A 56,150-nucleotide genomic window follows, 5' to 3' on the forward strand; every position below is an offset into this window, starting at 1 on the left:
GTCCGGCGCGGTGTCCGCGCGCGCGCGCGCCAGGGTCGCCACCGCGGGACTCCAGAGGTCGGCATACAGATCGGAACGTCCGTGCAGCGGCAGCAGGTAGCTGTCCGAGACCGTCCACAGCCCGATACGTCCACGCCCCTCCGCACGCCACCATCCGGCCGGCGCGTCCGGCGCCGTGCCGGTGTCGGCGTGCAGCGCCGCGGCGTCCGCGCCCGTCACCTGCCAGGTGCGCCACGACAGTGGCGGCGCCGGTGCGGCGGCCTGTTCGAGGTCCGGCGGCGCGTCGCGGCTGCCGCTGCCCAGGCGCGCACGCAGGGCGGCCTCGTCGGCCAGGCGCGGCGTCGCCATCCGCCATGGACGCACGGCGGTGCCACCTGCGATGGTGAAGCCCGGCGTACGCAGGCCGCCCAGGACCCCAACGGGCATGGCGTCGTCCGCACGCAGCAGCAGTCCGAGGCCACGCCGCGTCGCCGACAGCACCCGCGTGCGTCCCGCCGCGCCCAGTCCGGACCAGGCACGCGCATCGACCACCAGCAGGTCGAGTTCATCCAGCGCGGCATCGGTCAGCGACGCGCTCCCCAGCTGTACGCCGCCGCCCAGCGCGATGCGCGCCTGCACCTGCGCACCGGCATCGGTGAGCCAGCGGCGCAGCGCGCGCGTATCGGGATTGGGCGCGCCCGCGAGCAGCAGCACACGTGGCGCGACCGGGGCCTCGATCCAGAGCTCGACGCCGGTCTCGATGACGCCGGGATCGGCTTCGGCTTCGGGTACGGCTTCGAAGGCATCGGCGTCGGCGCGGGCGGTGTCGGCACCGGTCCCGGAGGCGTCCGTGCTGGCGTCGTTCTTGGGTTCGTCATTGGCTTCAACATCGGCGTCGACATCGACGCTCGGGTCACGCACGGCATCGGCATCGCGCACGCGCACCGCGAACCGCGCGGCACCCGCTTCCAGCGCGACCGCGTGCAGCGCGAAACCGCCGTCCTCATCCAGCGCGACCGCGTCCACGCGGCGCCCCGCAGGATCCAGCAGTTCGGCGCGTCCGCCGGGGACGCCTTCGACCCGGCCCGTCACCGTGAACGCGGCGCCTCGCGGCACCTTGCGCGGTGCGTCCAGGCGCGCGATCCCGCGCGGCAGCGGCGCCGGCTCGAATGCGATCTCCAGGCCGCGCGCGGCATCGCGGTCGCGCGGCACCAGGCCGGCACCGAGCACGCGCAGCTGCGTCGTGCCGGGATGGCGCCGCAGGGCGGTGGCGAGGTCGGGCACGCGCGTGGTGTCGCGCACAGCACCCGCCTCGGGAAGCGCCAGGGTGATGCCGCCCGCGGAGGACGGGCCAGCCTGCGCCGGCGACGCGCCTTCGGTCAGGACCGTCAACACCGACGGTGCGACCGTCTCGCGCGGCGGGAACAGCGCCAGGTAGAGCGCCGCCGCGAGCATCGGCTGCAGCACCAGCAGCGCCCACAGCCGCCAGGCGCGTGGCGCCCGTGGATCGCGGCCGTGCGCGCGCACGAGCCGCACCCACGCGAGCAGGACGGCGAGCGCGAGGATCAGCGCGACGCTGTCGGGCAGGCTCATGGCGCGTCCTCCTGCTCCAGTGCGTCGAGATAGCGACGTTCCACCGTGCCGTCCCCCGCGCGGCGGCCGATGCCGCCGGCCGGACGCGGCATGCCGCTCCACAGCAGCCCGCGCAGGGCGGCACGGCAATCGTCGCAGCCGGGATCCTGGCGCGCCTCCTCGATCCGCGCCAGCCAGGCCAGCGGGTCGTCGAGCCGGTCGCGGTGGTCGTCGACCCAGGCCTGCAGCGCGTCCAGCGACGTGTTCACGGCATCGGCATCGGCCCGGTCGAGCGCCTGCCAGACGGCGGCCAGCGGTGCGTCGTCGTCCATCGCCTGCAGCGGCGGCAGTGCACGGTCGGCGATGCCCTCGCGTTTGCCGCCGAGCCGGCGCGACGGATCGATCGGGGGCAGCTGCGAGCCGACGCGCTGCAGGTAGATGCGGTCGGCCTGCTGCACCTGCTTGATCAGCTCCAGCGCGCGGTAGGCGTAAGGCAGCGCGTCGGCCGGGACGGCCTGGCGCAGGTGCAGTTCGGACTGCCACATCTCGCGCAGCGCGGCGCGCAGCGTCTCGCGTGTCTGCGGATCGAGCAGCGTTGCGGCTTCGGGAATGTCGTGGGTGTGGCCGAACGTCTCGAGCACGTCGCCGGCATCGCCGAAGCCGGCGGCCGGTGCCGCGCCGGGGCCGTCCGCATGATCGTGGTCGTGCGGTGGCGCCGCGGGCGTCGCCCCGGCGGCATCGCCTTGGTCGTCCGCAGGTTCGTGGGCATGTCCGTCTTCATGGTCGCCGTCGTGCCGTGCGTCGTGCGGATGATCGTCGGCGGCGCCCGCTCCCCCGGCGGCAGGCAGGTCACTGGTGGGCAGATCGCTCGTCGGCAGGTCGCTGGTCGGCAGTGCGCGCCCGCCCTCGCTTTCCTCGCCCAGGAACTGGCCGTAGCGCAGCCGCAGCAGGCGCTGGTCGACGCCGATCGCATCGGAGCGGCGTTCGAACTCCTCTGCCTCCAACCGCGGCCGCTCCTTCAGCAGCGCCTCGGCGTCGATGATGATCTGGCGCTGGCTGCGGAAATACGCCGGCAGCACCTGGCGCGCGAGGCCGTCGAGGCCGTCCGCGCCCAGCACCGGCTCCGGCGGCCAGCGCAGGATCACGCTGGCGCTGCGGGCGAGCTGGGGTTGGGGCGAGCGGTTGTCGAGCACCTCCAGCCGCGCAACCAGGTCCTCGCCGCGCTGGAGCCCGAAATCGGCCGGGCGCAGGCGGGTCTCGAAGCGGCGCTCACGTCGCGCGCCGCGCCCGGCGAGCACGCGTACGTGATCGTGGAAGCGGATGTTCTCGCCGGTGCCCTCGGTGCGCGTGATCCGCAGCCGCGCCTGCGCGGCCACGCCGTGGTCGTCGAGTCCTTCGAAGCGCAGCGTCCACGGTGCCGCGGGATCGGTGAGCAGGGTCAGGCTGCGCTCGGGCGCCAGCACGCGTACGCGCGGCGGCTGGTCGGGCACCGCATCGAGACGATGCAGGGACGATCGATCCGCGCCGGTCACGCCGAGCGGCACGACGCGGTAGAGCGTCGAGCCCTGCAGCCGCTCGGTCGCGGTCCATGTCTCGCCGTCGCGCTGCAGCGGCAGGCGACGGCCATCGTGGAACACGAGGTCGACCGCCTCCGGCTGCGGCGCGTAGCGCAGGGTCCAGCGCAGCGTGCTGCCGGCAGGCGCCCGGGCGTCCAGCGACGCGGAGCGGCTTGCGTCGATCCCGGTGTACGCCGGCGGCCGGACCTCGAGCGTGGCCTCGATGCGCCGCGGCTCGCCGGGCACGGCCGGAGGCGCACCGGGTCCCGCGGAGTCGGCGGCCGGCGGCCGCGCCGATGGCCACAGCAACGCCAGGGCGACGACGGCGGCGCCGAACGACCAGGCCAGCAGGAGGGTCCGCTTCGACCAGGCCGGGCGCAGGTCGGGCAGGACGCGCGCGCGAAGCCGCTCGACCAGGCGCGCCCGCTGCAGCCGCTGCAACGGACGCAGCTGCGCCGCCTCGGCGAACAGCAGCCCGGTGCTGTCCTCCAGGTCCCGCCGCGTCGCATCCAGCCGCGACACCAGCCAGGCGCGATCGAAGCGGCGCCCGCGCCACGCGATGGCAGCGACGCCGCCGAGCACGGCGAGCCCGGCGACCGCGACGGCGAAGGCCGCTCCACCCAGGCGCCAGGCCAGCACGCCGGCCCCCAGGGCCAGCGGCAACGCGACCGCGAGCGTGTCCAGCGCCACGCGAACACGCGCCTGGACCATCGTCCGCCGCAGGGCCGCGACCGTGCTCATGCCGCCGCCCGCCTGCGGCCCGAGGTGGCCAGCCAGCGTTCGAGCAGCGCGAGCAGCGCGATCGCCAGCGCCAGCCACGCGTGCAGTTCCCGCGCCGGGGCCGGCGTGGCGATGGCGCCGGTGTCGGGTGCGTAGTCGAGCGCCGCCACCCGCGTGGGCGCCACGGGCGGCTGCAGCAGCTCGCGCAGGCGTGCGGCGAACGCGGGTTCGACCAGGGCCGGCATCGCCGCCGGCTGCAGCGGGTGGACGAACTGCAGCACGCGGCCTGCGCCCAGGGACGAGGCCGTCAGCAGCGGTGCTCCCGCGTCGTCACGCCAGGCGATGGCAGCCGTCGACGTTTTTGCTGGGCGAGTCGCATCGGCGGACAGCAGCACCTGGCCGCCCTGCCCGATCCAGTCGACGATGGCGGCCGGCAGCGGATCCGCGCGCAGCCACGCCAGCACATGGGTATCCGGAGGGACGGGTGCAGGGTCTTCCTCCGACGCGTCCACGTCGAGGGACACCTCGCCTTCGTGCCAGGCCTGCACGGCCGCACGCAGGAAGCGGACGTCCTCGCGATGCGCCGCGTCGTGCCGGATCGCAACCACGGGTGGCGCGATGCGCGCGGGCTCGTCTTGCAACGATCCGCCGCCGACCACCTGCCAGTCCACTGGGCGCACGAGCCGCAGCCGCGCCGCGTCCGCGCCGTCCAGTGCCTCGGGGACCAGCACCTGCAATGGTGCGGCCGCGGGCAACCCGGCATCGAATTCCCGCAGCAGGCTCGCACTCGCCGACGCACCCGCGGGCGCAGGCGTGTCGAGCGTCGGGAAACCCGGCGCCAGCCAGCGCGCATCGACGCCGTCGTCGGCCTGCGCGCGCGCCTGACGGACCGCGGCCTCGTCCACGCCGGGCATCACCAGCAGGCGCGGGCCCGCATCCTCGACGCCGAGCAGCGCCGGCCGCGCCAGCAGCAGCGCGAGCAGCGCCACCAGCAGCAACCGCACCGCGAGCAGCCACCATTCGTCGAAGCGCACCCGGCGGCGCGGGCGCGGCTGCGCGCGCAACCAGCGCAGCGCCGCGAACACGGTCGGCCGTTGCTGCTGGCGGCGCGCCAGGTGCACCAGCAGCGGCAGCGTCAGCGCGGCGAGCGCCGCCAGTGCGGCCGGCAGCAGCAGTACCAGGTTCATGCGCCGGAGGCCCCCGGCGGATCGGCGAACAGTGCGCGCAGCGGCTGCAGCGGCGATTCGTCGAGCACGAAGCGCGCGTGACGGATGCCGGCCTCGGCCAGCCTCGATGCGAGGGCGCGCTGCGCCTGTCCGAAGCGCGCGAGGAACTCGGTCCGCAGCGCGCGCGGATCGGCCGGCAGTTCCTCGCCGGTCTCGGGGTCGCGGAAGCGGCGGCCGCCCTCGAAGTCGAAGTCGCGCTCGCCCACCGTGAGCACCTGGATCGCCAGCACCTCGCGCCGCGCGCTGGCCAGGCGCGTGGCCAGCGACACGCTGGCGGGGTCGAGGAAATCGCCCAGCACCACCACCAGCTCGTCGGTGCCGATCCGTTCCCACGCCGGACGCAGACGCGCCTCGTCCGGCACGCCGCCCTGCGCCTGCAGGCGCTGCAGACCGAACAGCAACCGTTCGCGCTGGCGCGAGCCGCCCGCCGCGGGAACCAGTGCGAGCGCATCGTCACGCAGCCCCATCAATCCGACGCGGTCGCCCTGGCGCAGCGCGACCTCGGCGATGCATGCCGCCAGCGTGCGCGCGGCATCCAGGCGCGACCAGTCCGGCCGCGCTTCGTCGGCCTGCGCCATCGAGGCGCTGGCGTCGATCACCAGCCAGACCGCGAGCGGGCTGTCGCGCTCGGCCTCGCGCACGAAGAAGCGGTCGCTGCGCGCGTACAGCTTCCAGTCGATCCGGCGCGGCTCGTCGCCGGGCTCGTAGCTGCGGTACTGCGAGAATTCCAGGCCCGCGCCCTTGTCGCGGCTGCGATGCTGGCCGCCGCCACGCAGCGGGCTGGTCCGGCGCGAGGCGATGCGCAACCCGCGCAGCTGCGCGCGCAGCGCCGGCGTGACCGGATCCCAGGCCATGGACGCGGCGCCGGTCAGGCGCCGGGGTACGGCACGTCGCGCAGCAGCGCGGCGACCACGTCGTCCGGGCGCCGGCCTTCGGCCTCGGCGGCGAACGACAGCAGCAGGCGATGGCGCAGCACCGGCGCGGCCAGCGCGGCGACGTCCTCGCGCGTCGCGGCCAGGCGCCCGTGCAGCAGCGCGCGCGCCTTCGACGCGAGTACCAGCGACTGCCCCGCGCGCGGGCCTGCGCCCCACTTGACGTATTCGCGCACGGCCTGCGGCGCATCCGCACCCGGGCGGGTGGCGCGCACCAGGCGCGTCACCCAGGCCAGCAGTTCGTCGCCCACGTGCACTTCGCGCGCCAGCGCCTGCAGTGCCAGCACCGCTTCGCCGTCCATCACCCGCGGCACCTCGGCGACGTGGCTGGAGGTGGTCTGGGCGATGATCGCGCGCTCCTCGTCCTCGCCGGGATAGTCGAGCGCGATGTGCAGCAGGAAGCGGTCGAGCTGCGCTTCGGGCAGCGGATAGGTGCCGGCCTGCTCGATCGGGTTCTGCGTGGCCAGCACGAAGAACGGCGTCGGCAGCGCGTGGGTCACGCCGGCGAAGCTGACGGTGTGTTCCTGCATCGCCTCGAGCAGCGCGGCCTGGGTCTTGGGCGGGGTGCGGTTGAGCTCGTCGGCCAGCAGCAGGTTGGTGAACACCGGCCCCTGCTGGAACCGGAAATGGCGGTGGCCGGTGCCGTGGTCTTCTTCCAGCAGCTCGGTGCCGAGCAGGTCGCTGGGCATCAGGTCCGGCGTGAACTGCACGCGGCGGAACGTGAGGTCCAGCGCCTGCCCGAGCGTGCGCACCAGCAGCGTCTTGCCCAGGCCCGGCACGCCCTCGAGCAGGCAGTGGCCGCCGGCGAGCAGGCCGGTGAGCAGCTGCTCGACCACCGCGTGCTGGCCGACGATGGCGGTGGCGATGGCGGCGCGCAGCTCGGCCAGGCGAGCGACGCGGGACTGGATCTCGGATTCGGTGAGTGAGGTCATGGGACAGTCGTGGTTATGCAGATGAAAGAAGCCGCCAGACGCCTGTTCCTGGTTTCGGACGGACGCCGCGCCCTGCCGGCCGGGGATCGCTCTTCGCTCGGTCAGGGCATCCTGCCCTGACTCGCGCGCAAGACATCCATGTCTTGCTCGACGCGCCCCCCGGCCGGCAGGGCGCGGCTCATCGGGTCTGTTGGCACGACGCTTCGGCTCTCAGGTCTCTCGGCTTCACGATCGATGCCGCGAGAGCGGAATGCACATGGCCATTGCAGTGTAGTTTGCTCCCAGGCTCGGTCAGCCATCGATGGTTGACTTGGCGCCGCATCGTTTCCATGCGTGAGCAATCCACGACCCGGAACTGCCGCGGGCCGCACGAGGCCGTGGCTTCGATGGGCAGCAAGCTGGAAAAAGAAGCGTGAACGAAGCATCGAGGCGACCGCGTCATAGAGCCGCGTCCTGGCGGCCGGGGATTGCGGGGAGCAGGACATGGANCCTGCGCGGGAGTCAGGGCAGGATGCCCTGACCGACCGGCGAGCGATCCCCGGCCGCCAGGACGTGGCGTCGTTCCGGAGCATGGACCGACAGACGACGGGGGCAGTGCATGCCAAGTCGCGATCATGCGCTCAGCGCGTACACCACGATGTTCACCGCGAACTTCGTGTTGTCTTCGGCTAGGAAGCGCTTGTTGCGCCAGTCGTAGTCCCATTCGCAGCCGTAGTCCTTGTTGCTGTAAAGCACGCCCAGGCGGCCATCGATGGCGATGCCCTTCAGGTAGTCGTGGACCAGGTCGTCGCCCCAGCCGTTGAGCTCGAAGCTGGTCGCCGGCGGGCCGTCCGGGAAGCGGAAGAAGGCGCTGTAGAGCGGGTGGCTGTTCGGGATCTTCGCCAGAGCGCGCGGACCGAAGATCGACGCCATCTGCGCCTCGAAGGACTTCGCGAACAGTCCGTCGATGTCGTGGTTGCAATCGTCGACGAACACGAAGCCGCCGTTGCGCACGTAGCGCTCGAAATTGCGTCGCTCGGCCGGGTTGAACTCGACCAGCTTGTGTCCCGAGAGGTAGCAGAACGGCGCCGACAGCATCTTCGGGTCGGCCAGGTCCACCACGTGCTCCTCCGGATCCACCCGCATGCCGGTGTAGTCGATCAGCGCGGTGACCAGGTTCGACGGCATGCGCGCGTCGACATCCCAGTCGCCGGAGTCGTAGCGCAGGCGGGTGAACCAGAAATCGTAGCGCCCGGCCTGCGCGCGCAGCGGCGGCAGCGCCAGCAGGGCCGCGCCACCGAGCATGGCGCGCAGGAACTGCGCCCGGTTCATGCCGCCACCACCCGGCGTCGCCGCGCATCGGCGGCAACGTCTGAGCAATCAGGTTGGACGGGGCAGCTGGACATGCGGAATGCGGGCGGGGGCCTGCGCCACCCGGCCCTCTCCGCGCGGGAGAGGGCATGGAGCGGTTGCGGAACGGCCGTCAGACCGCGTCCGATAGCGAAGTGAAGGTGAAATCGCGCAGGCGCATCGGCGGGATCATCATCGCGAAGTTCGACTCGTCGCCGCTCACGCGCACCGGCTTGCCGAGTTCGTCGATGTTGTTGAGCATGATCACCGGCGATTCGTTGAAGCGGAAGTTCTTGATCGGATACCGGATCTGCCCGTTCTCGATGTAGAACGTGCCGTCGCGGGTCAGGCCGGTGAGCAGCACGGTCTGCGGGTCGACCATGCGGATGTACCAGGTGCGGGTGACCAGGATGCCGCGCTCGGTCTCGCGCACCAGGTCGGCGGTCGACTTGGTGCCGCCGGACATGATCAGGTTGCCCGGCATCGCCACGGCTTCCCGGCCCTGCTGCTGCGCCCAGTAGCGCGAGTACAGCATGTTGGCGACCTTGCCGTTCTCGATCACCGGCATGCGCTTGCGCGGCTGGCCCTCGTCGTCCCACGGCAGCACAGGCACGTCGGCGTTGCCCGGGTCGGCCCAGATGTTGACCTGCGGGTCGTAGACCTGCTCGCCGATCTTGTTGCCGCCGCCCTTCTTCGACAGGAAGCTGCGGCCTTCGTCGGCCTGGCGCGCGTCGAAGAAATACATCATGAACGAGATCAGGCCGGCGGCCGCGTGCGGTTCCAGCACCACGGTGTACTTGCCCGGCTCCAGCGCCTTGGCATCCACCGACTCCCGTGCCTTGCGGATCGCGATGCCGACGTCGCGCGAGGCGTCCAGGCCGCCGATGTCGGTGACGTTGCGCCCCACCCAGCCCGAACCGCGCCCGTCCTCGGTGCGCACGGTGCAGGTGTAGTCGGCGCTGGTCGAGGTCTGGTAGGCGAAGTTGCCGTTGCTGTTGGCGATCGCGGTGAACGACTGCCCGTCCTCCAGGAAGCCCGCGGCGACCAGGCCGGCCTCGCGGCACGGCGCGATCGAATCGGCCGCCACCTGCGCACGCTGCTCGGGAGTGATGGCGGCGGTGGCGGCGCTGAATGTACTGGTCGCGGTGTAGGACTGCTTGCCGATCGCCGGCATGAACTCGGGGTTCTCCGGCGCCAGCTTCGCCAGGTCCTCGGCGCGGCGCACCACGCGTTCGAGCGAGGCGTCGTCGAAGGCGTTGATGGTCGCGGTGCCCACGCGCTTGCCGAACGCGACGCTCACGCCCAGCTCCACGTCGTCGACGATGCCGCTGGTGGAGACGTTGTTGAGGGCGAAGCGGATGTTGCCGCTGGTGCCGCCGCCCAGGGTGGCCGTGCATTCGTCGGCGGTGGACAGGGCGATCACCTTGTCGAGGATCGCCTTGGCTTCGGCTTCGGTATAGATGCTCATGTATTCGGATCTCCTGTGCCGGTCAGCCGAGCGAACGCGCGGTGTTGATGACGTTGATGCCGTTGAAGCGCGCCGTGCTCGAACCGTGCGACACCGCCGAGACCTGGCCCGGCTGGCCCTTGCCGTCGAAGAACGAACCGCCCAGGCGGTAGTCGCCCTCGTCGCAGATCGCCGAGCAGGCGTTCCAGAATTCCGGCGTGCGGATCTGGTAGGCCACGTCCTCGATCATGCCGGTGATCGCGCCGTCCTTGATCTCGTAGAACAGCTGGCCGCCGAACTGGGCGTTGTAGCGCTGCTGGTCGATCGAGAACGAGCCGTCGCCGATGATGTAGATGCCGTTCTCGACGTCCTTGACCATGTCGGCCACCGACAGCTTCTGCCTGCCGGCCTCCAGCGACACGTTGGCCATGCGCTGGAACTGCACGCTCGACCACGAATCGGCGTAGCAGCAGCCGTCGGACTCGTCCTTGCCGACAATGTGGGCCTGGTCGCGGATGGTCTGGTAGTCGACCAGGATGCCGTCCTTGACCAGGTCCCAGCGCTTGCACTTGACGCCCTCGTCGTCGTAGCCGACCGCGCCGAGGCTGCCGGGCTGGGTCTTGTCGGCGAACAGGGTGACCAGGTCGCTGCCGTACTGGAAGCGCTCTTCGCGCTTGTCCATCGTGGCGAAGCTGGTGCCGGCGTAGTTGGCCTCGTAGCCCAGCACGCGGTCGAGTTCGAGCGGATGGCCGACCGATTCGTGGATCGTGAGCCAGGTGTGCGAGGGATCGAGCACCAGGTCGTACTTGCCGGGCTTGACCGACGGTGCCTTGAGCTTCTCCTGCGCCTGCTTCGCCGCGGCCACCGCGTCCTCGAGCATGTCGTAGGATTGGCCGTAGTTGACCACGCCGTTGGGCGAGACGAACTTCTGGGTGCGGTCGCCGTCCAGGTACTCGTAGCCCAGGCCCATCGGCGCCGACAGGCCCTCGCGGGTGCGGAACTTGCCGCTGGCCTTGTCGATCGCGGTCACCGTCATCGGCGCCCAGATGCGGTGCACGTCCTGGTCGATGTAGGAACCATCGGTGGATGCGAAGTACTTCTGTTCGTTGACCAGGAACAGGGTGGAATTGACGAAGCTCGCGCCGGCGTTGATCGCGGCGGCGTTGACCGACAGCAGCAGGTCGACCTTGTCCTTGACCGGCACTTCCATCGCGTTGCGCCGGATCGGCGTCTTCCACGCCACCTCGCCGTATCCCGGCGCCGGCGCCAGTTGCACCGGGGCGGTCTGCACCTTGGCGTTGGCCTTGGCGATCGCGGTCGCACGGCGCGCCGCCTCGGCCACCGATTCGGTAGTCAGCCCGCTGGTGGCGGCGAAGCCCCACGCGCCGTCGGCGATCACGCGGATGCCCACGCCGGTGGACTCGGTATTGACCACGTTCTGGACCTTGTCCTCGCGCGTCATCACGAACTGCCGCAGGTAGCGGCCGATGCGCACGTCGCAATAGCTGGCGCCGGCGCCGCTCGCGGCCTGCAGCGCGGCGTCGGCCAGCTGCTTCTTGACCGGCAGGTCGAGCGTGGTGAGGAGCTGGTCGGCGGCAATCGCCTTGCCCAGCCATGCGGGCAGAGCGAGGCTGCCCATGCCGAGGCCGCCAAGGGCCAGGAAGTCGCGTCGTTGCAAGGGCCTATCTCCAGTTCGCGTGGGCGCGGCATCGGAGCCGCGGCACTGGCCCGGGCCCGGTCATGAGGCCGGCCCGGCGGGTATTCCGATTCTCGACGCCGCGGGCCCGCGCGCGCAAATGACTTTCGGCAGGGGTGGCGCATCGCGCGTGCGACCGGGGCCTCATCCCAGCGATCGCGCGGTGTTGATCACCGCCTGGCCATCGAAGCGCGTGGTCGCGGCGCCGTGCGAGACCGCCGACACCTGCCCAGGCTGCCCCTTGCCGTCGAAGAACGAGCCGCCGAGGCGGAAATCGCGCGCGTCGCAGATCGCCGAGCAGGCGTTCCAGAACTCCGGCGTGCGGATCTGGTAGGCGCCGTCCTCCACCAGTTCCTGCACTTCGCCGTTGCGGATGGCGTACATCAGCTGGCCGCCGAACTGGGCGTTGTAGCGCTGCTGGTCGATCGAGTACGAGCCGCGGCCGTGGATGTACAGGCCGTTCTCGACGTCCTTCACCATGTCCGCGACGGTCAGCGGGGCCGCGCCCGGCGCCAGCGAGACGTTGGGCATGCGCTGGAACTGCACGCTCGACCACGAATCGGCGTAGCAGCAGCCGTCCGACTCGCGCTTGCCGAGGATGTGCGCCTGGTCGCGGATCGACTGGAAGTCGACCAGCACGCCGTCCTTCACCAGGTCCCAGCGCCTGCACTTGACGCCTTCGTCGTCGTAGCCCACCGCGCCCAGGCTGCCGGGTTCGGTCTTGTCGGCATACAGGTTCACCCGCTCGCTGCCCCAGCGGAAGCTGCCGCGCTTGTCGAGCGTGGCGAAGCTGGTGCCGGCGTAGTTGGCCTCGTAGCCGAGCACGCGGTCGAGTTCGAGTGGATGGCCGACGTTCTCGTGGATGGTCAGGAACAGGTTGCTCGGGTCGAGGACCAGGTCGTACTTGCCGGGCCTGACCGACGGCGCCTTCAGCTTCTCCTGCGCCTGCCGCGCCGCCGCGATCGCATCGGCGCGCATGTCGTAGCGGCGGCCGTACGCCACCACGCCGCCGGGCAGTTCGAAACGCTGCGCGGGATCGGGGTCGAGGTATTCGTAGCCCAGGCCCATCGGCGCGGACAGCCCGTCGCGGGTGCGGAACCGGCCGCTGGCCGGATCGGTCGCGGTGACCGTGAACGGCGCCCAGATCCGGTGCACGTCCTGGTCGATGTAGGAGCCGTCGGTGGAGGCGAAGTACTTCTGCTCGTTGACCAGGAACATGCGCGAGGCCACGAAGCTCGCGCCGGCACCGAGCGCGGCCGCATTCACCGACAGCAGCAGGTCGAGCTTGTCGCGGATCGGCACCGCCATGCCGTTCCTTTCCAGCGGCGTGCGCCACGCCACCTCGCCCACGCCAGGCGCGGGCGCCAGCTGCACCGGCTGCGTCTGCACGCGCGCATTCGCGCGTGCGATCGCCACCGCCTGCCGCGCGGCGGCGGCCACCGCATCCGCGTCCAGCCGGCTGGTCGCCGCGAATCCCCAGGCATGGTCGACGATCACGCGGATGCCGGCGCCGATCGACTCCTCGTTGGCGACGTTCTCCACCCGATCCTCGCGGGTCAGCAGCGACTGCCGCAGGTAGCGCCCGATGCGCACGTCGCAATAGGTCGCACCGGCGCCGGTCGCGGCCTGCAGCGCGGCATCGGCCAGGCGCCGGTTGCGGTCACGGTCGACCGGCTCGAGCAACTGCTCGGCCGCGATCGCGCGCCCCAGCGGCGGCAGCAGGAGGCCGCCGGCACCGAGTCCACCCAGGGCGAGAAAATGACGTCGCTGCATCGCGCTTCGCTCCACGTGCGCACGTCCGGACAGCGGACGGCTTGGTACGGGCCAGCATAGCGCGCGCTGCCGGCGTGCTCCCACGCACGCGGCATGACTTCCGGCACGGTTCCCTGGGATGGTTCTGCTTCACGCGCGACGGCCGCGCCGCACCAAGTGCGCACCCTGCTCCGGCACGCGCTTGGACGCGACGCGCATCGAAAGCCATCTGCTGACACGCTTGGTTCAACTGACCGCGGGGAGTGCCTCGCCTTCCACTGCACGCGCCGCATCCGCGGCGGCACTGCCGGGTCTCCCGATCGCATCGCCCTGTCCCTGCAGGAACGCCGCCACCGCCGCCTGTCCGAGCGCGCGCAGTCGGGCCACGAACGCCGGATCCACGTGCAGGCGGCTCGAGGCGGGCAGCGTGGCCAGGTCCACGTCGTCGGCCACCACGTGCACGCGGCACTGCGCCGCGACGTTCCCCTCGCCGGCGATCCGTCGCTGCAGCCGGTTGAGGTGATCGATCATGCGCAGCTCGCCGATCAGGCTGGCGTTGAACGTGATCTCGCTGATCCGGTCCATGATCTCGAGGCTGCGCCGCGGCACGCCGTCGCGATTGGACGGGTTGATCCGCACCACCACGATGTCGCAATCTCCGCCCGCGTCGAGCAGGGGATGCAGCGAGGGATTGCCGCTGTAGCCGCCATCCCAGTACGGCTCGCCGTCGATCTCGACGGCCTGGAACAGGAACGGCAGGCACGCCGACGCCAGCAGCGCATCGATGCCGAGCGCGGCGCCGCTGAACACCCGCGGTTCTCCGCTGCGCACCGCGGTGGCGGTGGCGAACACGCGGATCGGGCCTTCGCGCACGGCCAGCGGATCGACGTGTCGAACGAGCACGTCGCGCAGCGGATTGAGGTTGAGCGGGTTGTAGTCGTACGGGCTGAGCGTGCGCAGGAAGCGGCTGGCCCATTCATAGCCCGGCATGGCGCTCAGATCGAACATCGCCCCGGACGGCAGCGCCGGCAGCAACGGCAGACGCGCAGCGCCGGCGCTGCCGATGTCCTGCCAGAACCGCTGCAGCGCGCCGAGCGCGCCGTCGCGTCCTCCCTGCGCCCAGCCGGTCGCGAGCACCGCGGCATTGAGCGCGCCCGCGCTGGCGCCGGAAATCGCCTCGATCGCCAGGTCGTCGCGCCGCAGCAGTCCCTCCAGTACGCCCCAGGTGAACGCACCGTGCGAGCCGCCCCCCTGCAGCGCCAGCCGGATCGGTCGCGGGCCTCGCGCACGGCCCGCCCTGCGCGGCGGCGACGGTGCAGCCGCTTCCGGCACCCCCGCTGCATCGCCCGCGCCCTGCCGCGGCACGCCGGCCGCAACCCGAGCCGCCTCCCCGGCCACTGCCGGATCCACCGCCGGCGGCAGCGGTTTCGCCCTGCCGCGCCAGCCACGCCACCACGCCTTGTACCGATCGAACAGGGACATCGCCTTCGCTCCTGTCCCCCCACGGCCACAGCTTACCGGGTCGCGGCGGCCGCCCGATGACGACGCCCGCTGTCACCGGCGCCTGATACGCTCGGCCGCGTGCCCCGGGGCATGCGCCGGCGCCATGCCACCGTTCACCGATCGTTCGCCGGCACCGTCGCCGCACCGCACGAGGAGTTCCATGGACCAGGCCGCCGACACCACCAGCACCATCATTCCCTGCCTGCGCTACCGCGACGCCACCGCCGCGATCGACTGGCTGTGCGCGGCGTTCGGGTTTCACAGGCACGCCGTCTATGCCGATGGCGACACCGTCCATCATGCGCAGCTGACGTTCGGCAACGGCATGATCATGCTCGGCTCCGCCCACGTGCAGTCGGAGTGGAGCGACCGGATCGTGCAGCCCGGGGAAGTGGGAGAACGCGAGACCCAGAGCCCCTGCGTGATCGTGCGCGACGTCGACGCCCATTACCGCCAGGCGACGGCGGCCGGCGCAACGATCGTGGTGGACATCGCCGACCAGGGGTACGGGGGCCGCGGCTATGCCTGCCGCGATCCGGAGGGACACCTGTGGTGGTTCGGAAGCTACGATCCCTGGAAGGCCCCGGCATGAGCGCGACGACCCGCGACGCCATTCCCGCCGAAGGCGTGCCCGCGGTGGACGGTATCCGCGTCGGCATCGGCGGGTGGACCTATGCGCCCTGGCGCGACAACTTCTATCCGCGTGGACTGGTGCAGCGGCGCGAGCTGGAATACGCCAGCCGGCAGCTGTCGGCGATCGAGATCAACGGCACCTACTACGGCACGCAGAAGCCGGCGACCTACGCGAAGTGGCGCGAAGAAACGCCGCCGGGCTTCATGTTCTCGGCCAAGGCGCCGAAGCGGATCACGCAGTCGCGGGCACTCGCGAAGACCGGTGCGCAGGTCGAGGATTTCGTGGGCGGCATCGCCGAGCTGGGCGACCGCCTCGGTCCGCTGGTGTGGCAGTTCGATGCCGGGACGCGGATCGAACGCGACGAGCTCACCGCGTTCGTCGGCCTGCTGCCACGCCAGGCCGCGGGCCGCCGCCTGCGCCACGTGCTCGACGTGCGCGATCCCGGGGCCGTCGATGCGGACCTGGTGGGGCTGGCGCGCGCGCACGGCCTGGCGCTGGTGTACACCGATTCGGAGACCCATCCCAACGTCGCCGACCTCACGGCCGACTTCGTCTATGCGCGGCTGATGCGCGCGCGTGCCGGCATCGCCGCCGGTTACCCGGCGCCCGAACTCGAGGCATGGGCCGCGCGCGCCCGCACCTGGGCCGGCGGTGGGCTGCCGGAGGACCTGCCGCGCCTGACGCAGACACCGTCCCCGCGCGAGGGGCGCGATGTGTTCGTGTTCTTCATCGCTGCTGCCAAGGAGCGCAATCCGGCAGCGGCGATGGCCCTGCTGCGCCTGCTCGGCGCACGGGCCGACTGACCCGCTGCAAGGACATGGCCTCGGCGCGGTCGCGCGCAACGCCGCGTCAGGCAGTGGATTCCGGCACTGGATTCCGGTGCCGGCTTGCGCCACCCTCGGGCGGACGCATTGCGCTTTTTCGCCCCACCGCTCCGGGAGACCCGCATGAACAGCCGCCGCGATTTCATCGCCACCGCCAGCCTCGCCGCCACCGGCTTCGCCCTGGCACCGCTCGCCGCCTGCAGCCAGGACCGCCCGCAGGGCGCGCCGCCCGAGCCGCGCGAGAAGCCTACCGGCGCCATCGCCGACATCGTGCCCGCAGGCGGCGCGCTGCTGACGCGGACCATCCCCGCCACCGGCGAGGCGATCCCGGCGATCGGCGTCGGCACCTCGGGCAGCTACGAGGTGCCGCTGGACTCGCAGGAATTCGCGGCGCTCGAAGACGTGCTGAAGGTGTTCTTCGAGGGCGGCGGCAGCGTGATCGACACCTCGCCCAACTACTCCAACGCCGAGGACGTGGTGGGCGCCCTGCTCGCACAGGGAGGCTGGCGTGAGCGCTGCTTCCTGGCCACCAAGCTCGCCGCCGACAGCCGTGCCGCGCTCGAGGCCCAGTGGGCCGATTCGCTGCGGCGGCTGCAGACCGACCGGGTCGAACTGCTGCAGGTGCACAACCTGCGCAACATGGCAGAGGCCATGCCGTATGCGCGCGAGCTCAAGGCGCAGGGCGTGGCGAAGTACATCGGCATCACCCACTACCTCAAGAGCGGCCACGCCGACACCGTGCGCCTGATGCGCGCGGAGAGGCCGGATTTCGTCCAGATCAACTACTCGGTCAACGCGCCTCAGGCCGCGCAGACGGTCTTCCCGGTCGCGCAGGAGCTCGGCATCGCGGTGATGATCAACCGCGCGTTCGACGACGGCAAGCTGTTCGCCGCTACCCGCGGCAAGGACCTGCCGGCCTGGGCCGCCGACGTGGGCGTGACGTCCTGGGCGCAGATGTTCCTGAAGTTCGTGGTCAGCCATCCCGCGGTGACCGTGGTGATCCCTGCGACCGGCAAGCCCGAGCGCCAGGCGGACAACCTCAAGGGCGGCGTCGGGCCCCTGCTCGATGAAGACCAGCAGGCGGAGCTCGCGGCGATGTTCGGCTGAGGCCGGGCGGCGATGCGCGAGTCGATCTCCGACCTGTTCAACCTCCGGCGCGGCGAGCTCGCGCCGGTGCTCATCGCCGGACTGTTCTTCTTCTGCATCCTGACCGCGCTGATGATGCTGCGCCCGGCGCGCGACGCACTGGGCATGGAGCGCGGCATCGACAGCGTGCGCTGGCTGTTCATCGGGACCGCCGTGGTCACGCTGGCGGTGAATCCGGTGTTCGGCTGGCTGGTGGCGCGGCTGCGGCGGCTGCACTTCATCTCCATCACCTATGCGTTCTTCGCCCTGAGCCTGGTCGGCTTCTGGTCGCTGCTGATGTTCGCCCCGGGCGCGGTGGGCACGCGCAGCGGGCAGGTGTTCTACGTCTGGTTCAGCGTGTTCAACCTGTTCGTGACCATGGTGTTCTGGGCATTGCTGGCCGACCGGTTCTCCAGCGACCAGGGCAAGCGGCTGTTCGCGCTGATCGCGGTCGGCGGCACCCTGGGCGCGATCTTCGGCCCCTGGCTGGCCGCGCGGCTGGCGGAACCGCTGGGCACGCCGGCGCTGCTGCTGGTGGCGGCGGGCTTCCTCAGCATCGCGATCGCGCTCGCGTGGTGGCTGGTGTGGACCCGACCGGATCGCGACGCGTCCGCCGCCGCACCGCAGGCCACGGCATCCGAGGAAGCGCTGCGCATCGGCGGCAGTCCGTGGGCGGGACTGCGCGCGGTCTTCGCCTCGCCCTACCTGCTGGGCATCGCCGGCTACGTGCTGGCGATGACGGTGGTGGCGACCTTCATCTATTTCACCCGGCTGCAGATGGTGGCGATGGCGGAGAGCGACCTCGACGCGCGCACCGGCCTGCTTGGCAACATCGACATGTGGACCCAGATCGCGGTGCTGCTGCTGCAGCTCACGCTGACCGGGCAGATCATCCGCCGCTTCGGGCTCGGCTTCGCGCTCGCCGCGCTTCCGGTGGCGACCGCGCTGGGATTCGTCGGGCTGGCCGTCTACGGCTCGTTCGCGATGCTGATCGCGCTCGAGGCGATGAGCAAGGCGGTCCAGCGTGGACTGACGCGGCCCGCGCGCGAAGCGCTGTTCACCGTGGTCAGCCGGGAGGACAAGTACAAGGCCAAGGCCTTCATCGACACCTTCGTCTACCGCGCCGGCGACGTGGTCGGCGCGCAGACAGAAGGCCTGCTCGGGCGCCTGGGCCTCGCGCTCGGCGGCCTGGTCACCGTGGTGGTGCCGCTGGCGCTGTTCTGGGCGATGCTCGGGCTGTGGCTGGGCCGTGTGCAGCAGCGGCGCGCGGTCGACGGTCCCGGATCCGCTAGCCCGTAGCGGCGTCTCCCAGGGTCGCGATCGCGCGCACCGGGAAGGTGCCGACTCCGGCGAAGCGCGGCGGCAGCGCGGTGAAGCGGAACCCCTCCCGCGGCAGCGCGTACAGGTTGCACAGGTGCTCGACGATCGGGATGCCTGCGCCGAGCAGGATGGAGTGCACGGGGCGCGCCTTGGCGCGGGTGTCGTCGATGTTCATCGAATCGATGCCGACCAGGACCACGCCGCAGTCGCGCAGCCAGATCGCGGCCGCTTCGGTCAGGAACGGGTGGCCGTCGGCGTAGGCCGGCGATTCCCAGTGGACGTCCCAGCCGGTCCGCACGAGCACCGCCCGGCCGCGCAGCTCGACCCCGCGCAGCTGTTCGGCATCGATGGCACGCAGGTCGCGATGGTCGGCGTCGACCACCACGGCGTCCAGGTCGGCGAACGCGGAGGCAGGCATCTGTGCCAGGTCGGCGCCGTCGGCGTAGCGATGGAACGGGCAGTCCACGTAGGTCCCAGTGTTGGCGACCATGTCGATCCGCGCGATCTGGAACTCCGTGCCTTCGGCATAGTGCGCGCGCGATGCCTCGCGCCCGAGGTAGTCGCAGATCCGCGGCGCCGGCAGGCCGGGATAGGTCACGGTGCCGTCGCACACCACATGGCTGAGTTCGACGATGCCAGGCAGTTGGCGAGCAGGCGGCGCCACGCGCTTGTGGGCCTCGTCGATGATCGTCTTGCGCGTGATCCGCACCGGACCGGCCATCAGCAGCCGCAGGTCGCGCACGAGGTCACCGGCCAATGCGGCGTCGTCGATGTCGTCGCCGTCGATATCGAGCCGGAAGCCCTGCCCCTGCAGGCCGCCGCCGTTGGTGAATTCGACCGTGAAATCGAACTCGATCCGCTTCCCGCTCATCGCGTCCGCGCCTGGCTGAAGGCCACGCTGCCGAGGATCAGCGCGCCGGCCAGTACCATGGTCCAGGTCACCGGCTCGCCGAGCAGCCACCACGCCCAGCCGACGCCGAACAGCGGCACCAGGTAGGTCACGGTCGAGGCGCGGCTGGCGCCGATGCGGCCGATCAGGCGGTAGTACATGACGAACGCGATCCCCGTGCAGAGCACGCCGAGCATGCCCGCCGACAGCCAGGCGGACAGTGCGATCGGCTGCGATGGCCAGGTGGCGATCGCGAACGGCGCCGTGAGCAGCGCCGCGGCACCGAGCGTGGCCGACGCCACCGCCGCGGGCGGCAGGCCCGTCAGGTGCCGGCGCACCAGGTTGATGCCCAGGCCGTACAGCAGCGATGCGCTGGCGCCTGCGATCGCGGCCGCGCCCACGCTCATGCCCGCGACCTTGCCGCTGGCCAGCACCACCACGCCGGCGAAGCCGGCCACCAGCGCCACAGAGCGGCGCGTGCCGATGCGCTCGCCGAAGAACAGGAACCCGACCAGCGCCGTGAACAGCACGGTCATCGCGTTGGCGATCGCGCCGATGCCGGCCGGCGCGCGCTGCGCCGCCCAGGCGAACAGCAGGAAGGGCACTGCGGAGTTGATCGCGCCGATCAGCGCCAGCTTCGGCCACAGCCGCGCCGGAAACCGTGCCCGTGCGCGCCAGAGGAAGGGCAGCAGCACCAGCGCCCCGAGCCCCAGCCGCACCTCCACCAGCGGCGCCGGGCCGAAGTCGTTCGCGGCCACGCGCATGAACAGGAACGAAGCGCCCCAGATCGCGCCCAGCACGCACAGCTCCAGCGGGGTCAGCCAGCCGGCGGTTCCCTCGTTGCGGACCGGCAGCGCGGCGGCCTCCTGGCAGGACATGGCGGACATCTCGAAAGGGGACGGCGGAATTCTGCCCGTTGCGCGTCGCCGCACAAGCGCATACTTTTCGGCCAAGGCACAAATCTGGTTCATGGCTCGCATGGCACTCCGGTCCGACTGGCTTCCCGCCCTGGCCGCGTTCGAATCCGCGGCGCGCCACCAGAACTTCGCGCATGCCGCCGAGGAGCTCCACCTGACCGCGAGTGCGGTCAGCCACCACGTGCGCAAGCTCGAATCGCGCCTGGGCGTGGCCCTGTTCCAGCGCCATGCGCGCGGGGTGTCGCTGACTGCGGAAGGACGGCACCTGGCCGACGTGGCCGGCGGTGCGATCCACGACATCGACGGCGCGATGCAGGACCTGAGACGACGCCGGGACGACGCCCACGTCGTCCGCCTGACCACCCTGCACTCGTTCGCCTACACCTGGCTGATCCCGCGCCTGACGGCGTTCGCGGCCGCGCATCCGGACATCCGGCTGAGGGTGGACACCGAGATCGCGCTCACCCGCTTCGACGATGTCGGCCCGGACCTGGGCGTGCGCCATGGGCCCGGCCGCTGGCCGGGCCTGACCGCGCTGCCGCTGATGGACGAAGCGCTGTTCCCGGTCGCGGCGCCCGGCCTGGCCGGCGTGGACCGGGTCCGCGTGCCCGCCGACATCCTGCAGCTGCCGCTGGTGGCCGACCTTTCGCACCAGGGATGGCACGACTGGTTCCGGGCCAACGGCGTGCACGGCGCGCGCTTCGACGAGCGCTTCGTGTTCAGCGACAGCACCGACATGCTGCGCGCCGCCGCGTTCGGCCTAGGCGCGGCCCTGGCGCGCGAACGGGTGGTCGCGCCATGGCTGTCGAGCGGCCAGCTGCAGCGCCTGCCGGGCGAGTCGATGGCAGGCCGCTACGCCTATCACATCGTGTATCCCGCCCATCGCCGGCCGCGCGCCGCGGTGCGCCGGGTGATCGACTGGCTGGTGGCGCAATCGGTGGACTAGGCCGTCGCCGTGCACGCATCGCGGCGTGGGGCGGAATCGTGCGTGCAGCCGGGGCGGGCCGCCACCCGTAGTCGCGATGGTCGCCGCGGCCCGTGACGGCCGCCGCGGCAACGGGCATCCTGTCGCCCCCACCCGCCCGCGACCGCGATGACGCCCGCCACCAAGGCCCACTGGCAGATCCACCTGTGCGTGCTGCTGTGGGGATTCACCGCGATCCTCGGCAAGCTGATCACGCTGCCCGCGCTGCCGCTGGTGTGGTGGCGCATGGGGCTGGTGGTGCTGGCGCTGCTGCTGGTGCCGCGGGTGTGGCGCGGACTGCGCGCGCTGCCGCCGCGCCTGTGGCTGGCCTATGCCGGCGTCGGCGTGCTGGTGGCGCTGCACTGGCTGACCTTCTACGGCGCGATCAAGCTCGCCAATGCCTCGGTCGCCGCCACCTGCATGGCGTTCGCCACCGTGTTCACCGCGCTGATCGAGCCGAAGCTGGCGCGGCGCCGGTTCTCGCGCCGCGACCTCGCGCTCGGCATTCTCGTGCTGCCTGGCGTGGCGCTGGTGGTCGGCGGCGTGTCGGCGGACATGCGCGCCGGGATCGTGGCAGGCGCGCTGTCGGCACTGTTCGTGGCGGTGTTCGGATCGCTCAACAAGCGCCTGGTGGACCGGGCCGATCCGCTCACCGTCACCGCGCTGGAACTCGGCGCCGGCACCCTGGCGCTGACCGCGCTGGCGCCGCTGATGCCGTTCGTGTTCCCCGCCTTCGCCGGGCCGCTGCTGATCGTGCCGTCGCCCGGGGACGCGCTGTGGCTGCTGCTGCTCGCCGGTGCCTGCACCCTGTTCCCGTTCGCGCTGTCGCTGGTGGCGCTGCGGCACATGAGCGCGTTCTCGGCGCAGATGGCGGTGAACCTGGAGCCGGTGTACGCGATCGTGCTGGCGATGCTGCTGCTGGCCGAGCAGCGGGAGCTGACGCCGATGTTCTATGCCGGGGTGGCGATCATCCTGGCGGTGGTGTTCGCGCACCCGCTCTTGCACCCGCAACGGCGCATCGACCATCCCGAGGTGCTGGGGACCTCCGAGGCCAAGGGGATCGTGGAGTGAAGCATCAAGTGAGGCGCCCCCACCCCGCACGGTACGGGTGCGGCGCCGCGGTGTGACAAACCGCCCCGTGCCGCGTATCACCCCGGCATGACAGGCACGCACACCCCCGGACAGGCGATGGACCAGGCGACCCCGACCATCGACACCGTGCACGCCGCGTTCGATGCGCTGCTGCAGCGGCACCGCGGCATCGTGCTGAAGGTGGCCAACAGCTATGCCGGCAGCCGCGAGGACCGCGACGACCTCGCCCAGGAGATCGCCGCGCAGCTGTGGCGCGCCTGGCCCGGCTTCGATCCCGCGCGCAGCTTCTCCACCTGGATGTACCGGATCGCGCTGAACACCGGCATCTCGTTCCTGCGCGGCGAACGCCGACGCGCGCGCCATGCGGTGCCGCTCGACGAACACCTGCACGAGCTCGCCGACGAGCGCGGCGCCGAGCATGGGAGCGACGACCGGCTGCACGTGCTGTGGCGGTTCATGGACACCCTCGGCGCGCTCGACCGCGCGCTGCTGGTGCTCTATCTCGAGGAACGCACCACCCGCGAGATCGCCGAGATCCTGGGCCTGGGCGAGAGCAACGTCACCACCAGGATCAGCCGCCTCAAGCAACGCATCCGCGACTACGCGACCCCTCCCTCGATGCGCTGACCCCACGCAGATGGACACGACCATGGAACTCGACGAACTCAAGTCCGCCTGGCGCTCGCTCGGCGAGCAGCTGGAACGCCAGCAGGACATCCAGTGGCAACTGCTGCGCGACAGCAGACTGGGCCGCGTGCGCGGCCAATTGCGTCCGCTGCTGTGGGGCCAGGCGCTGCAGCTGCTGCTCGGCGTCGGCCTGATCGCGCTCGGGGTGGCCTGCTGGACGCGCAACACCGACGCGCCCGCCCTGCTCGCCAGCGGCCTGCTGGTGCATGCGTTCGGCCTCGTCACAGCGGTGATGGCCGCGCTGACGATCGCGTTCGCCGCGACCATCGACTATTCGGCGCCGGTGCTGGTGATCCAGAGGCGGATGGCGCGGCTGCTGCGGCTGTTCGTGATCAACGCGAACGCCTGCGGTTGGCCCTGGTGGATCATGTGGGTGCTGGTGGTGGTGGCATTCGCGGGACTCGGCGAAGTCGACCCTGCAGCCGGCACCCCGGGGTGGATCGCGATCAGCCTGGCCGTGGGCGTTGCCGGACTGCTCGGCACCTGGGGCTGGTCGGCATGGTCGAGCCGCCGCCGGCGCGGGTCGCCGCCCGGCGCGCACGACGATGGTCGCTGCGTCGCGGACGGTGGCGACGGCATCCGCCGCGCGCAACGCCTGCTGGACGAGATCGCGCAATTCGAGCGCGGCTGAGGACGCCCCGGCCGTCGCGCGACACGGCAGGCGGGTATGCTCGACGCCTGCCCGCCGTTCCGCTGCAGCGCATGCCCCCTGCCTTCCCCGTCGGATCGCGCCGACGTACGCCCTTCCTGTCGCTGCTCGCTTCCGTCGCGTTGCTCGCCGCCTGCAGCCGGCCCGACCCGCCGTCGCCGCCCGTGGCGGAACCGACCTCCGCAGCGGAGACCGACCCTGCGCTGCAATGCCTGCCCAACGCCCTGGTGTCGCTGCGCCTGCCGCTCGAGGAGGGCCTTGCGGTGGCGCATACGCAGGTACCGACCCGCCCCGAGGTGGTGGACTGCGTGTTCTCGCTGTTCGGTGACGGGCCACTGAAGTCCCCGGCCGCGTTCGACCGCGCCTACGGCCGCGTATTCGCCTACCACGAGGAAGACGGCACCCTTGCGCTGGCGTCCCTGCCACGCGACCGGGTCCAGCTGTTCCGCCTGGGCGCCACCGGGGGGGTGAGCGTCTGGCTGCTGCGCGTGGACAGCGGCTTCGAGTTCGACGACCGCCACCACGACGTACTCTTCAGCACCGAACGCACCAGCGGCGCGCTCGTCGACCAGCTGCTGGTGGGCGCGCGCGGCATCTACTACCGCCGCGACTACGACATCGGCGCGCCCGACCGGTTCTCGATCCGCGAAGACACCGGGCGCGCCGCGGAGACCGGTCCCGGCTACCGCGCGCGCTACCGGGTCGGCAGCGACGGCCGTTTCGCGCTCGAATCCGGCGAAGTGCTGGCTTCAGCGCCTGCACCCGGTCCGCGTTGATCCTGCAGGCCGGAGCGGACGACTCCGTCGCGCCGGATGGCCGCGATCAGCGCAGGCTGTAGCCCGACACGCGCCAGACGCGGTCCTCGTCGAGCCGGAACGAGACCAGCTCGCGCACCGGCTGCGGTTCGTTGGCGAACGTCGTCGCCGAACGCACGTTGATGTACAGCCCCTCGGGCACCTGCTGGCCGGCCCGGAACAGCGAGCGGCTCACCTGCGGATTGGCCCGCGAGGACGGCGCACCGAGGCGGTTGCGGTCGATCGTGACCTGCTTGACGAACTCGTCGCGCGTGACCGCCTGCTTCATCATCGCCGAGGCACCGTCCCACACCTCGCCGATCCGGTTGGCATCGACCAGTTGCATCACCTGCAGCGCGGCCTGGCCCATTTCGGCATCCTGCTTGGCGAGCGCGGCGCGCTGTTCGGCTGTCAGCTGCTCCATTTCCGGCTGCTGCGCCGGCGCCTGCGCGCCTTGCGCGGCCGGCCGCGCCTGCGGCTGCTGCGCCGGCTGTTGCGCGAATGCGGCAGAGCACAGGACCAGGGCGGCGAGGGTCGAACACAGGCGCAGTCTGTTCATGATCGGCGGGTCTCGATGCATCGGGGCGGTCGAGTGTAACCGCCCGCCCGCCGCCGTCCAGTCGACCGGGCAAGAGGTGGCGGGCCGGAGTCCGTTACCCTGTCGGTCACGTCGCGCCGCCTGCCTGCGTCCTGAACGGACCATGCCGCTCCGCCGGGGAACCGAATGATGAGCCTGCCGCTCCTGTCGCTGTCGCTGCTGGGGATCGCCCTGCTGGTCTGGGGCATCCTCGTGTTCAACCGCCTGGTGCGGCTGCGCAACCAGGTGCGCACGGCCTGGGCCGACATCGACGTGCAACTGGTGCGCCGGCACGACCTGGTGCCCTCGCTGGTGTCCGCGGTGCAGGCCTACGCCGGCCACGAGCGCGCGGTGCTGGAAGCGGTGACCGCCCTGCGCGCGCAGGCGATGACGGAAGCGAGCCGGCCGCGCCTGGCGGGCGTCGAGGACGCCCTGGAACAGGCGCTCGGCCGCCTGATCGCCCTGCAGGAGGCCTACCCCGACCTCAAGGCCAGCGACAACTTCCTGCAGCTGCAGCGAGACCTGGTGGACGTGGAGGAACACCTTCAATACGCACGGCGCTTCTACAACGGCGCGGTGCGCGACTACAACGACGCGACCCAGCGCGTGCCCGACCTGCTGGTGGCGCGCGCGACCGGGTTCGGCGCGGAGGAGTTCTTCGAAGCCGGCGACGCCGGGCGCGCCGCCGTGCGCGTGGAGCTGCCATGACCATCGTCCGCCGCCTGCGCAATCCCGTCCTGCTGCTGGCAACGCTGCTCGCGTTCGCGCTGCCGCTGGCGGCGCAGGAACGCATCGAGTCCTACGACATCGACGTCGCGGTCCAGGCCGACGGCAGCCTGGAAGTCACCGAGCGCATCCGGGTGCGCGCGGAAGGCGGACAGATCCGGCGCGGCATCACGCGCGACTTCCCCACCCGTTACCGCAGCCGCGCGGGCAACCGCGTCGTGGTCGGGTTCGAGGTGCTCGAGGTGCTGCGCGACGGCCGCACCGAGCCCTGGTTCACCGAGACCCGCGGCAACGGCGTGGTGATCAACACCGGCGACGACGACCTGCTGCCCACGCCCGCCAGCTTCACCTACACCCTGCGCTACCGGACCACGCGCCAGCTCGGCTTCTTCGACGACCACGACGAGCTGTACTGGAACGCGATCGGCACCGGCGTCGCGTTCCCGATCGAACGCGGCAGCGTGGACGTGCGGCTTCCGGAACCGGCGCCTGTGGCGCAGCTTGCGGCCGAGGGCTTCACCGGCACGCAGGGCGCGCGCGGGCAGGCGGTCGTCGCCAGCACGCCGGCGCCGGGGCTGGCGCACTGGCGCCTGACCGCCCCGCTGGCGCCGGGCGAAGGGCTGACGATCGTGCTCTCGTTCCCCAAGGGCCTGGTGGCCGAACCGACGCGCACACAACGTCTGCGCTGGCTGCTGGCCGACAACCGCGCGGTGCTCGTGGCGCTGCTCGGGCTCGTGGTGCTGCTGGCCTGGTGCGTGCTGCGCTGGCGCCAGGTGGGCCGCGATCCGCCCGCGGGCACGGTGATCGCGCGCTACACGCCGCCCGATGGCATCTCCCCGGCCGGTCTGCGCTACATCCGCAACATGGGCTACGACACGCGCTGCTTCACGGCCGACGTGCTGGCGCTGGCGGTCGGCCGCTCGCTGGTGATCGAACGCGACAAGGGACTGCTCAAGGACCACTGGCGGCTGGAGCGCCCGGTGGCGGCGTCCCGGGCGAGCACGCCCGGCACCGAGCAGGCCACCCTGCTGGACGGCCTGTTCAAGGACGGCGGCACGCTCGAACTCGACAAGGACAACGCCAGCGTGCTGCAGGCCGCGATCGCCGCGCACACGGGCGCGCTCGCCCGGCGCTTCAAGGGCACGATGTTCAGGCACAACGGCGGCAGTTCGATGATCGCGCTGCTGATCGCCCTCGTGTTCTCCGGCGGCGCGATCGCCATCGGGGCCGGGACCGGCGCCGGACTGCTGTTCGCCTTCATCCCGATCGGACTGATGGCCGCCACGGTGCTCGTGTTCGCGTTCCTGGTGCGCGCGCCCACGCGCGCCGGACGCCAGGTGCTGGACCACATCGAGGGCCTGCGCCGGTACCTGGGCGTGGCCGAGCAGCAGGACCTGCAGCGGCTGAGCGCACCGGACGAGACCGAACCGGCGCTCGACGCCGGTCGCTTCGAAGCGCTCCTGCCCTACGCCGTCGCCCTGGACGTCGAAGAGGCCTGGACCCGGAAGTTCACGCTCGCCGTCGGCGCGGCTGCGACGGCCGCAGCCACATCGGCCATGGCGTGGTACCACGGCAGCAACGGCACCGGATCGATCGGCGACATCGGCGGGTTCACCAAGGCGATCGGCAGCAGCCTGACCTCGCAGATCGCGTCTTCGTCCACGCCACCGGGCAGTTCCTCGGGCGGTGGGGGTGGCGGGTTCTCCGGTGGTGGCGGAGGCGGAGGCGGCGTCGGCGGCCGCTGAGCACGGCTCAGTCGCGATCGAGCGTATTCGCGCCCGGGCCGAGTTCGGCCATGCGGTCGCCGGGATTGCGCAGCGGGCACTGCTTCAGCGACAGGCAGCCGCAGCCGATACAGCCGTCGAGATCGTCGCGCAGGTGGGTCAGGCGCGCGATGCGTGCATCGAGTTCGGCGCGCCAGCGGCGCGAGAGCCGGGTCCAGTCCGCGGCCGTGGGCGTGCGGCCGTCGGGCAGCGACGACAGCGCCTCGCGGATCGACGCCAGCGGCAGCCCGGTGCGCTGCGCCACCCGGATCACCGCGATCCGGCGCAGCACGTCGCGCGCATAGCGGCGCTGGTTGCCCGCGGTGCGGCCGCTGTGGATCAGGCCGCGCGCCTCGTAGAAGTGCAGCGTGGACACGGGCACGCCGCTGCGTGCGGCAACCTCGCCGATCGTCATCTCACGGCCCGCGACTTCCGACCCGCGGCCCCCGGCGCGTGCACCCATGCGACCACCCTTGACCTCGATATTAGTTGATGTTTTAGCCTGATCCGGACCTGGACTCAACACCGGACGCTGCATGTATCCCGCCCCACGCTGTTCGCCCGACGCCGTCGGCATGCACGCCATGGCGTTCCCGCGCCCCGGTGCGGCGCCATCGGTCCGATCGATGCCGATCCCGACGCCCGGGCCCGGCCAGGTGCTGGTGCGCCTGCACGCCGCCGGCGTCGGCCGCTGGGATCTGCTGGAACGCGACGGGGCGTTCGCGCGTGGCCCGGCGCGGTGGCCTTCGTTCCCGCACGTCGGCGGCTCGGAAGGCGCGGGCGTGGTGGTCTCGATGGGCGCGGGCGCCGCCGGGTTGCGCGAGGGCGACCGGGTCTACGGCGTGGTTCCGCAGCGCACACCCAAGCAGGGCTGCCATGCGGAGTTCACGCTGTTCGAGGCCGACCTGTGCTGGCCGGTGCCGCCGCGCCTGTCGATGGACCAGGCGGCGGTGCTGCCGGTGGACGGTGCGCTCGCGTGGCAGGGCCTGCACGAGGCCCTTCAGGCGCGACGCGGCGACGCACTGGTGGTATTCGGCGCCAGCGGCGGCGTGGGCCACTTCGCACTGCAGTTCGCGACCAACCTGGGACTGCGTACCCTCGCGGTCGCGTCCGGCACCGACGGTATGCAGCTGGCCGATCGACTCGGCGCGGAGGCGGCGATCGACGGTCGTCGGCGCGGCTTCGAACGCGAGGTGGCCCGCTTCGCCGACGGTCGCGGCGTGCTTGCGCTGCTGACGGCAGGCGGCCAGGCCGCCGCGCGACTGCTGGCGGTGCTGCCCGCCGGAAGTCGCGCCGTCTGGCCGCATGGTGTCGAGATGGAGGCACGGCCCGGCGCCGACGTCCACGCTGCGGGATTCGGTCCGCGCTACCGGCCCGACGCGATGCGCGCATTCCATGCGGCCGCCCGGCACGGGCCGCTGATGCCGCACGTGTCGCGGCGTCTTCCGCTGCAGCGGCTGCCGCAGGCGCTGGACATGGTGGCGCGGCACCATCTCGGCCGCCTCGCGGTGCTGTCGGCGTGACTGGACAGACCGCCACGCCATCGTCGCCCGCGGCAGATCGGCGACAATGCCGCCCTCCCCCGCCCCACGTGCGCTCCATGTACCGCTGGTTCGAATCCCGGCTCGATCCCTTCCCGCAGGACCCGCCGGCGCAACCGCCGCAGACCCTGTACGCGTTCTGCCGCCATTACACCCGCGGCGCCGAGCGCTGGCTGGTGCTGCTGGCGCTGACCACCGGCGGGATCGCGGTCGCCGAACTGCTGCTGTACGCCTACGTCGGCTCGCTGGTCGATCGTCTCGGCACCACCACGCCGGCCACGTTCCTGGGTGCCGAGGGCGGGCGTCTGCTGTGGATGGGAATGCTGGTGCTGTTCGCGTTGCCGCTGATGGTGGTGCTGAACTCGCTGGTGCAGCACCAGACCCTGCTCGGCAACTTTCCGATGCGCGTCCGCTGGAACGTGCACCGGTACCTGCTGCGGCAGTCGATGGGCTATTTCCAGGACGAGTTCGCCGGGCGCATCGCCACCAAGCTGATGCAGACCTCGCTCGCGGTGCGCGAGACGGTGATCAAGCTGCTCGACATCGGCGTCTACATCCTGGTGTTCTTCGTCGGCACGCTGGCGGTGGCCGGCAGCGCGGACTGGCGCATGATGCTGCCGTTCGTGGGCTGGATGGCCGCCTACGGCCTGCTCATGCGCCACTTCGTGCCGCGCATGGAGCGCATCTCGCGCGCCCAGGCCGACGCGCGCTCGGCGATGACCGGCCGCATCGTCGACAGCTACACCAACATCGCCACGGTCAAGCTGTTCTCGCACTCGCGCCGCGAGCAGGCCTATGCGCGCGAGGCGATGGACGGCTTCCTGTCCACCGTGCACCCGCAGATGCGGCTGGCGACCACTGTCTACAGCCTGCTGTACGCGATGAACATGGCGCTGCTGTTCGCGGTGGTCGCGCTGGGGCTGTGGCTGTGGCACGGCGGCGCGGTGTCCGCGGGCGCGATCGCGGTCGCGGTGGCGCTGGTGCTGCGCATCCTGGGCATGTCGCAGTGGATCATGTGGGAGCTCTCGGCGCTGTTCGAGAACATCGGCACCGTGCACGACGGCATCGGCTCGATCTCGCTGCCGCCGACGGTCGACGACGCGCCCGGCGCGCCGGCGCTGGAGCGCGTGCGCGGCGACATCCGCTTCGAAGGCGTCGGCTTCCACTACGGCAAGGCCGGCGGCGTGATCGACCATCTCGACCTGCACGTGCGGCCGGGCGAGAAGATCGGCGTGGTCGGGCGTTCGGGCGCCGGCAAGTCGACCCTGGTCAACCTGCTGCTGCGCTTCCACGACCGCGAAACCGGCCGCATCCTGGTCGACGGCCAGGACATCGCCGGCGTGCAGCAGGACACGCTGCGGGCGCAGGTCGGCGTGGTCACCCAGGACACCTCGCTGCTGCACCGCTCGGTGCGCGACAACATCCTCTACGGACGTCCGGATGCGGGCGAGGCGGAGATGGTCGAGGCCGCGCGCCAGGCGCGCGCGCACGACTTCATCCTCGATCTGGTCGACAGCCAGGGCCGCCGCGGCTACGACGCACACGTCGGCGAGCGCGGGGTCAAGCTGTCCGGCGGCCAGCGCCAGCGCATCGCGATCGCGCGGGTGCTGCTGAAGAACGCGCCGATCCTGGTGCTGGACGAGGCCACCTCGGCGCTCGATTCCGAAGTGGAAGCCGCGATCCAGGAGAACCTGTACCGGCTGATGGCCGGCAAGACGGTGATCGCGATCGCGCACCGGCTCTCGACCATCGCGGCGATGGATCGGCTGATCGTGATGGAGCGCGGCGCGATCGTCGAGCAGGGCACGCACGAGGCGCTGGTGGCCTCGGGCGGGATCTACGCCCATCTGTGGGCGCGGCAGTCGGGCGGCTTCCTCGCCTGCGCGGCGGACGAGGCGGCCAGCGCCGGCTGAGCGTCAGGAGCCCCCGGCGCCGCCGCGCGATGCATCGGCGCGTTCGCGCTGCGCCTGTTCCTCGCGCGCCTCGGCGTCGCCCCCGTGCAGGCCCGCCTGTTCGGGCGTCTCGGCCGCCAGCAGCGAGTCGAATTCGGACAGCGGGCTCTCCGCCGGGCAGGTGGTGTCGGGGAATTCGTAGCGCTTGCGCAGTTCCAGGCCGCAGGCGTTGAGGCCTTCCAGGTCGGTGCCGGGCGATTTGCAGCGCGTGTCGAAGGCGCGCGCGAACGCATCGCGCCGGACCACGAAGTCCTCGCCGCACTTGCGCATTAGGCGCAGGCGGTCGAGGTCGTCCTGGGCGGGGTTGATGCCGTCCAGGCCGTAGAGCGTGAGTTCGTTGGCGGCCAGCAGGCGCAGGTTGCGGTTGGGCACCGCCATCATCATGTCGGCGACCGCAGTGGCCGCGCCGTTGCGCTCCAGGTAGTCGCGCACGCGGTCGTACACGACGCGCAGTTCGCGGTTGAGTTCGGCGCGGGTGGTGGCGGTGGAACTCATGCGGATGATCCTGTGGATCCCCACCCGGCCGCTCACCATGCGCACGTCGCCGGCGGCGAGCACGAACACGCAGGCGCTGTGGCAGACCGCGCCCTCGCGTACCCAGACCGTCCAGCGCGATTCGGCGATGCGGTCGCCGGCACGGATCGCGTCCTCGACCATGCCGCCGCTCGAATCCAGGTCGAGCACGCGCTTGGCGATGCCGTACTCCTCGGCCAGCCGGGTCACGCGCTGCATGACCTGCACGAACCCGGCGTCGATCTTGCCCACGTAGCGCAGCCGCAGCACACCGCGCTCGGCGCAGGGCTCGAGTGCGGCGGCGAGCGTCTCGCGGTCCAGCGCCGCCAGCGCCTCGCCATCGCCCTGCCGGGCGTAGTCCAGCTCGCAGCTCAACGACACGGTGCCGGGGGGCAGGTCCAGCGGCGACCAGTCGACATCTTCGGATTCGCCCGGAACCGGGTCCGGTTCGGGTTCCGCTTCCGGTACGGCGTCCTCGGCCACCTGCACCGGCGCGGTGCTGACCGCGCCGCCCTCCTCGGGGCTGTCCACCTGCACGGTCGTCGCGACCTCGGCCGCCTGCTGCGCGCGGCAGCCGACGACCAGCATCAGGCTCACGAGGCAGACGGCGGACAACAGCTTGCGCATGGACGGGTTCCGGACACCGGAGCGTCCGATCACCATCGGCCGGTGCCGCTTGAGGGCGGGTGGTCCAGTGTAGGTCGGCAGCGTTTTCCGAGTCGAACGCGCGATGAACCGGGCGCGTGCGCGGCGCCGGCGCGGGCGGTCATCCGTCGGCCATCGCCAGCAGCCGGGCGATGGTGTTCATGTTGCGCGTGGTGCCCTCGCGGCCGACCGGCAGCGCGAGACGGGAGCCGCGCATGGTGTCGGCGTCGCGATAATCGATGTAGATCTCGCGCGTGCCCAGGGCCAGACGCTCGGTCGTGCGGTGGCGCAAGCCGTCCAGCGCGTCGTCCGGGGGCGGTGCATCCAGGAACATCGCGAGCACGCGGTTCCCCGGCGAGTCCTGGAACGGGTTGTCGGCCAGCACCCTGCCCAGTTCCGCGGGAGCGCGCACCAGCACGCCGACGGGCTTGCCGGCGTAGGCGAGCAACGCGGCCTCGAGCCGGGACCTGACCAGGCGTTCGTCGCCGGGGCTCCGCAACACCACGTTGCCGCTGGCGATCAGGGTGCGCACGTCGGTGAAGCCGGCCCGTTCGCACAGCGCCCGCAGGTCGGCCATCGGCAGCTTGCCGGTGCCGCCGACGTTCACGGCCCGCAACAACGCGATCCAGGTCTGCACGGGTCCTCCGGACGTCGGCTCCGGCCGGCATCATCGCATCCGGGACCCGGGAAGCCGCACGGACCTGCGCCCATGCACGGAACGGGAGCGGGCTGCGCCCACCCCGGCCGGGCCCGCGCGTCGCGCGCAAGGGGTGCCCTGCGATGGAGCGGGCCGGCGGCGGGCGGATCGCGGCCATGCGTGAACGCGACCGCCGCGCTGTCGAATCCCGCATGTCCGCTTCGTCGTGGGATCGTAACGCGCGTGCCGCCGCCCTTCCGCCCCTGGTCGGGATCCGGCACGCATCCGACCGGACGGCCCCCGTCGTCCAGATCCCCTGACAGGAGACCCGCATGCCCTACATCGACGGATTCGTGATCGCAGTTCCCACCGCCAACCGCCAGAAGTTCATCGACCACGCGCGCACCTTCGACCCCATCTTCATCGAGTTCGGCGCGACCCGCGTCGTCGAGGGCTGGGGCGACGACGTGCCCGACGGCAAGGTCACCGACTTCCGCCGCTCGGTGCAGGCCACGCCCGAGGAGACGGTGGCGTTCTCGTGGGTCGAATGGCCCGACAAGGCCACGCGCGACGCCGGCATGAAGAAGATGATGGAAGATCCGCGCATGGATCCGGCCAGCACGCCGATGCCGTTCGACGGCAAGCGCATGATCTTCGGCGGCTTCGAGAGCGTGGTCGAACTGGGCGCATAGCTCAGCCGGTTCCTGCGCGCAGCGTCGCGCCATGCCAACATGGCGCCCTGACCCGGACGGGAGACGCGCATGCGCAGGACCGGAGGCTGTCGCTGCGGCGCGGTCCGTTACACGCTGGAGGCCGAACCGGTCGCGACCCGGCTGTGCTGGTGTCGCGACTGCCAGTACTGGTCGAACGGCAATGCGGCGGTGAACATCGTCGTGCCGCGCGCGGCGGTGTCGCACGCCGGCGCGTTGCGGCAGTGGGACAGCCGCGCCGCCAGCGGGCGTCACATGCGGCGTTCGTTCTGCGGTGATTGCGGGACGCAGGTGTTCAGCGAGTCGCTGGAGAACGTGGAGTTGATGGTGATCCGCGTCGGCACGCTCGACGACCCGGCCGACGTGCAGCCGACCATGGTGATCTGGACCGCATCCGCGCCGCCCTGGGCGAGGATCGATCCCGCCCTGCAGGCGTTCCCCGGCCAGCCGTCCTGATGGCGCGGCCCGGGGCGCGGGACGGCGGCTGCGCGGGTGCCCGTACCATGGACCGGCGGCGCCCGGCGGCGTGGCGATGAGGCGGTCGTCCGGACCGGAGAAGCCGGCCGCAGCGCGTTCCCGCGCGCCGGCACAGGGGTTCCCGAAACTGTTCGTGTATCCGTTCTTCGGCGTGCACATGCTGATGTTCGGACTGTCCGGCTTCGGCATGGCCTACGGCTCGAACCGGCCCGACCTGGTCTTCCTGTACCTTCACGGAGGACTCGCGATCTGCGTCTACCTGGTGTTCTATCACGTCATCTTCGGCCGCGATCAGGTGCGCTGGATGCTGATCAACGCCGCGCTCGGGATCCTCGGCATCTATGCCCAGGTGGGCTGGATCCTGGAGCGTTTCGGCCGCCGCATCGGGGACTATCCGTGGCAGGTGCACGTGGTGCCGTTCCTCTACTACGTGCTGTACACCTTCCTGCTGCGTCAGCTGCTGATCGACGTGACCGGCAGCCGCGACCGGCCGGCGCGTCGCGCGGCCGTCGATGCCGTCTACGTGGCGCTGTCGCTGCTGGTCTACGGCCTGCTGCTGGTGCAGACGCGGGGTGGCGCGTGAGGCGTGCGTTGTTTCGCGACCACATGGGCTGGCGGCGAGCCGTGCTCGCGGGCGCATGGCTGCTGCTGGCCGCGCTTGCCGGCTGCGCGACCCGCCCGGCGGCGCCACCCGGCCCGCCACCGGCCGACACGCGCGCGGAGATCGCGCGCCGCATTCCCGCCAGGGTCGACGATCGCAGCGGCTGGGCGAACGACATCCAGGTCGCGTTCGCGGCCCAGCGCATCGCGCCCAACGTCGAGAACATCTGCGCCGTGCTGGCGGTGATCGAGCAGGAATCGGGCTACGTAGCCGACCCCGTCGTCGCCAACCTTCCCCGCGTGGCGCGGGCGGAGATCGATCGCCGCGCGTCGGCGCTGCATGTGCCGCAATTGCTGGTGGACGCCGCGCTGCGGTTGTCGTCGACAGACGGACGCAGCTACGGCGAGCGGCTGGCAGCCGTGCGCACCGAGCGCGAACTGAGCGAACTGTACGAGGACATGATCGGCCGCGTGCCCATGGGCGGGCGCCTGTTCTCCGGCCGCAACCCGGTGCAGACCGGCGGCGCGATGCAGGTGAGCATCGGCTTCGCGGCAGCCAGTGCCCAGGGGTATCCGTACACCGTGCAGGGATCGATCCGCGACGAGGTCTTCAGCCGCCGCGGCGGGCTGTACTTCGGCATCGCCCACCTGCTCGGTTACGAGACGCCCTACACGCGCAAGGTGCACCGCTTCGCCGACTACAACGCCGGCTGGTACGCCAGCCGCAATGCCGCGTTCCAGGCGGCGGTGACGGAAGCCACGGGCATTGCGCTCGCACTCGACGGCGACCTGCTGGTGCCGGGCGCGCCACTCGACCGCCCCGGCAGCACCGAACGTGCCGTGCGCACGCTGTCGCCGCAGCTGGGCCTGGACGAACGCGCCATCCGCCGCGCGCTCGAACGCGGCGACCGGCTCGACTTCGGCGACGGCGACCTGTCCACCCGCGTCTTCGGTCTCGCAGAGGCCGCGGCCCGACGCCCGCTTCCGCGCGCGCGCATCCCCGACATCCGCCTGGACAGCCCCAAGATCACCCGCGAACTCACCACCGCCTGGTTCGCCGAGCGCGTCGATGCACGCTACCGCGATTGCCTGCGGCGCTAGCCGCGTTCCGCGGCGGCGCCCACGCAGCCCTCAAACCATCGCCGTCTTCCAGCGGCCGCGCGAGAACAGCCACAGGGTGAACAGCCCCACGGACGTCTCCGAGACGAACACGCCCCAGAACACGCCGGAGTGCCCCCAGTCCAGCGATTCGGCCAGGTACCAGCACAGCGGGATCTGGATCAGCCAGAAGAACACCACGTTGATTCGGGTCGGAGTGACGGTGTCGCCGGCGCCGTTGAACGCCTGCACGGCCACCATCCACCAGCCGTAGACGAAGCACGAGTACGACAGGATCCGCAGCCATTCGCCGCCGACCTCGACCACCCGGGGGTCGCTGGTGAACACGCCGATCAGTGCGTCGTGGAACAGGAAGAACACGACCGAGACCACGACCGTATAGACCATGTTGTACCAGCCGGTGCGCCACACGGCGGCCTCGGCGCGACCGGCCAGGCCGGCGCCGAGGTTCTGCCCCACCAGCGTGGCCGCGGCGTTCGACATGCCCCAGGCCGGCATCAGCGCGAACATCAGGATCCGCAGCGCGATCGTCGCCCCGGCCACCGCCTCGCTGCCCAGTCCGGCGAGGATGCGCATCAGGAAGATCCAGGAGGTCATGGCGACGATCATTTGGCCGATGCCGCCGAGCGAGGTGCGCACGATGGTCCAGGCCACCGTCGCGCGCAGGCCGATTTGCGCGAACGTCACCCGGATGTGGCGGCCGCCGCGGAACAGGATCCACAGCTGCATCGCCACGCCCGCGCCGCGGCCGATGTTGGTGGCGATGGCCGCGCCCTCCAGCCCCAGCGCCGGGATCGGGCCCAGGCCGAAGATCAGGATCGGATCGAGCACGATGTTGAGCCCGTTCGCTACCCACAGCACCCGCATCGCGATGGCCGCATCGCCCGCGCCACGGAAGATCGCGTTGATCACGAACAGCAGCATGATCACGGCGTTGCCGCCCAGCATCCACTGCATGTAGCGGTAGCCGTGCTCGACCACCCAGGCGTCGGCGCCCATCAGCCGCAGCAGGTCCTGCGCCCAGACGATGCCGGCCACCGCGAACGGCACCGAGGCCAGCAGCGCGATCCAGATCGCCTGCGCGGCGGAGACCGAGGCCTCCTCGCCCCCGCCCTCGCCCACCCGGCGCGCGACCACCGCGGTCACCGCCATCGCCAGGCCCATCGCCACCGAATACAGCAGGAACAGGTAGGTCTCGGTCAGGCCCACGGTCGCGACCGCGGATGCACCGAGCCGGGCGACGAAGAAGATGTCCACCACCGCGAAGGTCGATTCCAGCACCAGCTCCAGCACCATCGGCACCGCGAGCAGGAAGACGGCGCGGCGCAGCGGAATGCGGGTGTAGTCCGCCCCGGTGCCGCGGATCGCCTCGCGCAGCGCGGCCCAGGTGGAGCGCGGGGTCCCCGGGTCGGCGTCGGGTGCAGTCGTCTCCGGGGTGCTCGTGTCTCGGCTCATGCGGGCAGTGCCTTGCGGAAGCGGGCGGGATGGTAGCAGCGGCGGCGGCTTCCCCGCCCTCGCGATGCGACGAAGCACGGGCGGGGTGATCGACATCGTGGCTGCGGGCTGTCGCGCGGCAAGCGACTCCCATCGGTCACGAGGCGCAGATGTCGATCACGCGCCCGTTCGAGCGTCGCCCACATGATGACGGCGCACCGCGCGCCTCACGATTCCGGAGCCCTCCATGAAGATCACTATCGAACGCCTGGTCCGCACCGATCCCGCCACCGCGTGGACGCTGTACAACAGCCCCGATCACATCGTCCGCTGGAATGCCGCGAGCGAGGACTGGCATTCGCCGCGCAGTGAGGTGGACCTGCGCGAAGGCGGCCGCTTCACCACCCGCATGGAGGCGAAGGATGGCAGCATGGGTTTCGACTTCGAGGGCACCTACACCCGCGTGCAGCCCGGGACGCTGGTCGAGTACCGCATGGACGACGGACGCGAGGCCGCCGTGCAGTTCGAACCGGCGGCCGGAGGCGTTCTCGTCCGCATCGTCTTCGATGCCGAATCCGAGCATCCGGCCGAGATGCAGCGGGAGGGCTGGCAGGCGATCCTCGACAACTTCGGCGGCTATGCGGAAGCGGTCGGGCGCCGGAGCTGACCCGCCCGGCGACCGACCGCGCGTGTTACCGCGGGCGCCCCGCTTCCGGCACGAGGCGTGGACACGCGATCGCACCCGCGCAGCCCCTTGCCTCAGTGCGTCCCTTTGGCCTTGCGCCGGTAGTAGTCCTGCAGCACGAACCAGGCCTTCTTGCGTTCGCCGGTCTCGGACAGCAGCCCCTTGCGGTTGAACTCGTCCTGGATCCCCGCCAGCTGCCGCCGGGGCGAACGGAAGTCGACCAGGATCCACGGCGACGTGCCGACGAATCCATCGATGCGATCGAGCATCGGCAGCGTCCTGCGGTAGAGGTCTTCCTGGTATTCCTCGCTCCAGATCTCGTGCGCGGCCCCGTGCCGGCCGTGGCGCGCCCCAGCGCCGAACTCGCTGACGAACACGGGCTTGTCGTACGGGATCTCCCAGCGCACGCGGTCGGCCTTCTCCGGCCGGCCGTCGTACCAGCCGATGTACTGGTTGAAGCTGACCAGGTCCACCAGCTCCGCCAGCGGGTCCTCGACCACCGCGACATCGGGGTCGTCGTCGCGGTAGTGCTTCTCCATCGCCGCGCTCAGCAGGCGGGTGTCGTCCAGAGCGCGCGCAGCCGTGGCCAGTCGGGTGAGGAAGCGGTTGCGCGCCGGCGACACCGGCGTTTCGTTGGCCAGCGACCACACGATCACCGACGCGCGGCTGCGGTCGCGCCGGATCATCGCTTCGAGCTGCGCCTCGGCATTGCGGTAGGTGGATTCGTTCTCCCAGTCGATCGTCCAGTAGACGGGAATCTCCGACCACACCATCAGCCCGAGTTCGTCTGCGAGGCGCACCATGTCCTCGCTGTGCGGATAGTGCGCCAGGCGGACGAAGTTGCAGCCCAGTTGCTTCGCCCACAGCAGCAGTTGGCGCGCCTGCGCCGCATCGCGCACGCGGCCGCCGCCGTCGACCGCGAATTCCTCGTGGATCGAAATGCCGCGCAGGAACACCGGCGCGCCATTGAGCAGCAGTGTCTTGCCGCGCGTCCCGATCGTGCGCAGGCCGACGCGATCGGCCAGGCGGTCGTCCCCGCTGGAGACGTCCACACGGTACAGCCGCGGGTTCTCCGGGGACCACAGCTCGGCGTCTGGCGCGCGGAAGCGGAAGTCCGCGCGGCCGCTCGCGTCCGCGGCGACGGTTTCGTGGATGCCCAGTTCCGGCAACGCCAGCGTGACCTGCTCTCCGCCGCGCGCGCCGTCGAGCTGGACGCTGGCGGCGACCTCGCGATCGTCGAGCGAGTCCAGCGCCAGGCGGTAGTCGCCCACGAACACTGCCGGCACCACCAGCAGCGACACCGGGCGCGTGATGCCACCGTAGTTCCACCAGTCGGTGTTCAGGGTCGGCACCGCATCGGCGCGGCGCTTGTTGTCGACCTTCAGCACCAGTGAATTGCCGCCGGGACGGAGCCTGCCGGTGACTTCGAAGTGAAACGGCGTGAAGCCGCCTTCGTGCACGCCCAGCTTGCGGCCGTTGAGATAGACATCCGCGCGATGGTTCACCGCGCCGAAATGGACGAAGACGCGATCGTCGTCCCGCCGCGCGGGCGCGTCGAAGGTGTGCCGGTACCACACGCTGCCTTCGTAGTAGTACAGCTTCGGGTCCTGCGTGTTCCAGTCGCCCGGCACCTGCAGCGTGCGGGACCGGTCGAAGTCGTATTCGACCAGCTCCCACGGCTGGCGCGGCTTGGCATCGGTGAAGAAGGCGCCGGCCGGCGGCTCCTCGCGCTGGTCGAAGGGCTGGTAGCGGTAATCGTAGTAGCCGTTCTCGTAGGGATCGACGATCGCCCGCCACTCTCCGTCCAGCCGGATCGCGTCGCGGGCGTGGACCTGGAGGATGTCCCCGGGGTCCGCGCGGACTCCGCAGACGCACAACAGCAAAGCCAGGGCCTGCAGCCAGCGCGTGCCGATCACCATGTCCGCCCCGTCCCCTCGCCCGCCGAGCCCGCGCACAGCATAGCGCGCGCCTGACTGGCGGCCTGCATGCCGCGGGCGGCTGCGACGTGGGCGCGTGCGCAGCCATCCTGGCCGTGCCGGCGGTTGACGCGCTCTTGCCGCGCTGCGTGCCAGGGTTTCCCCTCACCCGAGAGGAGCCTGCCATGGCCAAGGCCAATCCCACCCGACCCGATCCACCCGAAGACGAGGCGCGTACCGGCGACGCCGGCGCACCCGGTCAGGAACGCGGCGGTCCGGTTCTCAGGGATCCGAGATCACGCGCCGCGCTGGAAGACATCGGTGTCGACGACCCTGGCAACCTGCTTGATCCGGAACTGGACGAGGAACCCGGCGACCGGGATGCCAGCGGGCGGTCCTTCGCCGACGACGTCCGCAGCGATGCGGTGCCCGGCGCGGCGCCGCGCGAGAGCGGCGATACCTGAGCAGCACCGCAGGACATCGCGCCCGCCTCCGGCGCGGCGCTCACAGCATCGGCAGGTTCAAGCCGTTCTCGCGCGCGCAGGCCTCGGCGATGTCGTAGCCCGCATCCGCATGCCGCATCACGCCGGTGCCCGGATCGTTCCAGAGCACCCGCGCGATCCGGCGGTCGGCTTCGGGCGTGCCGTCGCACACGATCACCACGCCGCTGTGCTGGCTGTAGCCCATGCCGACGCCTCCGCCGTGGTGCAGCGACACCCAGGTTGCGCCACCGGCGACGTTGAGCATGGCGTTGAGCAGCGGCCAGTCGCTGACCGCGTCGCTGCCGTCGCGCATCGCCTCGGTCTCGCGATTGGGCGAGGCCACGCTGCCGCTGTCGAGATGGTCGCGACCGATCACCACCGGCGCCTTCAACTCGCCGGTACGCACCATCTCGTTGAACGCCAGGCCCAGCTTGTGGCGCTGGCCCAGGCCGACCCAGCAGATGCGTGCGGGCAGGCCCTGGAAGCTGATGCGCTCGCGCGCCATGTCCAGCCAGCGATGCAGGTGCGCATCGTCGGGAATCAGTTCCTTGACCCTGGCGTCGGTCCTGTAGATGTCCTCGGGATCGCCGCTCAGCGCGACCCAGCGGAACGGGCCGATGCCGCGGCAGAATAGCGGGCGCACGTAGGCGGGGACGAAGCCCGGAAAATCGAAGGCATTGGCGCAGCCTTCGTCTTTCGCCATCTGCCGGATGTTGTTGCCGTAGTCGACCGTCGGGATGCCTCGCGCATGCAACGCCAGCATCGCCTCGACGTGCACGCGCATCGACTGCTTGGCGGCATCGCGCACACGCTCCGGATCCGCCTTCTGTTGCTCCAGCCACTGTTCGACGGTCCAGCCGACCGGCAGGTAGCCGTGCACCGGGTCGTGCGCACTGGTCTGGTCGGTGACGCAATCGGGCCGTACACCGCGCCGCACCAGCTCAGGCAGGATCTCGGCCGCATTGCCCAGCAGGGCGATGGATTTCGCCTCGCCTGCCTTCGTGTACCTGTCGATGCGCGCGAGCGCGTCGTCGATGTCGTCGGCCTGCTCGTCCACGTAGCGCGTGCGCAGGCGGAAATCGATGCTGCTCTGGCGGCATTCGATGGTCAGCGAGCAGGCCCCGGCCAGCGAGGCGGCCAGCGGCTGCGCTCCGCCCATGCCGCCCAAGCCGGCGGTCAGGATCCATCGTCCCTTCAGGCTGCCGCCGTAATGCTGGCGGCCCATCTCCACGAACGTCTCGTAGGTGCCCTGCACGATGCCCTGCGAGCCGATGTAGATCCAGGAGCCGGCCGTCATCTGGCCGTACATCATCAGGCCCTTGCGATCGAGCTCGTCGAAGTGCTCCCAAGTGGCCCAGTGCGGCACCAGGTTGGAGTTGGCGATCAGCACGCGCGGCGCATCGGCATGCGTCGGGAACACGCCCACCGGCTTGCCGGACTGCACCAGCAGGGTTTCGTCGTCGCCAAGGGTGCGCAGCGTCGCGAGGATCGCATCGAAACAGGCCCAGTCGCGCGCGGCACGACCGATGCCGCCGTAGACCACCAGATCCTGCGGGCGTTCGGCGACCTCCGGGTCGAGGTTGTTCTGCAGCATCCGGTACGGCGCTTCGGTGAGCCAGCTGCGGCAGCTCAGGGTCTCGCCGCGCGGAGCGCGGATCGTGCGGGAGGCGTCGTGGCGGAGATCGGTCATCGGGCGGCAGCTGCGTCTCGGGTGAGGGAGAAAGTGTGCGCCGCGCACCGGCGGCTGGCCACCCGCGCCCGACCGCGAACGCCCCCTCCAGCCGCTCCGGCCGCCACCGGTTGCGCGAATCCGCACTCCATGTATACACTGTATACATGGCTCGACCCGATACCGCCCGACAGATCATCCAGGCTGCCCGCGCCCTGTTCGAGGACGAGGGGCCGGAGGCGGTCAGCATGCGACGGGTCGCGGAGGCGGTGGGCATCACCGCGATGGCGATCTACCGCCACTTCCCGAACCGCGATGCGCTGCTCAAGCGCATCAGCGACGACAGCTTCAACGAGATCGCCCACCACTGGACCGCGCGCAAGTCCGGAGGCGATCCGATCGCGCAGCTGATCGCGATCCAGATGATCTACCTCGACTACGCGATCGCCCATCCGCACCTGTTCGACCATGCGTTCTCCGTGCGCCGCGAGGACGCGCGCCGGTTTCCCGAGGACTTCCGCGCGCGCCGGTCGCCCACGCTCAACGTGGTGCACGACGCGGTGGTGGAAGCGCAGGACATCGGCGCCCTGCGCACCGGAGACGCCTGGGACATCGCGATGACGCTGTGGGCGCACTCGCACGGACTCGTCGCGCTCTATCGCGCCGGCCGCTTCAGCTTCGACGCACGCCGCTTCCAGGCGTTCTACCGTGACTCGTTGGGGAGACTGCTCGATGGCCTCAAAGCCTGATCTTCTGCCGCGCTGGGCCGCTCCGATCGCCGTGGCAGGCACGGCCGCGCTCTGGTGGCTGGCCGCGGGCCTGCAGCCGTTGTGGTGGGCCGCATGGCTGGCGCCGGTGCCCCTGCTGGCCTATGTCGTACGCGCGCGCGCCCTTCCCTCGGCGCTGGCCACGGTGCTGGCGTTCGGACTGGGTGGCATGACCCTGTGGACCTACGTGCACGAGGTGATCCGCCTGCCGCTGGCGGCCTGCGTGCAGATCGTGCTCACGCCGGCCCTGCTGATGCTGCCGCCCGTGCTGCTGTTCCGTGTGCTGGCGCGCGGCGGCCGGCCGCTGGCGGCGACGTTCTCGCTGCCGCTGACGGCCACCGGGCTGTCGTGGCTGGCGGCGGCCACCTCGCCCCACGGCACGTACGGCCATATCGCCTATTCGCAGATGGAGGCGCTGCCCGTGCTGCAGGTCGCCGCAGTGACCGGGCTGTGGGGTGTCGGTTTCCTCGTCTGGCTGTTCGCGGCGGTGATCGTCATGGTCACCCTGCCTGCCGGCACACGGCACGCGCGATGGCGCGCCGCGACGGTGTCGGCCGCGCTGGTGGTGGTGGCGCTCGGATACGGCACATGGCGCCTGCAGGCCGACGAGCCGGTCAAAGACCTGCGCGTCGGCCTGGTCAGCATCGGGACACGCGGCGGCAACGAGGCCGAGCTCGACACCGCGGACGGCCAGCGCGTGCTCGACGCCTACGTCGCGCGGATGGAACGCCTCGTCGACGACGGTGCACAGCTGCTGGTGGCCCCGGAATCCTCGCTGCTGGTGCGCACGCACTCGATTCCCGCGCTGCAGGCGTTGGCGGATCGGCGTGGCGTACGCGTGCTGATGGGCGTCGAGGACCACAGCAATCCCGCCCGTTTGCACAACGCGGCGCTGCTGTTCGAACCCCGCGCCACGCAGCCGGTGCCCTACTACAAGCACCACTTCATCCCCGTGTTCGAGGACCGCTACACGCGGGGCACCGTGCGCACCATCCTGCCCGGATCGCCACGCACGGGCGTTGCGATCTGCAAGGATCTGGATTTCACGTCGACCGGCCTGGCCTACGCCCGGCGCGATGTGCAGCTGCTGCTGGTGCCGGCCTGGGACTTCGACGTCGACGCCTGGATGCATGGGCGCATGGCGGTGATGCGCGGCGTCGAGGGCGGATTCGCCATGGCGCGTACGGCGCGGAACGGAGACCTCACGCTCAGCGACGACCGCGGACGGGTCGTGGCGGAAGCCTCCGCGGCCGGCGTGGCCGAGCCCGTGTCCCTGGTGGCGGACCTGCCGCTGCGCGACACGCGGACGCCCTACCGCCTGTGGGGCGATGCGTTCGCCATCCTCTGCCTCGCGCTGGCCACGTTGCTGGCGTTCGGAGCGGTGCGCATGCGTGGCAGGCCCGTTGCGGACGCGGCAGGCCGATAGCCCGGGGCAGGCGGCGGCCGCACCAGGCCGGACGATGCCGTGCGTCGGGTCCAGCCCGACGACTCGACCGGTCGCCTGCACAGGCGCGCCGCGCTCATGCGCTACGGCGACGGCGCGCCGATGCGACGGACGGCTTCGGCGATCATGAGGCCTGCGGGTTGCGGCCTGCGGCCTTGTCCGGCCTACGGCTCCATCGTCGCGACTGTCCCGGATACACGCGAGAAGCCGCCCCTACAATCGCGCGCCCCGGATGCGGCCTGCGGCCTTATCCGGGCTACGGCCTTGTCATCGCGAACGTTCCGGATGCTCGCGGAAGAAGCCGCCCGTATCGCCGGGCGCGTAGCCCGGGTAAGCGAAGCGCACCCGGGACCCCAGGGTCAATGCCGTCGCAGTTCGCGCTTCTGTTGCCCTTCCGCCAGGCGTACGGGATCCGGCGGAGTCCGACCCATCAATGTCATCCGGCCCAGACCAGCCGTGCGACCTGGCAGTGAGCGGGGACCAGGCAGCCCGGCCTGGTCGCCGCCGTCCGAAGCCGATCAGCGGATCGAGGGGTCCAGCCTGCGCAGCGCGTCGCGCACGTCCGCCGAGCCGGTGCTCTCGATATCCTCGCGGGTATACACGCGTCCCGCGGCACTCACGCATTCCTGGTCGGCGCTCTTGCCGCGGTTGCGCGTGACGACGATGCGCGAGCCGGTTTCGCGGATGCAGAAGCGGTCGTCCGGATCGTCCTTCTTGACCACGGCGCGTCCGGCTTCCTCGGGCTCCTCGTCCTGCGCCCAGGCAGCGGCCGGAACGGCGGCGCAAGCCAGTGCCACCATGAGCGCGGCGAGCATGGAAGGACGGGAACGATGAAGGCGGCGAAGGTTCATGGGAGCACCTGCGTGGCAGTCGGCCGAATCGGCCACCCGTTACGATACGCCCCGCACTCCCGGATTCAACGCGCAGGACCGTCGTGGTTCAGACCGCTGTCAGCGGACCTGTCCCAACCGCATGCGGCGGCTGAATACGCAGAGATCCCGCCTTCATGCCGGACGCATCCCACCAGGGCGATACCGATCCTGCGCGCCCTCACTCTGCGGCGCTTCCGCGAACGATGACCGCCTGACCCTCGATTCCCTGCGGCCGAGGCCGACCTGGACCCCGATGCTTCGCACGCGCGCGATGCGCCCGCTGCCGCGCCACGCATGCCTGACACAGTCGCATGCAGCACCGGACTGACGCGCTGCGTGCGCTGCCGGAGCCCCCGGATCCGGTGATACCGTGCCTGTCACATCCACCCGTATCATCGGCGGATGATCCGATTGCACCGTGCCGGCGCGCTGGTCGCGCTGATCTGGCTCGCAGCCTGCGCCACTTCGCCATCCTTCCCGCCCAGCCCGCACGACGCCGTGCGCAGCGTCCTGCTGGTGTCGCTCGACGGCGTACATCCCGACTACCTCGGCCGCGGCGATACGCCCCGGCTGGACCGGCTCGCGCGAGCGGGCGTACGCGCCGAATGGATGCGGCCTTCGTACCCCTCGCTGACGTTCCCCAATCACTACACTATCGTGACCGGGCTTCGACCCGACCGTCACGGCATCGTCCACAACACGATGCACGACGACGACCTCGGACGTTTCCGTCTGGCCGACCGCGATGCCGTCGGCGACGGGCGCTGGTGGGGCGGCGAGCCGCTCTGGGTCACGGCGGAGCGCGCGGGGCTCGCCACCGCCACCCTCTCGTGGCCGGGCAGCGAAGCGCCGGTGCGCGGGGTGCGTCCGGCGCGCTGGCATGCGTTCGACCACACGCGACCGGTCGATACCCGCGTCGATATGGTCGTCGAATGGCTGGACGCTCCCGCTGCGCGTCGTCCCCGCTTCGCGACGCTCTACTTCGAGCATCCCGACAGCGCGGGCCACGCGCATGGGCCGGATTCGCCGCAGCTGCGCAAGACGATGCGCATGATCGATGCGGCCATCGGACGGCTGGTCGACGGCCTCGAGGCGGCCGGCGTGCGCGACGAAGTGGACCTGGTGATCGTCTCCGACCACGGCATGGCGGAGGTGGTCGACGGCCACGTCGTGCTGGTCGAGGACATGGTGACGCCTGCCCTCGCCAGCATGGTGACGTCCGGCCAGGTGGTGGGCTTCCGACCGGTCGCCGGCCGCACGGCAGAGGCCGAGCAGGCATTGCTCGGACGTCACTCGCACTACCAGTGCTGGCGGCGCGACGCGATGCCCGCCCGCTGGCATTACGGCCTGCATCCGCGCGTGCCGCCGATCGTGTGCCAGATGGACGTCGGCTGGGATGCGCTGCCGCGCGAACACGCCGCACGAAGGCCTGCCGGAACCCGCGGCTCGCACGGCTTCGACCCCGACGCGCCGCAGATGCGCGCCATCTTCATCGCCAACGGACCGTCGTTCCGTCGCGGTGCCACCCTGCACGGGTTCGACAACGTGGATGTCTACCCGCTGCTGGCGCGGCTGGTAGGTGTGCCGCCGGTGCCGAACGACGGCGATCCAGACACCCTCCTGCCGGCGCTGCGCGACCCGCCCACCAGGCGTGCGGACCGGAAGGACCATCCTGCGCATTGATGTCCGAAAACGGCGAGTTCCGGCCGGACGGCGGCGCTAGACTGCGCCCATGTCGAACACCTCCCTGCCCGATGCCGCGATCTGCGAACAGGCGCGCCTGAGCCGCGACCCGCGCTTCGACGGGCTGTTCTTCACCGCGGTGTCCAGTACCGGCATCTACTGCCGCCCCACCTGCCCCGCGCCGGCTCCGAAGCCGCGCAACGTGCGCTACTACGCGAACGCCGCGGCCGCCGAGGCCGCCGGATTCAGGCCCTGCCTGCGCTGCCGCCCCGAGCTCTCGCCGGCCGACGGGACCTGGCGCCGCGGCGACGACACCGTGGCGCGCGCGCTCAAGCTGATCGACCAGGGCCTGCTCGCCGAACAGCCGCTGTCCGCCCTGGCCGAGCGCGTGCACGTGGGCGAGCGGCAACTGCGGCGGCTGTTCGTCGACCGCCTCGGCGCGGCGCCGATCGGCGTGCACGGCACGCGCCGCCTGCTGTTCGCCAAGCAGTTGCTCACGGATACCCCGCTCCCGATCACCGAGGTCGCGCTGGCCGCCGGATTCGGCAGCCTGCGGCGCTTCAACGATGCCTTCCGCGCCGCCTACCGCATGGCGCCCCGCGAGTTGCGGCGGCGCCCCCGTGACGCCGGCGATGAGGGGCTCGCCCTGCGCCTGGGTTACCGGCCGCCCTACGATTTCGACGCGATGCTCGAGTTCCTGCGTGGCCGCGCGCTGCCGGGTGTCGAACGCGTCGGGACCGGCGCGTACCTGCGCGTATTCGGAGACGCCGATGCCCCGGGCTGGCTGCGCGTGTCCGCGTGGCGCGGGACCGGCGACGACGATCGCAACGGGCCGGCGCACGCACTGAAGCTCGAGGTGCATGGCTGCCCGCCATCGCGCCTGCTGCCGCTGGTCGAGCGCGTGCGGCGCATGTTCGACCTGGATGCCGATCCGGTCGCGATCAACGCCGCGCTGTCCCGCGACGCGCGCCTGCGCACGCTGGTGCGGCGGCGGCCCGGCCTGCGCCTGCCCAGCGGCTGGGACGGGTTCGAGATCGCCACGCGCGCGGTGATCGGGCAGCAGGTCAGCGTCGCCGCCGCGCGCACCCTCACCGCGCGCCTCGGCCAGCGCTTCGGCACCCCGCTCCCGGACGCGTTCGCGGCGCAAGGCCTGACCCATCTGTTCCCGAGCGCCGAAGGACTGGCCGAGGCGCATCTGTCGGGGCTCGGACTCACCACCGCCCGCGCGGCCACGATCCGCGCGATCGCGCGGGCCGTCGTGGAAGGGCGGGTCGACTTCAACGCCGAGCACACGCTGGACGACTTCGTCCGGCGCTGGACTGCGCTGCCCGGCATCGGCGCATGGACCGCGCAGTACATCGCGATGCGCGCGCTCGGCCACCCGGACGCATGCCCCGACGGCGATCTGGTGCTGCAACGGCAGCTCGCGCCCGTCCCCGGCGCCGCAGACGACGCCGGCGGCCGGCTGTCCGCGGCCGAGGTCCGCGCGCGCGCCGAGCACTGGCGGCCGTGGCGCGCCTACGGCGTGATCCAGCTGTGGCGCGATGCGGCGTTGTCAACGGCGTCGGCGCGCCCCTCCCCGTCCCCCAAAGCCGCGCGCCCGTCGCGCCGGAGGCCTGCATGCATGTCCTGACCACCTTCATCGACAGCCCCGTCGGCCCGCTGTTCGTCGCCGCGGACGACGCCGGGCTGCGCGCGATCGAATTCCGCGACAACCGCCACCCGGTGCGCCGCGATGGCGACTGGCAGCCGGGCGACAGCGCGATGCTGCAACGGGCACGCACACAGCTGGAGGAATACTTCGCCGGCGAACGCCGCAGCTTCGATCTGCCCTTGTCGCCGCGCGGGACCGATTTCCAGCGCACGGTGTGGACGACGCTGGCGTCGATCCCGTACGGCGAGACCATCAGCTACGCGCAGCTGGCCACGCGCGTCGGCAGGCCGTCGGCATCGCGCGCGGTCGGCGCGGCGAACGGTCGCAATCCGCTGCCGATCGTGCTGCCCTGCCACCGCGTCATCGGCGCGGATGGCGCGCTGACGGGTTTCGGCGGAGGCCTGCCCACCAAGCACTACCTGCTCGCACTTGAGGGTGCCCTGCCGCGGGAAGCGCGGCTGTTCGGATAAGCCTGCTCTGCACCAGACCGGCCTCTGGAGCAGGCCATCGGGCGCTCCGCGGGCTTGCACGGTCTGCGACGGCAGGGACCGCCCGCGGTTGCCGGTACACGAGCGCGCGAACCGGATCGAGGCTGCGTGCCGGAGGCCGCGCTCAGGCCAGCAACTTGTCGCGCAGCACCGCGGCGTAGCGCGCCGCGATCGCCTCGCGGTCCGGGTGGCGGCCCTCGGCCACCACGCGCCGGCCTGCGACACGCACCTCGCGCAGCGCGGGGCAGTTGCCGCTGAAGATCCAGCGATCGGCGACATCGGCGGTGGTGGCGCCTGCCAGGAGCGGTGACTGTCCGTCGAGCACGATCGCATCGTCGCCGGTATCGTCGAAGCCGGTGGCGCGCGGCGCGCTGTCGAGCACGCCACGCAGCAGCGTCGCGCCGACGCTCGTGCAGGAGGCTCCCACGGCAACGTTGCGGCGGCCGGACGCCAGCCGCTGTCCGTACTCCAGCCAGCGCAGTTCCTCGACCGGCGACACCGACACGTGCGAGTCCGAGCCGACGCCCCAGGCACCGTCGGCGTCCAGGTAGTTGCGCAGCCGGAACAGGCCGTCGCCGAGGTTGGCCTCGGTGGTGGGACAGACCGCGACCGTGGCGCCGCTGCGCGCGATGCCGGCGACCTCGCCATCGTCGAGGTGGGTCGCGTGCACCAGCGTCCAGCAAGCGTCGACCGGCGCGCTGTCCAGCAACCACTCGACCGGACGCGCGCCGCGGACAGCGAGGCAGTCGTCCACCTCGGCCCGCTGTTCGGCAATGTGCACGTGGATGCGCGTCGCGGTCGGCAGCGCGTCGAGCACCTGCCGCATGGCGTCCGCCGGCACCGCCCGCAGGCTGTGCAGCGCGCAACCCACGCGCAGCTGTTCGTCCTGGCGGGCATGCAGCGCCTCGAACAGGCGCAGGTAGCCGTCGACGTCGTGGCCGAAGCGCTGCTGGCGCGATTCCAGCGCACGGCCGTCGAAGCCGCCGGTCATGTACAGCACCGGCAGCAGCGTCAGCCGGATGCCGGTGTCGCGCGCGGCGGCGATCAGCGCGTCCGACATCGCCGTGGGAGTCGCGTACGGCGCCCCGTCGGGCGAATGGTGCAGGTAATGGAACTCGCACACCGTCGTGTAGCCGGCCTCGAGCATCTCCACGTACAGCTGCGAGGCCACCGCGTGCAGCGCGTCCGGATCGAAGCGCCCGGCCATGCGGTACATCGTCTCGCGCCAGGTCCAGAACGAGTCGGCCGGATGCGTCTGCCGCTCGGCCAGTCCCGCCATCGCGCGCTGGAATGCATGGGAATGCAGGTTGGCGATGCCAGGCAGCCGCCAGCCGGTGGCGACGTCTTCGATCGGGAACGCGGGCGATCCGGGCATCGGCGGGCGCAGTGCGGCGGGAGTGCGTTAGGCTACCGCGCTGGCGCCCACGATCACAGGCCGCTCCGATGTTCGAATCCCTTGCCGTCGCCGGCGTCCTGCTGCTCGCGGTCGCCGTGGTGGTGCTGAAGTCCCGCGAACGCCTGCGCACGCCGGGGGCGAGGCGCAGCCGTCGGCGCAATGGCGATGGCGGTGGTGGCGGCAGCGGAGCGGACCACGACCGCGGCTCGCATGGCGACGGTGGCGACGGGGGCGGTGGTGACTGAGGCCTGGGACGGCGTGCTGGTCGGCGCGCAGCTGGCCACGCTCGATTGCGAGGCGGGCTATGGGGTGATCGAGGACGGGGCGATCGGCTGGCGCGACGGTCGCTTCACCTTCGTCGGCCCGCGCGCCGCACTGCCGGACGCACCGGAGCGCATCGCCGATTCGGTGATCGATGCCGGCGGCGGCTGGGTCACGCCGGGGCTGGTGGACTGCCACACCCACCTGGTGTTCGCGGGCCATCGCGCGGCCGAATTCGAGCAGCGCCTCGAGGGCGCGAGCTACGAGCAGATCGCACGCAGCGGCGGCGGCATCCTGTCCACGGTCCGTGCCACGCGCGCGGCGGACGAGGACACGTTGTTCGCGCAATCGCTTCCGCGCGCACGCGCGCTGCTCGCCGACGGAGTCACGACGCTGGAGATCAAGTCCGGTTACGGCCTGGACCTGGATGACGAGCGCCGGATGCTGCGGGTCGCACGCCGGATCGGGCAGTCGCTGGGCGTCGGCGTGCGGACCACGTTCCTCGGCGCGCACGCGTTGCCGCCGGAGTACGCCAACCGCGCGGACGACTATCTGGCCCGGGTATGCGACTGGCTCGTGGAGTTGCACGGCGAGGGGCTGGTGGATGCGGTGGACGCGTTCGCCGAACGCATCGGCTTCGGCCTCGCGCAGACGCGGCGCGTGTTCGAAGCCGCACGCGCGCTCGGGCTGCCGGTGAAGCTGCATGCCGACCAGCTCAGCGACGGCGGTGGCGCCGCCCTGGTCGCCGAGTTCGGCGGCCTGTCGGCCGACCATGTCGAACACACGTCGGCCGACGGCGTCCGCGCGATGGCGCGCGCCGGCACGGTGGCGGTGCTGCTGCCGGGCGCGTTCCACGTGCTGCGCGAGACGCAGCTGCCACCGCTGCATGCGTTCCGCGCGCACCAGGTGCCGATGGCGGTCGCCACCGACTGCAATCCCGGTACCTCGCCGCTGCTGTCGCTGCGCCACGCGATGCAGCTGGCGTGCACGCATTTCCGCCTGACGCCGGAAGAAGCGTTGCGCGGCACCACGGTGCATGCGGCGCGCGCGCTCGGCCTCGGCGATCGCGGCGCGTTGCGCGCTGGACTGCGCGCGGATTTCGTGCAATGGAACATCGACCACCCCGCCGAGTTGTGCTACTGGCTCGGCGGACCGCTGGCCCGCGCCGTCCACGCCGGCGGCCATCGTCTTTGCTGACCCGGAGAACCCGCATGCCGCTTCGCGCCACCCTCGCCCTCGCGCTCGCGACCACGCTCGCCGCGACCGCCGTCCAGGCGGACGACGCCGCCACCGCGCAGGCACGCGCGCTCGCCCGCGACGCGATCATCGTCGACACCCACATCGACGCGCCCGGCATCCTCTCCTCCAGCTGGGCCGATCTCGGCGTGGCCGCGCCGGACCGGGAGTTCGACTACCCGCGCGCGCGCGAAGGCGGCCTGGATGTCGCCTTCATGTCGATCTATACCTCGGCGCGCGAAGACGCCGAAGGCCGGGCGCGGCAATCCGCGCACGCGCAGATCGATTCGGTCGAGGCGCTGGTCCACCGCCATCCGGACAGGTTCGCCATCCTCACCTCCCCCGGCGACGTCGAACGCCTGCGCGAAGGCGGGCGCGTGCTGCTGCCGCTGGGCATGGAGAACGGCGCGCCGCTGGGCGACGACATCGCGCAGGTGCAGGCCTTCTTCGACCGCGGCGTGCGCTACATCACCCTCGCCCACAGCGCGGCCAACCGCATCAGCGATTCGTCCTACGGCGTGGAGCGCAAGTGGAACGGGCTCAGTCCGTTCGGGCGCGAGGTGATCGCGGAGATGAACCGGCTCGGGATCATGGTCGACGTGTCGCATGTCTCCGACCCCGCCGCCGCGCGGGCGATCGAACTGAGCACGGTACCGGTGATCGCCAGCCACTCGGCGTTCCGCCACTTCACCCCCGGCTTCGAGCGCAACATCAGCGACGCGCTGGCCAAGGCCATCGCGGAGCGCGGCGGCGTGGTCCAGGTGCCGTTCGGCACCCCGTTCGTGAATGCGCAGGCCGCGGCCGACATCCAGGCCCAGTTCCGCGCGCGCGCGGAGTTCGACCGCCGCAACGCCGAGCTCGCGGCGGCCGGAAAGCCCGTCGAGGACGCCCGCGCCTTCGAGGACGCCTGGGAGCGGGACCACCCGACCCCGTCCACGCCGCTGTCCTCGGTGCTCGACCAGATCGACTACGGCGTCAGGCTGCTCGGCATCGACCATGTCGGCATCGGTTCGGATTTCGACGGCGTCGACGGCGCCCTGGCGGACGGGCTGCGCTCGGTCGCCGATTTCCCGAACCTGGTCGCCGGGCTGCAGTCGCGGGGCTACGACGAGGATGCCATCCGCAAGATCCTCGGCGGCAACCTGCTGCGCGTCTGGCGCGAGGTGGAAGCCGGCGCGGCCAGCGCCCGATAGTCCGGCGACGACGGCGCGGCCGTGCCGCCGCGACATGAAAAAAGCCCCGCGATGCGGGGCTTTTCTTTCCTGCCGGGACGCGGGCTCAGTCAGCCTTGGTCGCCTTCTTCACCGCCTTCTTGGCGGGCGCCCTGGTGGCGGTCTTCGCCACCTTGGCCACCGGCGCCGCGGCGCTGCCGCTCGCCTTGGCCACGGCCTTGGGACGCGCATTGCCATAGCTGGAGGTGTAGCGCTTGCCCTTGGCGGTCTTGCGGTCGCCCTTGCCCATCGTCGTGCTCCTGGATCTTCGAATTCGCTGGATGTGTCGGCCCGCGGGCCGTCGCGCCATTGCGCGAGGCCGCGCAGTCTATCACGCAGCCCGACGCCGGACCGGGGCGCGATCAGTGCGCGCAGGTGGCGTCGTGGACGTGGCCGTGGTTGAGCCGCAGGTTCACCAGATGGCCGAGGCCGACCAGGGTGCCGCCCAGGGTCATCGCCACCGCGTGCGGCACCACCGAGTGGTGCAGCGGGCTGTACAGCACGCCGATCCAGAGCACCGCCAGGCCCGGGAGCAACAGACCGAGCGCGCGCAGCGCACGGTGGCGCCGATACCCCCACAGCAGGCTGAAGGCGCCCAGCAGGCTGGCGAACAGCACGAAGCCGAACTCGAGCCCGTCGCTGAGCCACATCGCCAGACCCAGCGAGGGAAGCGCCGCGATCAGCAGCGGCAACAGCGCGCAATGCGCTGCGCAGGCGAGCGAGCCGGCGGCGCCGAAGCGGTCGAGCCAGTGGTGGCGTTGGCGGGGGGACATGACGTTCGGGAGGTTGACACAAGAGGCGTGAGGAGATCGTAATACTATAACATCACGTCACCTTTGGATGCATCGTTCCCCATGCCTGCTGCCCTCCCCGCCCGTTGCCGCCTCTCCGCCGCCCTCCTGCTCGCCCTCGCAGCCACCACCGCCGTGGCCCAGGACGATCCCCGCCACACCGAGATCCGGGATCTGGACGAACTCGTGGTCCGGGCCACGCCGCTGCCGCAGACGGCCGAGGACCTGACGCGCCCGGTGGAGGTGCTGGCCGGCAGCCGCCTGGACGAGGCCAAATCGGCAACCCTGGGCGAGACGGTCAGCCGCCTGCCCGGCGTGCAGTCGTCCTACTTCGGCCCCGGCGTCGGGCGTCCGATCATCCGCGGCCTGGACGGGGCCCGCGTGCAGGTACTCAGCGACGGGCTGGCATCGGGCGACGTATCGACCGTGAGCGTGGACCATGCGGTGTCGATCGAACCCTTCCTCGCCGATCAGATCGAGGTGCTGAAGGGCCCGTCGACGCTGCTGTACGGAAGCGGCGCGATCGGCGGCGCGGTCAACGTGGTCGATGGCCGCATCCCCGAACGCGCGACCGAGGCGCCGCTGGAGGGCCGCGCGGAACTGCGCGCCGGCAGCGGCAACGACGAGCGGACCGGCATGCTGCGGCTCGACGGCACCTCCGCCTCGGGCAACCTGGTGTTCCACCTCGACGCACTGCATCGCGAGACCGGCGACTACGACATCCCCGGCTACGCCGAGAGCGCCGCACTGCGCGAGGCGGAACACGGCGACGACGATGACCATGACCACGATGACGGGCATGGCCACGAGGAAGAAGAAGCCCACGGCACCCTGCCCAACAGCTTCGTGCGCACCGACAGTGCCGCGCTCGGCGTGTCCTGGGTCGGCGACCGCGGCTTCCTCGGTGTCGGCGTCAGCCTGTTCAATACCCGCTACGGCGTCCCGGGGCACTCGCACGCCGAGGAGGACGAGGGGCACGACCACGGCGATGACGATGATCACGACGATGATGATCACGATGAGGACGAGCACGAGGAACAGGAGCACGAACACGGCGAGGACGGCGTCCGCATCGTCATGGACCAGCGCCGCTACGAGGCGCGCGGCGGCCTGGACGGACTCGGCGCGTTCGACACGCTGCGGGTGAAGCTCGCGCGCACCGAGTACACCCACACCGAGTACGAGGGCGACGCGGTCGGCACCGTGTTCGACAACGACAGCACCGAGCTGCGCGCCGAACTGGTGCATCGTGGCTGGGCCGGCTGGGACGGCGCATTCGGGCTGCAGGCATGGGAACGCGATTTCGTGGCCGTCGGCGACGAGGCATTCGTCCCCGGCTCCAGTTCGCGCGACGTCGGCCTGTTCTGGATCGGCACGCGCGAATTCGCCAGCGTCGACCTCGAGATCGGCGCCCGCCACGACCGCAACCGCATCGACGTCGACGAAGCCGAGGCGATCGGCCCGTCGCGCGATTTCGACGCCACCAGCCTGTCCGCGGCGGCGCGCTGGCATTTCGGGGACGACCTGCACCTGTCGTTCGGCCTCGACCGCGCGCAGCGCTCGCCCACCGCCGAGGAGCTCTACTCGAACGGCCTGCACGTGGCCACGCGCAGCTACGAGTTCGGCGATCCCGACCTCGACCGGGAAACCGCCAACCGCGCCGAGATCGGCCTGCACTGGCACCGTGGTCCGCTGCGGTTCGGCGCGGCCGTCTATGCGGTCGACTACCAGGACTTCGTCTACCTCGCCGACACCGGCATCGAGGACGGCGGTACGCCCGCCCACGTCTGGAGCCAGTCGGATGCCCGCTTCACCGGCGGTGAGGTCGACGTGCGCTGGACCTTCCTCGACAACGGCACCGGCCGCTGGACGCTGCGCGGCTTCGGCGACGCGGTCCGCGGACGCCTGGACGGAGACGGCACGCGCGAGGTGTCGTTCGCGGTGCCGCACGGCGACCACGCCCACGACTACACCGTCGACATCGCGCAGACCGGCAACCTGCCGCGGCTCGCACCCTGGCGCGCCGGCGCTGAACTGCGCTGGGAAGGCGACCAGTGGCGTGCCGGCCTCGGCGCCATCCGCTATGCGCGCCAGGACCGGGTCGCCCGGTACGAGGACGAGAAGCCGGGTTACACCCTGGTCAACGCCAACCTCGCCTGGCACCTGGACACCGCGTCCGGACGCGCGCTGGAACTGTTCGTCGACGGCAACAACCTGCTCGACGAGGAGGCACGCCCGCACACGTCGTTCCTGCGCGACCTGGCGCCGCTGCCGGGCCGCAGCGTCTCGGCCGGGGTCAGGTTGTTCTTCTGATCGGAAGCCCGCCGTCGGCCGCGAGCCCCGCGGCCGGCGGCGCGTCGGG

At 71.4% G+C, this 56,150-nt stretch carries 50 protein-coding genes and 1 pseudogene; 28 read left to right on the plus strand and 23 right to left on the minus strand.

All coding sequences use genetic code 11. From position 1 onward, the window contains the following. The 10 genes from QFW81_RS01250 to QFW81_RS01295 form a co-directional block, all read right to left on the minus strand. Window positions 1-1,572 (minus strand): hypothetical protein (locus tag QFW81_RS01250; RefSeq protein WP_280576743.1); only part of this gene is annotated, 1,572 nt, incomplete at its 3' end. Then, window positions 1,569-3,848 carry a hypothetical protein gene (locus QFW81_RS01255; protein ID WP_280576744.1) on the minus strand — a complete coding sequence of 760 codons (2,280 nt, stop codon included), beginning with the start codon at window positions 3,846-3,848 and terminating at the stop codon, window positions 1,569-1,571. The genes QFW81_RS01255 and QFW81_RS01250, both read right to left, overlap by 4 nt. Then, window positions 3,845-5,014, minus strand: coding sequence for a BatA domain-containing protein (locus QFW81_RS01260; RefSeq protein WP_280576745.1), 1,170 nt, complete (start codon window positions 5,012-5,014; stop codon window positions 3,845-3,847). Before QFW81_RS01260 ends, QFW81_RS01255 begins: the two co-directional genes overlap by 4 nt. Further along, window positions 5,011-5,907 (minus strand): DUF58 domain-containing protein, encoded by an 897-nt coding sequence (locus QFW81_RS01265; protein WP_280576746.1) that lies wholly within the window; start codon window positions 5,905-5,907, stop codon window positions 5,011-5,013. The genes QFW81_RS01260 and QFW81_RS01265 overlap by 4 nt, the downstream gene beginning before the upstream one ends. A gap of 14 nt (window positions 5,908-5,921) precedes the next feature. Further along, complete coding sequence (locus tag QFW81_RS01270) at window positions 5,922-6,917, minus strand: AAA family ATPase (RefSeq protein WP_280576747.1); 996 nt, start codon at window positions 6,915-6,917, stop codon at window positions 5,922-5,924. A gap of 612 nt (window positions 6,918-7,529) precedes the next feature. After that, window positions 7,530-8,228, minus strand: coding sequence for a DUF4159 domain-containing protein (locus QFW81_RS01275; protein ID WP_280576748.1), 699 nt, complete (start codon window positions 8,226-8,228; stop codon window positions 7,530-7,532). Window positions 8,229-8,379: 151 nt separating this feature from the next. Continuing rightward, on the minus strand, window positions 8,380-9,714 hold the full coding sequence (locus QFW81_RS01280; RefSeq protein ID WP_280576749.1) for a TldD/PmbA family protein: 1,335 nt from the start codon (window positions 9,712-9,714) through the stop codon (window positions 8,380-8,382). A 22-nt stretch (window positions 9,715-9,736) separates the two neighbouring features. Further along, on the minus strand, window positions 9,737-11,371 hold the full coding sequence (locus QFW81_RS01285) for a TldD/PmbA family protein (protein WP_280576750.1): 1,635 nt from the start codon (window positions 11,369-11,371) through the stop codon (window positions 9,737-9,739). 162 nt (window positions 11,372-11,533) lie between these two features. Then, window positions 11,534-13,162, minus strand: coding sequence for a TldD/PmbA family protein (locus tag QFW81_RS01290; protein WP_280576751.1), 1,629 nt, complete (start codon window positions 13,160-13,162; stop codon window positions 11,534-11,536). 225 nt (window positions 13,163-13,387) lie between these two features. After that, window positions 13,388-14,623: a patatin-like phospholipase family protein gene (locus QFW81_RS01295; RefSeq protein ID WP_280576752.1), complete on the minus strand. Its 1,236-nt coding sequence runs from the start codon at window positions 14,621-14,623 to the stop codon at window positions 13,388-13,390. Window positions 14,624-14,804: 181 nt separating this feature from the next. Here QFW81_RS01295 and QFW81_RS01300 point away from each other — a divergent pair, with 181 nt between their 5' ends. From QFW81_RS01300 to QFW81_RS01315, 4 genes are all read left to right on the plus strand, one after another. After that, the gene (locus tag QFW81_RS01300) at window positions 14,805-15,236 is read left to right on the plus strand and encodes a VOC family protein (protein ID WP_280576753.1); all 432 of its coding nucleotides are present in this window, start codon (window positions 14,805-14,807) and stop codon (window positions 15,234-15,236) included. After that, a complete protein-coding gene (locus tag QFW81_RS01305; protein ID WP_280576754.1) occupies window positions 15,233-16,081 on the plus strand; it encodes a DUF72 domain-containing protein in 849 nt (282 codons plus the stop codon). The genes QFW81_RS01300 and QFW81_RS01305 overlap by 4 nt, the downstream gene beginning before the upstream one ends. 144 nt (window positions 16,082-16,225) lie before the next feature. Further along, window positions 16,226-17,209, plus strand: a complete 984-nt coding sequence (locus QFW81_RS01310) for an aldo/keto reductase (RefSeq protein WP_280576755.1) — start codon at window positions 16,226-16,228, stop codon at window positions 17,207-17,209. 12 nt (window positions 17,210-17,221) lie between these two features. Beyond that, complete coding sequence (locus tag QFW81_RS01315) at window positions 17,222-18,526, plus strand: NTP/NDP exchange transporter (RefSeq protein ID WP_280576756.1); 1,305 nt, start codon at window positions 17,222-17,224, stop codon at window positions 18,524-18,526. On the opposite strand, the gene QFW81_RS01320 is transcribed toward QFW81_RS01315, so the two are convergent. Both QFW81_RS01320 and QFW81_RS01325 read right to left on the minus strand, forming a co-directional pair. Beyond that, entirely contained in the window at window positions 18,516-19,418 is a 903-nt protein-coding gene (locus tag QFW81_RS01320) for a cyclase family protein (RefSeq protein ID WP_280576757.1), read from the minus strand. The genes QFW81_RS01315 and QFW81_RS01320 overlap by 11 nt on opposite strands. Continuing rightward, window positions 19,415-20,314, minus strand: coding sequence for a DMT family transporter (locus QFW81_RS01325; protein WP_280576758.1), 900 nt, complete (start codon window positions 20,312-20,314; stop codon window positions 19,415-19,417). Before QFW81_RS01325 ends, QFW81_RS01320 begins: the two co-directional genes overlap by 4 nt. A gap of 100 nt (window positions 20,315-20,414) precedes the next feature. On the opposite strand from QFW81_RS01325, the gene QFW81_RS01330 reads away from it, so the two are divergent. The 5 genes from QFW81_RS01330 (at window position 20,415) to QFW81_RS01350 (ending at window position 24,521) form a co-directional block, all read left to right on the plus strand. Further along, window positions 20,415-21,299, plus strand: coding sequence for a LysR substrate-binding domain-containing protein (locus QFW81_RS01330; protein WP_280576759.1), 885 nt, complete (start codon window positions 20,415-20,417; stop codon window positions 21,297-21,299). 147 nt (window positions 21,300-21,446) lie between these two features. Then, the gene (locus QFW81_RS01335) at window positions 21,447-22,388 is read left to right on the plus strand and encodes a DMT family transporter (protein ID WP_280576760.1); all 942 of its coding nucleotides are present in this window, start codon (window positions 21,447-21,449) and stop codon (window positions 22,386-22,388) included. A gap of 117 nt (window positions 22,389-22,505) precedes the next feature. Continuing rightward, window positions 22,506-23,036, plus strand: a complete 531-nt coding sequence (locus tag QFW81_RS01340) for an RNA polymerase sigma factor (protein WP_280576808.1) — start codon at window positions 22,506-22,508, stop codon at window positions 23,034-23,036. A 22-nt stretch (window positions 23,037-23,058) separates the two neighbouring features. Further along, on the plus strand, window positions 23,059-23,727 hold the full coding sequence (locus QFW81_RS01345) for a serine/threonine protein kinase (RefSeq protein WP_280576761.1): 669 nt from the start codon (window positions 23,059-23,061) through the stop codon (window positions 23,725-23,727). A gap of 71 nt (window positions 23,728-23,798) precedes the next feature. After that, window positions 23,799-24,521 carry a hypothetical protein gene (locus tag QFW81_RS01350; RefSeq protein WP_280576762.1) on the plus strand — a complete coding sequence of 241 codons (723 nt, stop codon included), beginning with the start codon at window positions 23,799-23,801 and terminating at the stop codon, window positions 24,519-24,521. Between the two features lie 46 nt (window positions 24,522-24,567). On the opposite strand, the gene QFW81_RS01355 is transcribed toward QFW81_RS01350, so the two are convergent. Continuing rightward, the gene (locus tag QFW81_RS01355; protein ID WP_280576763.1) at window positions 24,568-25,098 is read right to left on the minus strand and encodes a DUF4019 domain-containing protein; all 531 of its coding nucleotides are present in this window, start codon (window positions 25,096-25,098) and stop codon (window positions 24,568-24,570) included. A 168-nt stretch (window positions 25,099-25,266) separates the two neighbouring features. Between QFW81_RS01355 and QFW81_RS01360 the strand changes: the two genes are divergently transcribed. Both QFW81_RS01360 and QFW81_RS01365 read left to right on the plus strand, forming a co-directional pair. Next, window positions 25,267-25,824 (plus strand): LemA family protein, encoded by a 558-nt coding sequence (locus QFW81_RS01360; protein ID WP_280576764.1) that lies wholly within the window; start codon window positions 25,267-25,269, stop codon window positions 25,822-25,824. Then, entirely contained in the window at window positions 25,821-27,587 is a 1,767-nt protein-coding gene (locus QFW81_RS01365) for a DUF2207 domain-containing protein (protein ID WP_280576765.1), read from the plus strand. The genes QFW81_RS01360 and QFW81_RS01365 overlap by 4 nt, the downstream gene beginning before the upstream one ends. A 7-nt stretch (window positions 27,588-27,594) precedes the next feature. Here QFW81_RS01365 and soxR read toward each other — a convergent pair whose 3' ends face one another. Beyond that, window positions 27,595-28,068 carry a redox-sensitive transcriptional activator SoxR gene (gene soxR, locus QFW81_RS01370; RefSeq protein ID WP_280576766.1) on the minus strand — a complete coding sequence of 158 codons (474 nt, stop codon included), beginning with the start codon at window positions 28,066-28,068 and terminating at the stop codon, window positions 27,595-27,597. Between the two features lie 163 nt (window positions 28,069-28,231). Between soxR and QFW81_RS01375 the strand changes: the two genes are divergently transcribed. After that, window positions 28,232-29,128, plus strand: a complete 897-nt coding sequence (locus QFW81_RS01375) for a quinone oxidoreductase family protein (RefSeq protein ID WP_280576767.1) — start codon at window positions 28,232-28,234, stop codon at window positions 29,126-29,128. 77 nt (window positions 29,129-29,205) lie between these two features. Then, complete coding sequence (locus tag QFW81_RS01380; protein ID WP_280576768.1) at window positions 29,206-31,059, plus strand: ABC transporter ATP-binding protein; 1,854 nt, start codon at window positions 29,206-29,208, stop codon at window positions 31,057-31,059. Here QFW81_RS01380 and QFW81_RS01385 read toward each other — a convergent pair. Beyond that, window positions 30,984-32,229 (minus strand): annotated as a pseudogene (locus QFW81_RS01385) (hypothetical protein). The gene QFW81_RS01380 and the pseudogene QFW81_RS01385 sit on opposite strands and share 76 nt — an antisense overlap. Before the next feature lie 148 nt (window positions 32,230-32,377). After that, complete coding sequence (locus tag QFW81_RS01390) at window positions 32,378-32,893, minus strand: DUF1697 domain-containing protein (protein WP_280576770.1); 516 nt, start codon at window positions 32,891-32,893, stop codon at window positions 32,378-32,380. 332 nt (window positions 32,894-33,225) lie between these two features. Between QFW81_RS01390 and QFW81_RS01395 the strand changes: the two genes are divergently transcribed. The 4 genes from QFW81_RS01395 to QFW81_RS01410 all read left to right on the plus strand — a co-directional run bounded on the left by QFW81_RS01395 (window position 33,226) and on the right by QFW81_RS01410 (window position 35,781). After that, complete coding sequence (locus QFW81_RS01395) at window positions 33,226-33,585, plus strand: DUF1428 domain-containing protein (RefSeq protein ID WP_280576771.1); 360 nt, start codon at window positions 33,226-33,228, stop codon at window positions 33,583-33,585. Window positions 33,586-33,654: 69 nt separating this feature from the next. Continuing rightward, window positions 33,655-34,059 carry a GFA family protein gene (locus QFW81_RS01400; RefSeq protein ID WP_280576772.1) on the plus strand — a complete coding sequence of 135 codons (405 nt, stop codon included), beginning with the start codon at window positions 33,655-33,657 and terminating at the stop codon, window positions 34,057-34,059. Between the two features lie 76 nt (window positions 34,060-34,135). Beyond that, complete coding sequence (locus tag QFW81_RS01405) at window positions 34,136-34,663, plus strand: hypothetical protein (RefSeq protein WP_280576773.1); 528 nt, start codon at window positions 34,136-34,138, stop codon at window positions 34,661-34,663. A 23-nt stretch (window positions 34,664-34,686) separates the two neighbouring features. Then, window positions 34,687-35,781 (plus strand): DUF1615 domain-containing protein, encoded by a 1,095-nt coding sequence (locus QFW81_RS01410; protein WP_280576809.1) that lies wholly within the window; start codon window positions 34,687-34,689, stop codon window positions 35,779-35,781. Window positions 35,782-35,811: 30 nt separating this feature from the next. Here the strand turns inward: QFW81_RS01410 and QFW81_RS01415 are convergent, their stop codons facing one another. Beyond that, window positions 35,812-37,254 carry an MATE family efflux transporter gene (locus tag QFW81_RS01415; protein WP_280576774.1) on the minus strand — a complete coding sequence of 481 codons (1,443 nt, stop codon included), beginning with the start codon at window positions 37,252-37,254 and terminating at the stop codon, window positions 35,812-35,814. A 226-nt stretch (window positions 37,255-37,480) separates the two neighbouring features. Between QFW81_RS01415 and QFW81_RS01420 the strand changes: the two genes are divergently transcribed. Then, window positions 37,481-37,900, plus strand: a complete 420-nt coding sequence (locus tag QFW81_RS01420) for an SRPBCC family protein (RefSeq protein ID WP_280576775.1) — start codon at window positions 37,481-37,483, stop codon at window positions 37,898-37,900. A 92-nt stretch (window positions 37,901-37,992) separates the two neighbouring features. On the opposite strand, the gene QFW81_RS01425 is transcribed toward QFW81_RS01420, so the two are convergent. Next, on the minus strand, window positions 37,993-39,837 hold the full coding sequence (locus tag QFW81_RS01425; protein WP_280576776.1) for a glycoside hydrolase family 2 protein: 1,845 nt from the start codon (window positions 39,835-39,837) through the stop codon (window positions 37,993-37,995). Window positions 39,838-40,019: 182 nt separating this feature from the next. Between QFW81_RS01425 and QFW81_RS01430 the strand changes: the two genes are divergently transcribed. Next, window positions 40,020-40,298, plus strand: a complete 279-nt coding sequence (locus QFW81_RS01430) for a hypothetical protein (protein ID WP_280576777.1) — start codon at window positions 40,020-40,022, stop codon at window positions 40,296-40,298. A 40-nt stretch (window positions 40,299-40,338) separates the two neighbouring features. Here QFW81_RS01430 and hutU read toward each other — a convergent pair whose 3' ends face one another. Continuing rightward, complete coding sequence (gene hutU, locus QFW81_RS01435; protein WP_280576778.1) at window positions 40,339-42,006, minus strand: urocanate hydratase; 1,668 nt, start codon at window positions 42,004-42,006, stop codon at window positions 40,339-40,341. Between the two features lie 146 nt (window positions 42,007-42,152). On the opposite strand from hutU, the gene QFW81_RS01440 reads away from it, so the two are divergent. Further along, window positions 42,153-42,734 (plus strand): TetR/AcrR family transcriptional regulator, encoded by a 582-nt coding sequence (locus QFW81_RS01440; RefSeq protein WP_280576779.1) that lies wholly within the window; start codon window positions 42,153-42,155, stop codon window positions 42,732-42,734. After that, entirely contained in the window at window positions 42,718-44,178 is a 1,461-nt protein-coding gene (locus QFW81_RS01445; protein WP_280576780.1) for a nitrilase-related carbon-nitrogen hydrolase, read from the plus strand. The genes QFW81_RS01440 and QFW81_RS01445 overlap by 17 nt, the downstream gene beginning before the upstream one ends. Before the next feature lie 536 nt (window positions 44,179-44,714). Here QFW81_RS01445 and QFW81_RS01450 read toward each other — a convergent pair. Further along, complete coding sequence (locus QFW81_RS01450; protein ID WP_280576781.1) at window positions 44,715-45,011, minus strand: hypothetical protein; 297 nt, start codon at window positions 45,009-45,011, stop codon at window positions 44,715-44,717. A 459-nt stretch (window positions 45,012-45,470) separates the two neighbouring features. On the opposite strand from QFW81_RS01450, the gene QFW81_RS01455 reads away from it, so the two are divergent. From QFW81_RS01455 to QFW81_RS01465, 3 genes are read left to right on the plus strand one after another with little or no spacing between them, the layout of a single operon-like run. Continuing rightward, window positions 45,471-46,751, plus strand: coding sequence for an alkaline phosphatase family protein (locus QFW81_RS01455; protein WP_280576782.1), 1,281 nt, complete (start codon window positions 45,471-45,473; stop codon window positions 46,749-46,751). Window positions 46,752-46,800: 49 nt separating this feature from the next. Then, on the plus strand, window positions 46,801-48,384 hold the full coding sequence (locus tag QFW81_RS01460; RefSeq protein WP_280576783.1) for an AlkA N-terminal domain-containing protein: 1,584 nt from the start codon (window positions 46,801-46,803) through the stop codon (window positions 48,382-48,384). Continuing rightward, a complete protein-coding gene (locus tag QFW81_RS01465) occupies window positions 48,372-48,875 on the plus strand; it encodes a methylated-DNA--[protein]-cysteine S-methyltransferase (RefSeq protein WP_280576784.1) in 504 nt (167 codons plus the stop codon). Before QFW81_RS01460 ends, QFW81_RS01465 begins: the two co-directional genes overlap by 13 nt. Window positions 48,876-49,017: 142 nt before the next feature. Here the strand turns inward: QFW81_RS01465 and QFW81_RS01470 are convergent, their stop codons facing one another. After that, window positions 49,018-50,268 (minus strand): formimidoylglutamate deiminase, encoded by a 1,251-nt coding sequence (locus tag QFW81_RS01470; protein ID WP_280576785.1) that lies wholly within the window; start codon window positions 50,266-50,268, stop codon window positions 49,018-49,020. Between the two features lie 68 nt (window positions 50,269-50,336). Here QFW81_RS01470 and QFW81_RS01475 point away from each other — a divergent pair, with 68 nt between their 5' ends. The 3 genes from QFW81_RS01475 to QFW81_RS01485 are packed head-to-tail and all read left to right on the plus strand — an operon-like array spanning window position 50,337 to window position 52,979. Then, complete coding sequence (locus tag QFW81_RS01475) at window positions 50,337-50,534, plus strand: hypothetical protein (protein WP_280576786.1); 198 nt, start codon at window positions 50,337-50,339, stop codon at window positions 50,532-50,534. Then, window positions 50,500-51,747 carry an imidazolonepropionase gene (gene hutI, locus QFW81_RS01480; RefSeq protein WP_425603945.1) on the plus strand — a complete coding sequence of 416 codons (1,248 nt, stop codon included), beginning with the start codon at window positions 50,500-50,502 and terminating at the stop codon, window positions 51,745-51,747. Before QFW81_RS01475 ends, hutI begins: the two co-directional genes overlap by 35 nt. 14 nt (window positions 51,748-51,761) lie before the next feature. After that, window positions 51,762-52,979 (plus strand): dipeptidase, encoded by a 1,218-nt coding sequence (locus tag QFW81_RS01485; protein WP_280576788.1) that lies wholly within the window; start codon window positions 51,762-51,764, stop codon window positions 52,977-52,979. Window positions 52,980-53,064: 85 nt separating this feature from the next. Here the strand turns inward: QFW81_RS01485 and QFW81_RS01490 are convergent, their stop codons facing one another. Continuing rightward, the gene (locus QFW81_RS01490) at window positions 53,065-53,247 is read right to left on the minus strand and encodes a 30S ribosomal protein THX (protein ID WP_280576789.1); all 183 of its coding nucleotides are present in this window, start codon (window positions 53,245-53,247) and stop codon (window positions 53,065-53,067) included. Between the two features lie 112 nt (window positions 53,248-53,359). Further along, window positions 53,360-53,770 carry a MerC domain-containing protein gene (locus QFW81_RS01495; protein WP_280576790.1) on the minus strand — a complete coding sequence of 137 codons (411 nt, stop codon included), beginning with the start codon at window positions 53,768-53,770 and terminating at the stop codon, window positions 53,360-53,362. 81 nt (window positions 53,771-53,851) lie between these two features. Between QFW81_RS01495 and QFW81_RS01500 the strand changes: the two genes are divergently transcribed. Continuing rightward, on the plus strand, window positions 53,852-56,101 hold the full coding sequence (locus tag QFW81_RS01500; protein WP_280576791.1) for a TonB-dependent receptor: 2,250 nt from the start codon (window positions 53,852-53,854) through the stop codon (window positions 56,099-56,101). Window positions 56,102-56,150 lie beyond the last annotated feature (49 nt).

The organism is Luteimonas kalidii (assembly GCF_029887935.1).
GTDB lineage: Bacteria > Pseudomonadota > Gammaproteobacteria > Xanthomonadales > Xanthomonadaceae > Luteimonas > Luteimonas kalidii.

Coding starts and splice junctions, on each gene's coding strand:
- hutI (WP_425603945.1), top strand. CDS start 50,500: ATGGCGACGGTGGCGACGGGGGCGGTGGTGACTGAGGCCTGGGACGGC.
- QFW81_RS01460 (WP_280576783.1), top strand. CDS start 46,801: ATGTCGAACACCTCCCTGCCCGATGCCGCGATCTGCGAACAGGCGCGC.
- QFW81_RS01495 (WP_280576790.1), bottom strand. CDS start 53,770: ATGTCCCCCCGCCAACGCCACCACTGGCTCGACCGCTTCGGCGCCGCC.
- QFW81_RS01380 (WP_280576768.1), top strand. CDS start 29,206: ATGTACCGCTGGTTCGAATCCCGGCTCGATCCCTTCCCGCAGGACCCG.
- QFW81_RS01325 (WP_280576758.1), bottom strand. CDS start 20,314: ATGTCCTGCCAGGAGGCCGCCGCGCTGCCGGTCCGCAACGAGGGAACC.
- QFW81_RS01420 (WP_280576775.1), top strand. CDS start 37,481: ATGAAGATCACTATCGAACGCCTGGTCCGCACCGATCCCGCCACCGCG.
- QFW81_RS01315 (WP_280576756.1), top strand. CDS start 17,222: ATGCGCGAGTCGATCTCCGACCTGTTCAACCTCCGGCGCGGCGAGCTC.
- QFW81_RS01410 (WP_280576809.1), top strand. CDS start 34,687: ATGGGCTGGCGGCGAGCCGTGCTCGCGGGCGCATGGCTGCTGCTGGCC.
- QFW81_RS01290 (WP_280576751.1), bottom strand. CDS start 13,162: ATGCAGCGACGTCATTTTCTCGCCCTGGGTGGACTCGGTGCCGGCGGC.
- QFW81_RS01415 (WP_280576774.1), bottom strand. CDS start 37,254: ATGAGCCGAGACACGAGCACCCCGGAGACGACTGCACCCGACGCCGAC.
- QFW81_RS01395 (WP_280576771.1), top strand. CDS start 33,226: ATGCCCTACATCGACGGATTCGTGATCGCAGTTCCCACCGCCAACCGC.
- QFW81_RS01430 (WP_280576777.1), top strand. CDS start 40,020: ATGGCCAAGGCCAATCCCACCCGACCCGATCCACCCGAAGACGAGGCG.
- QFW81_RS01340 (WP_280576808.1), top strand. CDS start 22,506: ATGGACCAGGCGACCCCGACCATCGACACCGTGCACGCCGCGTTCGAT.
- soxR (WP_280576766.1), bottom strand. CDS start 28,068: ATGGGTGCACGCGCCGGGGGCCGCGGGTCGGAAGTCGCGGGCCGTGAG.
- QFW81_RS01275 (WP_280576748.1), bottom strand. CDS start 8,228: ATGAACCGGGCGCAGTTCCTGCGCGCCATGCTCGGTGGCGCGGCCCTG.
- hutU (WP_280576778.1), bottom strand. CDS start 42,006: ATGACCGATCTCCGCCACGACGCCTCCCGCACGATCCGCGCTCCGCGC.
- QFW81_RS01320 (WP_280576757.1), bottom strand. CDS start 19,418: ATGAGCGGGAAGCGGATCGAGTTCGATTTCACGGTCGAATTCACCAAC.
- QFW81_RS01425 (WP_280576776.1), bottom strand. CDS start 39,837: ATGGTGATCGGCACGCGCTGGCTGCAGGCCCTGGCTTTGCTGTTGTGC.
- QFW81_RS01330 (WP_280576759.1), top strand. CDS start 20,415: ATGGCACTCCGGTCCGACTGGCTTCCCGCCCTGGCCGCGTTCGAATCC.
- QFW81_RS01445 (WP_280576780.1), top strand. CDS start 42,718: ATGGCCTCAAAGCCTGATCTTCTGCCGCGCTGGGCCGCTCCGATCGCC.
- QFW81_RS01260 (WP_280576745.1), bottom strand. CDS start 5,014: ATGAACCTGGTACTGCTGCTGCCGGCCGCACTGGCGGCGCTCGCCGCG.
- QFW81_RS01270 (WP_280576747.1), bottom strand. CDS start 6,917: ATGACCTCACTCACCGAATCCGAGATCCAGTCCCGCGTCGCTCGCCTG.
- QFW81_RS01405 (WP_280576773.1), top strand. CDS start 34,136: ATGAGGCGGTCGTCCGGACCGGAGAAGCCGGCCGCAGCGCGTTCCCGC.
- QFW81_RS01280 (WP_280576749.1), bottom strand. CDS start 9,714: ATGAGCATCTATACCGAAGCCGAAGCCAAGGCGATCCTCGACAAGGTG.
- QFW81_RS01360 (WP_280576764.1), top strand. CDS start 25,267: ATGAGCCTGCCGCTCCTGTCGCTGTCGCTGCTGGGGATCGCCCTGCTG.
- QFW81_RS01400 (WP_280576772.1), top strand. CDS start 33,655: ATGCGCAGGACCGGAGGCTGTCGCTGCGGCGCGGTCCGTTACACGCTG.
- QFW81_RS01355 (WP_280576763.1), bottom strand. CDS start 25,098: ATGAACAGACTGCGCCTGTGTTCGACCCTCGCCGCCCTGGTCCTGTGC.
- QFW81_RS01255 (WP_280576744.1), bottom strand. CDS start 3,848: ATGAGCACGGTCGCGGCCCTGCGGCGGACGATGGTCCAGGCGCGTGTT.
- QFW81_RS01305 (WP_280576754.1), top strand. CDS start 15,233: ATGAGCGCGACGACCCGCGACGCCATTCCCGCCGAAGGCGTGCCCGCG.
- QFW81_RS01350 (WP_280576762.1), top strand. CDS start 23,799: ATGCCCCCTGCCTTCCCCGTCGGATCGCGCCGACGTACGCCCTTCCTG.
- QFW81_RS01295 (WP_280576752.1), bottom strand. CDS start 14,623: ATGTCCCTGTTCGATCGGTACAAGGCGTGGTGGCGTGGCTGGCGCGGC.
- QFW81_RS01300 (WP_280576753.1), top strand. CDS start 14,805: ATGGACCAGGCCGCCGACACCACCAGCACCATCATTCCCTGCCTGCGC.
- QFW81_RS01455 (WP_280576782.1), top strand. CDS start 45,471: ATGATCCGATTGCACCGTGCCGGCGCGCTGGTCGCGCTGATCTGGCTC.
- QFW81_RS01485 (WP_280576788.1), top strand. CDS start 51,762: ATGCCGCTTCGCGCCACCCTCGCCCTCGCGCTCGCGACCACGCTCGCC.
- QFW81_RS01465 (WP_280576784.1), top strand. CDS start 48,372: ATGCATGTCCTGACCACCTTCATCGACAGCCCCGTCGGCCCGCTGTTC.
- QFW81_RS01375 (WP_280576767.1), top strand. CDS start 28,232: ATGCCGATCCCGACGCCCGGGCCCGGCCAGGTGCTGGTGCGCCTGCAC.
- QFW81_RS01335 (WP_280576760.1), top strand. CDS start 21,447: ATGACGCCCGCCACCAAGGCCCACTGGCAGATCCACCTGTGCGTGCTG.
- QFW81_RS01365 (WP_280576765.1), top strand. CDS start 25,821: ATGACCATCGTCCGCCGCCTGCGCAATCCCGTCCTGCTGCTGGCAACG.
- QFW81_RS01470 (WP_280576785.1), bottom strand. CDS start 50,268: ATGCCCGGATCGCCCGCGTTCCCGATCGAAGACGTCGCCACCGGCTGG.
- QFW81_RS01440 (WP_280576779.1), top strand. CDS start 42,153: ATGGCTCGACCCGATACCGCCCGACAGATCATCCAGGCTGCCCGCGCC.
- QFW81_RS01450 (WP_280576781.1), bottom strand. CDS start 45,011: ATGCTCGCCGCGCTCATGGTGGCACTGGCTTGCGCCGCCGTTCCGGCC.
- QFW81_RS01310 (WP_280576755.1), top strand. CDS start 16,226: ATGAACAGCCGCCGCGATTTCATCGCCACCGCCAGCCTCGCCGCCACC.
- QFW81_RS01345 (WP_280576761.1), top strand. CDS start 23,059: ATGGAACTCGACGAACTCAAGTCCGCCTGGCGCTCGCTCGGCGAGCAG.
- QFW81_RS01265 (WP_280576746.1), bottom strand. CDS start 5,907: ATGGCCTGGGATCCGGTCACGCCGGCGCTGCGCGCGCAGCTGCGCGGG.
- QFW81_RS01500 (WP_280576791.1), top strand. CDS start 53,852: ATGCCTGCTGCCCTCCCCGCCCGTTGCCGCCTCTCCGCCGCCCTCCTG.
- QFW81_RS01490 (WP_280576789.1), bottom strand. CDS start 53,247: ATGGGCAAGGGCGACCGCAAGACCGCCAAGGGCAAGCGCTACACCTCC.
- QFW81_RS01475 (WP_280576786.1), top strand. CDS start 50,337: ATGTTCGAATCCCTTGCCGTCGCCGGCGTCCTGCTGCTCGCGGTCGCC.